Annotated in this window: 46 protein-coding genes and 5 pseudogenes (1 of these 51 running past the window's edge); 25 read left to right on the top strand and 26 right to left on the bottom strand. The window is 58.1% G+C overall.

The window, feature by feature from the left end; translation table 11 throughout:
- The 7 genes from nuoJ to RGM2987_RS21420 all read left to right on the top strand — a co-directional run.
- Positions 1-385: the 3' portion of an NADH-quinone oxidoreductase subunit J gene (nuoJ, locus tag RGM2987_RS21450; RefSeq protein ID WP_245144827.1), read on the top strand. Its footprint begins 116 nt before the window's first position; 385 of the gene's 501 nt are visible here — the last part of the coding sequence; the start codon falls outside the window, past its left edge; it ends in the stop codon at positions 383-385.
- A gap of 4 nt (positions 386-389) precedes the next feature.
- A complete protein-coding gene (gene nuoK / locus RGM2987_RS21445) occupies positions 390-698 on the top strand; it encodes an NADH-quinone oxidoreductase subunit NuoK (protein WP_003180046.1) in 309 nt (102 codons plus the stop codon).
- Positions 695-2548, top strand: coding sequence for an NADH-quinone oxidoreductase subunit L (gene nuoL / locus RGM2987_RS21440; RefSeq protein ID WP_245144826.1), 1854 nt, complete (start codon positions 695-697; stop codon positions 2546-2548). Before nuoK ends, nuoL begins: the two co-directional genes overlap by 4 nt.
- A 39-nt stretch (positions 2549-2587) precedes the next feature.
- Positions 2588-4120, top strand: coding sequence for an NADH-quinone oxidoreductase subunit M (nuoM, locus tag RGM2987_RS21435; protein WP_245144825.1), 1533 nt, complete (start codon positions 2588-2590; stop codon positions 4118-4120).
- Positions 4121-4127: 7 nt separating this feature from the next.
- Positions 4128-5591 (top strand): NADH-quinone oxidoreductase subunit NuoN, encoded by a 1464-nt coding sequence (nuoN, locus tag RGM2987_RS21430; RefSeq protein WP_245144824.1) that lies wholly within the window; start codon positions 4128-4130, stop codon positions 5589-5591.
- Between the two features lie 295 nt (positions 5592-5886).
- Positions 5887-6993 (top strand): NAD(P)/FAD-dependent oxidoreductase, encoded by a 1107-nt coding sequence (locus tag RGM2987_RS21425; protein WP_245144823.1) that lies wholly within the window; start codon positions 5887-5889, stop codon positions 6991-6993.
- A 310-nt stretch (positions 6994-7303) separates the two neighbouring features.
- Positions 7304-7780: a hemerythrin domain-containing protein gene (locus tag RGM2987_RS21420; protein WP_245144822.1), complete on the top strand. Its 477-nt coding sequence runs from the start codon at positions 7304-7306 to the stop codon at positions 7778-7780.
- A 60-nt stretch (positions 7781-7840) separates the two neighbouring features.
- On the opposite strand, the gene RGM2987_RS21415 is transcribed toward RGM2987_RS21420, so the two are convergent.
- The 7 genes from RGM2987_RS21415 to RGM2987_RS21385 form a co-directional block, all read right to left on the bottom strand.
- The gene (locus RGM2987_RS21415; protein ID WP_245144821.1) at positions 7841-8719 is read right to left on the bottom strand and encodes a LysR family transcriptional regulator; all 879 of its coding nucleotides are present in this window, start codon (positions 8717-8719) and stop codon (positions 7841-7843) included.
- 257 nt (positions 8720-8976) lie between these two features.
- Positions 8977-9606 (bottom strand): isochorismate family cysteine hydrolase YcaC, encoded by a 630-nt coding sequence (gene ycaC, locus RGM2987_RS21410; RefSeq protein ID WP_245144820.1) that lies wholly within the window; start codon positions 9604-9606, stop codon positions 8977-8979.
- Between the two features lie 143 nt (positions 9607-9749).
- Positions 9750-11588 carry an amidohydrolase gene (locus RGM2987_RS21405; protein ID WP_245144819.1) on the bottom strand — a complete coding sequence of 613 codons (1839 nt, stop codon included), beginning with the start codon at positions 11586-11588 and terminating at the stop codon, positions 9750-9752.
- Positions 11589-11764: 176 nt separating this feature from the next.
- Positions 11765-12382 carry an antibiotic biosynthesis monooxygenase gene (locus RGM2987_RS21400; protein WP_245144818.1) on the bottom strand — a complete coding sequence of 206 codons (618 nt, stop codon included), beginning with the start codon at positions 12380-12382 and terminating at the stop codon, positions 11765-11767.
- On the bottom strand, positions 12375-12788 hold the full coding sequence (locus RGM2987_RS21395) for a DoxX family protein (protein ID WP_245144817.1): 414 nt from the start codon (positions 12786-12788) through the stop codon (positions 12375-12377). Before RGM2987_RS21395 ends, RGM2987_RS21400 begins: the two co-directional genes overlap by 8 nt.
- Positions 12785-13732 carry a LysR family transcriptional regulator gene (locus RGM2987_RS21390; RefSeq protein ID WP_245144816.1) on the bottom strand — a complete coding sequence of 316 codons (948 nt, stop codon included), beginning with the start codon at positions 13730-13732 and terminating at the stop codon, positions 12785-12787. Before RGM2987_RS21390 ends, RGM2987_RS21395 begins: the two co-directional genes overlap by 4 nt.
- Before the next feature lie 176 nt (positions 13733-13908).
- The gene (locus RGM2987_RS21385) at positions 13909-14730 is read right to left on the bottom strand and encodes an alpha/beta hydrolase (protein WP_245144815.1); all 822 of its coding nucleotides are present in this window, start codon (positions 14728-14730) and stop codon (positions 13909-13911) included.
- Between the two features lie 358 nt (positions 14731-15088).
- On the opposite strand from RGM2987_RS21385, the gene RGM2987_RS21380 reads away from it, so the two are divergent.
- On the top strand, positions 15089-17893 hold the full coding sequence (locus RGM2987_RS21380) for a winged helix-turn-helix domain-containing protein (RefSeq protein WP_245144814.1): 2805 nt from the start codon (positions 15089-15091) through the stop codon (positions 17891-17893).
- Here RGM2987_RS21380 and RGM2987_RS21375 read toward each other — a convergent pair.
- The gene (locus tag RGM2987_RS21375; protein ID WP_245144813.1) at positions 17840-19306 is read right to left on the bottom strand and encodes a winged helix-turn-helix domain-containing protein; all 1467 of its coding nucleotides are present in this window, start codon (positions 19304-19306) and stop codon (positions 17840-17842) included. The genes RGM2987_RS21380 and RGM2987_RS21375 overlap by 54 nt on opposite strands.
- A gap of 186 nt (positions 19307-19492) precedes the next feature.
- A complete protein-coding gene (locus RGM2987_RS21370; RefSeq protein ID WP_245144812.1) occupies positions 19493-20443 on the bottom strand; it encodes a GlxA family transcriptional regulator in 951 nt (316 codons plus the stop codon).
- 364 nt (positions 20444-20807) lie between these two features.
- Between RGM2987_RS21370 and RGM2987_RS21365 the strand changes: the two genes are divergently transcribed.
- Positions 20808-21530: a pirin family protein gene (locus tag RGM2987_RS21365; protein WP_245144811.1), complete on the top strand. Its 723-nt coding sequence runs from the start codon at positions 20808-20810 to the stop codon at positions 21528-21530.
- A gap of 52 nt (positions 21531-21582) precedes the next feature.
- On the opposite strand, the gene RGM2987_RS21360 is transcribed toward RGM2987_RS21365, so the two are convergent.
- Positions 21583-22626: a GlxA family transcriptional regulator gene (locus RGM2987_RS21360; protein WP_245144810.1), complete on the bottom strand. Its 1044-nt coding sequence runs from the start codon at positions 22624-22626 to the stop codon at positions 21583-21585.
- Positions 22627-22904: 278 nt separating this feature from the next.
- On the opposite strand from RGM2987_RS21360, the gene RGM2987_RS21355 reads away from it, so the two are divergent.
- Positions 22905-24848: a methyl-accepting chemotaxis protein gene (locus RGM2987_RS21355; RefSeq protein WP_245144809.1), complete on the top strand. Its 1944-nt coding sequence runs from the start codon at positions 22905-22907 to the stop codon at positions 24846-24848.
- A gap of 171 nt (positions 24849-25019) precedes the next feature.
- Here RGM2987_RS21355 and RGM2987_RS21350 read toward each other — a convergent pair whose 3' ends face one another.
- Positions 25020-25919, bottom strand: coding sequence for a glycine betaine ABC transporter substrate-binding protein (locus tag RGM2987_RS21350; RefSeq protein WP_245144808.1), 900 nt, complete (start codon positions 25917-25919; stop codon positions 25020-25022).
- A gap of 288 nt (positions 25920-26207) precedes the next feature.
- On the opposite strand from RGM2987_RS21350, the gene RGM2987_RS21345 reads away from it, so the two are divergent.
- Positions 26208-28244: an NADH:flavin oxidoreductase gene (locus RGM2987_RS21345; protein ID WP_245144807.1), complete on the top strand. Its 2037-nt coding sequence runs from the start codon at positions 26208-26210 to the stop codon at positions 28242-28244.
- Between the two features lie 48 nt (positions 28245-28292).
- Here the strand turns inward: RGM2987_RS21345 and RGM2987_RS21340 are convergent, their stop codons facing one another.
- Positions 28293-29072: a pyrroline-5-carboxylate reductase dimerization domain-containing protein gene (locus RGM2987_RS21340; protein ID WP_245144806.1), complete on the bottom strand. Its 780-nt coding sequence runs from the start codon at positions 29070-29072 to the stop codon at positions 28293-28295.
- Positions 29062-29766, bottom strand: coding sequence for a TetR/AcrR family transcriptional regulator (locus RGM2987_RS21335; protein WP_245144805.1), 705 nt, complete (start codon positions 29764-29766; stop codon positions 29062-29064). The genes RGM2987_RS21340 and RGM2987_RS21335 overlap by 11 nt, the downstream gene beginning before the upstream one ends.
- A 207-nt stretch (positions 29767-29973) precedes the next feature.
- On the opposite strand from RGM2987_RS21335, the gene RGM2987_RS21330 reads away from it, so the two are divergent.
- Together RGM2987_RS21330 and RGM2987_RS21325 are read left to right on the top strand one after the other, a co-directional pair.
- Positions 29974-30237 (top strand): hypothetical protein, encoded by a 264-nt coding sequence (locus tag RGM2987_RS21330; RefSeq protein ID WP_245144804.1) that lies wholly within the window; start codon positions 29974-29976, stop codon positions 30235-30237.
- Positions 30238-30434: 197 nt separating this feature from the next.
- Entirely contained in the window at positions 30435-30860 is a 426-nt protein-coding gene (locus tag RGM2987_RS21325; protein ID WP_245144803.1) for a hypothetical protein, read from the top strand.
- Between the two features lie 114 nt (positions 30861-30974).
- Here the strand turns inward: RGM2987_RS21325 and RGM2987_RS21320 are convergent, their stop codons facing one another.
- The gene (locus tag RGM2987_RS21320) at positions 30975-31379 is read right to left on the bottom strand and encodes a hypothetical protein (RefSeq protein WP_245144802.1); all 405 of its coding nucleotides are present in this window, start codon (positions 31377-31379) and stop codon (positions 30975-30977) included.
- A 481-nt stretch (positions 31380-31860) separates the two neighbouring features.
- Positions 31861-32184, bottom strand: a complete 324-nt coding sequence (locus tag RGM2987_RS21315; RefSeq protein ID WP_245144801.1) for a zinc ribbon domain-containing protein — start codon at positions 32182-32184, stop codon at positions 31861-31863.
- Between the two features lie 45 nt (positions 32185-32229).
- On the opposite strand from RGM2987_RS21315, the pseudogene RGM2987_RS21310 reads away from it, so the two are divergent.
- From RGM2987_RS21310 to RGM2987_RS21300, 3 pseudogenes are all read left to right on the top strand, one after another.
- Positions 32230-32394, top strand: a pseudogene (locus RGM2987_RS21310) (DNA cytosine methyltransferase); the annotation flags it as partial.
- A gap of 352 nt (positions 32395-32746) precedes the next feature.
- Positions 32747-32944 (top strand): annotated as a pseudogene (locus RGM2987_RS27560) (sialate O-acetylesterase); the annotation flags it as partial.
- A 138-nt stretch (positions 32945-33082) separates the two neighbouring features.
- Positions 33083-33259: pseudogene (locus RGM2987_RS21300) on the top strand (DUF159 family protein); the annotation flags it as partial.
- Between the two features lie 46 nt (positions 33260-33305).
- Here RGM2987_RS21300 and RGM2987_RS21295 read toward each other — a convergent pair.
- Both RGM2987_RS21295 and RGM2987_RS21290 read right to left on the bottom strand, forming a co-directional pair.
- Positions 33306-34394 (bottom strand): acyltransferase, encoded by a 1089-nt coding sequence (locus tag RGM2987_RS21295; protein WP_245144800.1) that lies wholly within the window; start codon positions 34392-34394, stop codon positions 33306-33308.
- 98 nt (positions 34395-34492) lie between these two features.
- Positions 34493-34730 (bottom strand): annotated as a pseudogene (locus RGM2987_RS21290) (lysis protein); the annotation flags it as partial.
- Between RGM2987_RS21290 and RGM2987_RS21285 the strand changes: the two are divergent.
- The 3 genes and pseudogenes from RGM2987_RS21285 to RGM2987_RS21275 form a co-directional block, all read left to right on the top strand.
- Positions 34686-35198, top strand: a pseudogene (locus tag RGM2987_RS21285) (site-specific integrase); the annotation flags it as partial. The pseudogenes RGM2987_RS21290 and RGM2987_RS21285 overlap by 45 nt on opposite strands.
- Before the next feature lie 297 nt (positions 35199-35495).
- Complete coding sequence (locus RGM2987_RS21280) at positions 35496-36950, top strand: site-specific integrase (RefSeq protein WP_245144799.1); 1455 nt, start codon at positions 35496-35498, stop codon at positions 36948-36950.
- A gap of 365 nt (positions 36951-37315) precedes the next feature.
- The gene (locus RGM2987_RS21275; protein WP_245144798.1) at positions 37316-39886 is read left to right on the top strand and encodes an AAA family ATPase; all 2571 of its coding nucleotides are present in this window, start codon (positions 37316-37318) and stop codon (positions 39884-39886) included.
- 366 nt (positions 39887-40252) lie between these two features.
- Here RGM2987_RS21275 and RGM2987_RS21270 read toward each other — a convergent pair whose 3' ends face one another.
- Positions 40253-40624 carry a hypothetical protein gene (locus tag RGM2987_RS21270; protein ID WP_245144797.1) on the bottom strand — a complete coding sequence of 124 codons (372 nt, stop codon included), beginning with the start codon at positions 40622-40624 and terminating at the stop codon, positions 40253-40255.
- A gap of 128 nt (positions 40625-40752) precedes the next feature.
- On the opposite strand from RGM2987_RS21270, the gene RGM2987_RS21265 reads away from it, so the two are divergent.
- From RGM2987_RS21265 to RGM2987_RS21255, 3 genes are all read left to right on the top strand, one after another.
- Entirely contained in the window at positions 40753-41073 is a 321-nt protein-coding gene (locus tag RGM2987_RS21265; RefSeq protein ID WP_245144796.1) for a transposase, read from the top strand.
- Positions 41070-41405: an IS66 family insertion sequence element accessory protein TnpB gene (gene tnpB, locus RGM2987_RS21260; RefSeq protein ID WP_245144795.1), complete on the top strand. Its 336-nt coding sequence runs from the start codon at positions 41070-41072 to the stop codon at positions 41403-41405. The genes RGM2987_RS21265 and tnpB overlap by 4 nt, the downstream gene beginning before the upstream one ends.
- Positions 41406-41468: 63 nt before the next feature.
- Positions 41469-43010 (top strand): IS66 family transposase, encoded by a 1542-nt coding sequence (locus tag RGM2987_RS21255; protein WP_245144794.1) that lies wholly within the window; start codon positions 41469-41471, stop codon positions 43008-43010.
- Between the two features lie 2 nt (positions 43011-43012).
- Here the strand turns inward: RGM2987_RS21255 and RGM2987_RS21250 are convergent, their stop codons facing one another.
- The 7 genes from RGM2987_RS21250 to RGM2987_RS21220 form a co-directional block, all read right to left on the bottom strand.
- Positions 43013-43462, bottom strand: a complete 450-nt coding sequence (locus RGM2987_RS21250; RefSeq protein WP_245144793.1) for a GNAT family N-acetyltransferase — start codon at positions 43460-43462, stop codon at positions 43013-43015.
- Positions 43463-43650: 188 nt separating this feature from the next.
- On the bottom strand, positions 43651-44214 hold the full coding sequence (locus tag RGM2987_RS21245; protein ID WP_034099035.1) for a hypothetical protein: 564 nt from the start codon (positions 44212-44214) through the stop codon (positions 43651-43653).
- Complete coding sequence (locus tag RGM2987_RS21240; protein ID WP_245144792.1) at positions 44198-45604, bottom strand: hypothetical protein; 1407 nt, start codon at positions 45602-45604, stop codon at positions 44198-44200. The genes RGM2987_RS21245 and RGM2987_RS21240 overlap by 17 nt, the downstream gene beginning before the upstream one ends.
- Positions 45601-48552, bottom strand: a complete 2952-nt coding sequence (locus RGM2987_RS21235) for a hypothetical protein (protein ID WP_245144791.1) — start codon at positions 48550-48552, stop codon at positions 45601-45603. The genes RGM2987_RS21240 and RGM2987_RS21235 overlap by 4 nt, the downstream gene beginning before the upstream one ends.
- Positions 48552-49367, bottom strand: coding sequence for a hypothetical protein (locus RGM2987_RS21230; protein ID WP_245144789.1), 816 nt, complete (start codon positions 49365-49367; stop codon positions 48552-48554). Before RGM2987_RS21230 ends, RGM2987_RS21235 begins: the two co-directional genes overlap by 1 nt.
- Before the next feature lie 603 nt (positions 49368-49970).
- Positions 49971-50678, bottom strand: a complete 708-nt coding sequence (locus RGM2987_RS21225) for a toll/interleukin-1 receptor domain-containing protein (protein ID WP_245144788.1) — start codon at positions 50676-50678, stop codon at positions 49971-49973.
- Between the two features lie 75 nt (positions 50679-50753).
- Positions 50754-50900, bottom strand: coding sequence for a hypothetical protein (locus RGM2987_RS21220; protein ID WP_178075653.1), 147 nt, complete (start codon positions 50898-50900; stop codon positions 50754-50756).
- 373 nt (positions 50901-51273) lie between these two features.
- Here RGM2987_RS21220 and RGM2987_RS21215 point away from each other — a divergent pair, with 373 nt between their 5' ends.
- Complete coding sequence (locus tag RGM2987_RS21215) at positions 51274-52185, top strand: WYL domain-containing protein (RefSeq protein ID WP_245144787.1); 912 nt, start codon at positions 51274-51276, stop codon at positions 52183-52185.
- A 120-nt stretch (positions 52186-52305) separates the two neighbouring features.
- Here RGM2987_RS21215 and RGM2987_RS21210 read toward each other — a convergent pair whose 3' ends face one another.
- Positions 52306-52578: a hypothetical protein gene (locus tag RGM2987_RS21210; protein WP_245144786.1), complete on the bottom strand. Its 273-nt coding sequence runs from the start codon at positions 52576-52578 to the stop codon at positions 52306-52308.
- 370 nt (positions 52579-52948) lie between these two features.
- On the opposite strand from RGM2987_RS21210, the gene RGM2987_RS21205 reads away from it, so the two are divergent.
- Both RGM2987_RS21205 and RGM2987_RS21200 read left to right on the top strand, forming a co-directional pair.
- Positions 52949-53122 (top strand): hypothetical protein, encoded by a 174-nt coding sequence (locus RGM2987_RS21205; RefSeq protein WP_245144785.1) that lies wholly within the window; start codon positions 52949-52951, stop codon positions 53120-53122.
- A gap of 93 nt (positions 53123-53215) precedes the next feature.
- Positions 53216-57418, top strand: coding sequence for a radical SAM protein (locus RGM2987_RS21200; protein ID WP_245144784.1), 4203 nt, complete (start codon positions 53216-53218; stop codon positions 57416-57418).
- Positions 57419-57671: the final 253 nt, after the last annotated feature.

Here is a 57671-nt window from a genome sequence, read left to right as displayed (position 1 = left end):
GGCCATGACCTTCTTCAGCCTCGGCGCACCGTTCGCCGGTGCCCTGGAAGTGATCGCCTACGCCGGCGCCATCATGGTGCTGTTCGTGTTCGTGGTGATGATGCTGAACCTGGGCCCGGCCTCGGTGCAGCAGGAACGCACCTGGCTCAAGCCGGGCATCTGGGCAGGGCCGGTGATTCTCGCCGCGCTGCTGCTGGGTGAACTGCTGTATGTGCTGTTCGCTCACCAGAGCGGCCAGGCCATCGGCCAAACCACCGTAGGCGCCAAGGCCGTGGGCATCAGCCTGTTCGGTCCGTACCTGCTGGTGGTCGAACTCGCCTCGATGCTGCTGCTTGCCGCAGCCGTCACGGCGTTCCATTTGGGCCGTAACGAGGCGAAGGAGTAATCACATGCCTGCTATCCCTCTCGAGCATGGTCTGGCGGTTGCCGGCATCCTGTTCTGTCTCGGTCTGGTCGGCCTGATGGTCCGCCGCAACATTCTGTTCGTGCTGATGAGCCTGGAGGTGATGATGAACGCCTCCGCCCTGGCCTTCATCGTCGCGGGCGCTCGCTGGGCGCAGCCGGATGGACAGATCATGTTCATCCTGGTGATCAGCCTGGCAGCCGCCGAGGCCAGTATCGGCCTGGCGATCCTGTTGCAGCTGTATCGCCGCTTCCACACTCTGGATATTGACGCTGCCAGTGAGATGCGCGGATGAACCTGATCTTTCTGACTTTCGTATTTCCCCTCATCGGTTTCCTGCTGCTGTCGTTCTCCCGTGGACGCTGGTCGGAAAACCTCTCGGCGCTGGTTGGCGTCGGCTCCATCGGCCTGTCTGCCATTGTCGCGGCCTACGTGATCTGGCAATTCAACGTTGCCCCGCCCGAAGGCGGTGTCTACGTGCAAGTGCTGTGGCGGTGGATGGCGGTGGAAGGCTTCACGCCGAACTTCGCCCTGTACCTGGACGGCCTGTCGATCACCATGCTCGGCGTGGTGGTCGGCGTGGGTTTCCTGATCCACCTGTTCGCGTCCTGGTACATGCGCGGTGAAGCCGGTTACTCGCGCTTCTTCGCCTACACCAACCTGTTCATCGCCAGCATGCTGTTCCTGGTGCTCGGCGATAACCTGTTGTTCCTGTACTTCGGCTGGGAAGGCGTGGGCCTGTGCTCGTACCTGTTGATCGGTTTCTACTACAGCAACCGCAACAACGGTAACGCGGCACTCAAGGCCTTCATCGTGACCCGCATCGGCGACGTGTTCATGGCCATCGGCCTGTTCATCCTGTTCCAGCAACTGGGTACGCTGAACATCCAGGAACTGCTGGTACGTGCGCCGGAGCACTTCAAGACCGGCGACTTCTGGATCGTCCTGGCGACCCTGATGCTGCTGGGCGGCGCGGTCGGTAAATCCGCGCAACTGCCGCTGCAAACCTGGTTGGCGGATGCGATGGCCGGCCCTACCCCGGTCTCGGCGCTGATCCACGCGGCAACCATGGTGACCGCCGGCGTCTACCTGATCGCCCGTACCCACGGTCTGTTTGCCCTGGCTCCGGACATCCTGCACCTGGTCGGCATCGTCGGTGGCGTGACCCTGGTCCTGGCCGGCTTTGCCGCGCTGGTGCAGACCGACATCAAGCGGATCCTCGCCTACTCGACCATGAGCCAGATCGGCTACATGTTCCTGGCCCTGGGCGTCGGCGCCTGGGAAGGCGCGATCTTCCACCTGATGACCCACGCGTTCTTCAAGGCCCTGCTGTTCCTTGCCTCCGGTGCGGTGATCGTCGCCTGCCACCACGAGCAGAACATCTTCAAGATGGGCGGCCTGTGGAAGAAACTGCCATTGGCCTACGCCAGCTTCATCGTCGGCGGCGCGGCCCTCGCGGCCCTGCCGCTGGTCACCGCCGGTTTCTACTCCAAGGACGAGATCCTCTGGGAAGCGTTCGCCAGCGGTAACCAGGCCCTGCTGTATGCCGGCCTGGTGGGTGCGTTCATGACCTCGCTGTACACCTTCCGCCTGATCTTCATCGCGTTCCACGGTGAAGCCAAGACCGAAGCCCACGCCGGCCATGGCATCGCCCACTGGCTGCCGCTGTCGGTGCTGATCGTATTGTCGACCTTCGTCGGCGCGATGATCACCCCACCGCTGCACGGCGTGCTGCCACAAAGCGTCGGCCATGCCGGCGGCGAAGCCAAGCACAGCCTGGAAATCGCTTCGGGCGCCATCGCCCTGGCCGGTATCCTGCTGTCGGCGCTGCTGTTCCTGGGCAAGCGGCGTTTCGTCACGGCCATCGCCAACAGCGGCCTGGGCCGTGTCCTTTCGGCCTGGTGGTTCGCTGCCTGGGGCTTCGACTGGATCTACGACAAACTGTTCGTCAAGCCATACCTTGCGATCAGCCACATTCTGCGCAAAGACCCGCTCGACCAGACCATTGGCCTGATCCCGCGCATGGCCAAGGGCGGCCACACTGCCCTGAGCCGTACCGAGACCGGTCAACTGCGTTGGTATGCGGCTTCCATGGCGGCTGGCGCCGTGCTGGTTATCGGCGCCATCGTGCTGGTAGCGGTCTGATATGAACCTTGCGAACTTGCGAAAGGAAACGAGCCCGTCATGATTCTGCCCTGGCTAATCCTGATCCCCTTCATCGGCGGCCTGCTGTGCTGGATCGCGGAGCGTTCCAGCTCCACGCTCCCGCGCTGGATTGCGCTGCTGACCATGTCCCTGGAACTCGCGCTCGGCCTCTGGCTGTGGGCGACCGGCGACTATTCATTTGCCCCGGCGCCTGGCGCCAATCCAATCTGGGCGCTTGAATTCAAGCACCTGTGGATTGAGCGCTTCGGTATCAGCGTGCACCTGGCCCTCGACGGCCTGTCGCTGCTGATGATCCTGCTGACCGGCCTGCTGGGTATACTCTCGGTCCTGTGCTCCTGGAAAGAGATCCAGCGCCACGTCGGCTTCTTCCACCTGAACCTGATGTGGATCCTGGGCGGTGTCGTCGGCGTGTTCCTGGCGTTGGACCTGTTCATGTTCTTCTTCTTCTGGGAAATGATGCTGGTGCCGATGTACTTCCTCATCGCGCTCTGGGGTCACAGCTCGGCGGACGGCAAGAAAACCCGGATCTACGCGGCCACCAAGTTCTTCATCTTCACCCAGGCTTCCGGCCTGATCATGTTGGTGGCGATCCTCGGCCTGGTACTGGTGAACTTCAACAACACCGGCGTGATCACCTTCAACTACGCCGACCTGTTGAAAGTGCAGATGTCGCGCACCACCGAGTACGTGCTGATGCTCGGCTTCTTCATCGCCTTCGCGGTGAAGCTGCCGGTGGTACCGTTCCACTCCTGGCTGCCGGACGCCCACGCCCAGGCGCCGACCGCAGGTTCCGTCGACCTGGCCGGTATCCTGCTCAAGACCGCGGCCTATGGCCTGCTGCGCTTTGCCCTGCCGATGTTCCCCAACGCCTCGGCCGAGTTCGCGCCGATTGCCATGACCCTGGGCCTGATCGGGATTTTCTACGGTGCGTTCCTCGCGTTCGCCCAGACCGACATCAAGCGCCTGATCGCGTTCTCCAGCGTCTCGCACATGGGCTTCGTGCTGATCGGGATCTACTCCGGCAGCCAGTTGGCCCTGCAAGGCGCGGTGATCCAGATGCTGGCCCACGGTCTGTCGGCGGCGGCGCTGTTTATCCTCAGCGGCCAGTTGTACGAACGCCTGCACACCCGGGACATGCGTGAGATGGGTGGCCTGTGGTCGCGCATCGCCTACCTGCCGGCCATCAGCCTGTTCTTCGCTGCCGCTTCCCTGGGCTTGCCGGGCACCGGTAACTTCGTCGGCGAGTTCCTGATCCTGATCGGTTCGTTCGTCAGCGCACCGTGGATCACCGCCATCGCCACCTCCGGCCTGGTGTTCGGTTCGGTCTACTCGCTGATCATGATCCACCGCGCCTACTTCGGCCCGTCCAAGTCGGACGAAGTGCTGCGCGGCATGGACGGTCGCGAACTGATCATGGTGCTTGGCCTTGCGGTGCTGCTGGTGTACCTCGGCGTGTCCCCGCAACCGTTCCTCGACACCTCTGCCGCCACGATGCATGGCGTGCAGCAGTGGCTCGGCACCGCCTTCTCTCAACTCGCTTCGGCCCGGTAAGAGCGCTATGGAATTCACGATTCAACACTTTATCGCGCTTGCGCCGCTGTTGATCACCAGCGCCACGATCATCGTGGTGATGCTGGCGATCGCCTGGCGCCGCAATCACGCCCAGACCTTCCTGCTGTCGGTGGCGGGGCTGAACCTGGCCCTGCTGTCGATCCTGCCGGCCCTGAAAGTCGCACCGTTGGCGGTCACGCCGCTGATCCAGATCGACAGCTTCGCCTGCCTTTACATGGCGTTGATCCTGGTCGCCACCCTGGCCTGCGTCACCCTCGCCCACGCCTACCTGGGCGATGGCGGCTCGGGTTACCCGGGCAACCGCGAAGAACTGTACCTGCTGATCCTGATGGCCGCCGCCGGTGGCCTGGTGCTGGTCGGCGCACAGCACCTGGCCAGCCTGTTCATCGGCCTGGAACTGCTGTCGGTACCGGTCTATGGCCTGGTGGCCTACGCCTTCTTCAACAAGCGCTCGCTGGAAGCCGGCATCAAGTACATGGTGCTGTCGGCGGCCGGTTCCGCGTTCCTGTTGTTCGGCATGGCGCTGCTGTATGCCGAAGCCGGCACCCTGAGCTTCGTCGGCATCGGCCAGGCCCTGGCGGCCACCGGCCTACCAAGCCCGATCGCGCAACTGGGCCTGGGCATGATGCTGATCGGCCTGGCGTTCAAGCTGTCGCTGGTGCCCTTCCACCTCTGGACCCCGGACGTCTACGAAGGCGCCCCGGCGCCAGTGGCGGCGTTCCTCGCCACCGCGTCGAAAGTGGCGGTGTTCGCGGTCATGGTGCGACTGTTCCAGATGTCGCCAGTGGCCAGCAGCGGCGTGCTGAGCAACGTACTGACCATCATCGCCATCGCGTCGATCCTGTTCGGTAACCTGCTGGCACTGACCCAGAGCAACCTCAAGCGTCTGCTGGGTTACTCGTCCATCGCCCACTTCGGCTACCTGCTTATCGCCCTGATCGCCAGCAAAGGCCTGGCCGTGGAAGCCATCGGCGTGTACCTGGTCACCTACGTGATCACCAGCCTTGGCGCGTTCGGCGTGATCACCCTGATGTCCTCGCCGTACAACGGCCGCGACGCCGACGCCCTGTACGAATACCGTGGTCTGTTCTGGCGCCGTCCGTACCTGACCGCCGTGCTGACCGTGATGATGTTGTCCCTGGCCGGCATCCCGCTGACAGCCGGCTTCATCGGCAAGTTCTACATCATCGCCACCGGCGTCGAAGCCCACCAATGGTGGCTGGTCGGCTCCCTGGTGCTGGGCAGTGCCATCGGCGTGTTCTACTACCTGCGCGTCATGGTCACCCTGTATCTGATGGAACCGAACCTGCGCCGCCACGACGCCGAGTTGCACTGGGAACAGAAAGCAGGCGGCGTGATGCTGCTGGCTATCGCCGTCCTGGCGTTCTTCCTCGGTGTGTACCCGCAGCCGTTGCTGACCCTGGTGCAACAGGCTGGCCTGGCGGGTTGATCGTCAGATCGCTGTAGCCCATGAAAAAGCCCGTATCGTGAGATACGGGCTTTTTTTATGCTTGTGTTTACCGGGAGGTAACCGGAACCTTTGTGGCGAGGGAGCTTGCTCCCGCTGGTCTGCGAAGCAGACCCATCGATTTCTACAGGCAGCCCCATTGCGTGGTTTTGCGACTGCTGCGCAGTCGAGCGGGAGCAAGCTCCCTCGCCACGGTCTTGCAGGCTGGGTGACGCTCACTTTCCAGGTGCAGCTACCATGAAGCGGCCAAGGGACCACTCGTGAAGGAGCAACAAGATTGAGCGTCGACATCGAATGTGTAATAGCCGGCGCGGGCATCATTGGTCTTGCCGTGGCCCGGGAAATGGCCCTGGCCGGTCACGAAGTGCTGTTGATCGAAGCTGCCAGTGCCATCGGCACTGTCATCAGTTCGCGCAATTCCGAAGTCATTCATGCCGGCATCTATTACCCGCAGGGCAGTCTCAAGGCGCAGTTGTGTGTCGAAGGCCGGCACCAGCTATACGCTTACTGCGAAAGTCATGGCGTTAGCACCCGCCGGCTCGGCAAGCTGATCGTTGCCACGGATGAGACCCAGGTGGCTGGGATCGAGGCTCTGTTGGAGCGTGGTTTGGCCAATGGCGTGGAGGACCTGCGTCTGCTCGACCGACAGCAGGCGCAAGCGCTGGAGCCGGAGCTGGCGTGCGTCGCGGCGTTGTATTCGCCGTCGACCGGGATTGTCGATTCCCATGCCCTGATGTTGGCCTTGCAGGGCGATGCCGAGGCCGCTGGCGCGACGGTGGCATTCCATACGCCGCTGTTGAGTGCATGCGTCACCACAGATGGCTTTAGGCTAGAGCTGGGCGGCACGGCGCAGATGGGCTTGTCTTGTCGGCGACTGATCAATGCCACCGGCCTGCAGGCCCCTGCCCTCGCCCGCTGCATCGAAGGCCTGTCGCCGCAGTCAGTGCCGGACGATTATTTGTGCAAGGGCAGCTACTTCAGCCTCAGCGGGCGGGCGCCGTTCCGGCATCTGGTCTATCCCGCTCCAGAAGCCGCCGGCCTGGGCATCCACATGACCCTGGACCTGGCGGGCCAGGCGCGTTTCGGGCCTGACGTCGAATGGGTCGAGAAGCAGGACTACCGTGTCGACCCGACCCGGGCCGAAGCGTTTTACCCGGCGATTCGCACATACTGGCCGGGCCTGCCGGACCGGAGCCTGCACGCCGACTACAGCGGTATCCGGCCTAAGATTTCGGCACCCGGCGAACCTGCCCATGACTTTCTGATCAGCAGCGCCGCCGAACATCAGGTGCCTGGGCTGATCAACCTGTTCGGCATCGAATCGCCGGGGTTGACGTCCTGCCTGGCGATTGCCGGACGGGTTCGGCAGTTGCTCGACAACTGAGCTGCGAATTCGCTGTGGGAGCGAGCCTGCTCGCGATGAGGCCAGACCAGCCGACATCATCATTGGCTGCACAATCGCTATCGCGAGCAGGCTCGCTCCCACAGGGCTTCGGTCAGGGCAACGCAAAGTGCAAGGCACTTTGGCCCCGCTTCATGCAGCCTGCACGATGGCAAAAATAGCGACAATCGCAACACACTGTTTTTAAACGAATTTAAAAACCATCACAGCTGGCATGGCTCATGCAATTTACCTGTTACGTGGCGTCGGCGCTTGAAGCCGGCCCGCATCCGTGAATTGCCAGGAGCTACTAATGAACGCCATCGACCTGTTGAAAGCCGACCACGAACGCGTCAAAGCCATTCTGACTCAACTGAGCGAATCCACCGACCGCGCAGTGAAGAAACGCACTGACCTGTTGGCTAAACTCGAAATGGAAGTCTCTATCCATACCCGCCTGGAAGAAGAGATTCTGTACCCGGCCTTCAAGGAAGCCGGTGGCAAGGAACAGGCCGAAATGTACTACGAGGCCAAGGAAGAGCATCGCACCGTCGATTCCCTGGTGCTGCCGGACCTGAAAACCACCGACCCGACCCAACCTGAGTTCGCCGGTCGGGTGAAAGTGGTCAAGGAACTGCTGGAGCACCACATCGAGGAAGAAGAGAAGGAAATGTTCCCCGAAGCGAAAAAGCTGCTGGGCAAGGCCAAGCTCGATGCCCTGGGTGAACAGATGGAAGCCATGAAAGCGCAGTACAAGAAAGAATTGAGCAGCGCCAATATCGCCGCCTGATCCGCTCAAGCGCCGTGAACGCTCCAGCCGTCCCATGACGGTTGGACGCGTTTCGGCGCTTTATTGCATCTGCTCGCGCAAGAATTCCACCAGCGCCTGCACCGGCCGTGAGCCTTGCCGATGTTGCGGGTACACCGCCGACAACGTCAGCGGCTCGGGCTCGAAACCCGCCAGCACCTGGATCAACCGACCGTCCTTCAGCGCATCGCCGAGAATGAACGTCGGCAGATAGGTCACGCCCATGCCGGCGATTGCCGCATCCCTGAGGACATCGCCGTTGTTGGCGCGCATCCGTCCCGTGACTTCCAGGGTCAACGACTTGCCGACGCCGCCGAAACGCCACTGGACCTGACGGCTGTGGCCGTAGGGCAGGCAATCATGCTCACGCAGGTCTTCGGGCCGTGTCGGGGCGCCGCGTTGCGCCAGGTAGGCCGGGCTGGCGCAGTACACCCGTTCGATGGTGGCGATGCGCCGGGCGATCAGGGTCGAGTCCTCCAGCACACCGATGCGCAGCGCCAGGTCATAGCCCTCCCCCAGCAAGTCCACCGGACGGTCACTCAGGTCGGCTTCGACGCTGACGCCTGGATGGCGCTGCAGAAACAGCGGCAGCAAGCTGCCCAAGTGCGACACCGCAAACGACAGCGGCGCGCTGAGGCGGATCGTGCCACGGGGCTCGCTGGTCTGGCCGCTGATGCCCTGCTCCACCTGTTCCAACTCACCCAGCAGGCGCTGCGCCGACTCGTAATAGCGCTGGCCCAGGGGCGTGACATCCAGGCGCCGCGTCGAGCGGTTGAGCAGACGCACACCCAAGCGCTGCTCCAGCTCCATGAGCCTGCGACTGACAAACTGCTTGGACAGCCCCAGCTTGTCCGCCGCAGCGGTGAAACTGCCCGACTCCATGACCTGGGCAAAGATGCGCATTTCTTCGAAGGGGTTCATTGGGGATCCGCGGGTGAATAATCAAGAACTTTATAAAGGTGTTCAGGTTGAACTCAACCCTGTGGCGAGGGGATTTATCCCCGCTGGGCTGCGCAGCAGACCTGATAACTGACTCAGATAAACAGTCTGACACACCAGGCGATCAACTTTGGGGCTGCTCCGCAGCCCAGCGGGGATAAATCCCCTCGCCACAGGTTTTCGCCAGGCAAAAAGATGCCCGCACGATGGCGGGCACCCGTTTAGCCAGTGAGCTCAGCTTACTTGGCAGTCAACGCCGAGTAGCTGTTCATCAGGTTGCGGTAGTTCGGAATGCGCTGGGACAGCAGGTTGCCCAGGCCTTCGATGTCGTTGCGCCAGTCACGGTGCAGCTCACAGGCCACCGAGAACCAGTTCATCATCTGCGCGCCGGCAGCGGTCATGCGCACCCAGGCAGCTTGCTGCACGGTTTCGTTGAAGGTGCCCGAAGCGTCGGTGACGACGAACACATCGAAACCTTCCGCCAGGGCCGACAGGGTCGGGAATGCCACGCAGACATCGGTTACTACGCCAGCGATGATCAGTTGCTTGCGGCCGGTGGCCTTGATCGCCTTGACGAAGTCTTCGTTGTCCCAGGCATTGATCTGGCCTGGACGCGGGATGTACGGCGCGTCCGGGAACATTTCCTTGAGCTCCGGTACGATCGGGCCGTTAGGGCCTTTTTCGAAGCTGGTGGTCAGGATGGTCGGCAGTTCGAAGAACTTCGCCAGGTCAGCCAGGGCCAGCACGTTGTTCTTGAACTCGTTCGGCGAGAAATCCTGGACCAGGGAAATCAGGCCGGTCTGGTGATCGACCAGCAGGACGACCGCGTCATCTTTGTTCAGACGGTTGTAGGTAGGAACGTTGCTCATGGGATGACTCCTTTGGATGGATGTTACGAAACCTTGTGGGAGCGGGCTTGCTCGCGAGAGCGGTGTGTCAGATTACGAAGTTGTCGGATGCGCCAACGTCTTCGCGAGCAAGCCCGCTCCCACAGGGGAAATGGATCATTCAGTCAGAACGCAAAGCACGAACAGCCGAACGCGCCCCAGAAGCCTTGGAAATCACTGACCGGCACGTTCGACAGGCGCGCGCGTTCATGGCTGTGGGAATGCACGGTGCACGGGCCGCTGCACTGGTGAACCTGAGCCTGCAACGGCGAGTTCGGGCGCCAGTGGCCTGGGACCTTGACCACCGGCGACCAGTCCGGCAGCACCGGGACGCTGGCCGGGCCGAGTTTTTCGAAGTCACCGGCGGCGTACACCACCTTGCCGTCGACCACGGTCAGCACGGACTCGATCCACTTGATGGCTTCTTCCTCGACGCTGAAGAAATCCGCGCTCAGGGCCGCCAGGTCCGCCAGTTGGCCGACCTTGATCTGGCCTTTCTTGCCCTGCTCCGAGGAGAACCAGGCGCTGCCATGGGTAAACAGCTCCAGTGCGGTCAGGCGCGGCAGGCCTTCTTCGTGCAGCGACAGGCCGCCGACGGTGCGCCCGCTGACCATCCAGTACAGCGAGGTCCACGGGTTGTAGCTCGACACCCGGGTGGCGTCGGTGCCGGCGCCCACCGGCACGCCTTCGGCGAGCATGCGCTTGATCGGCGGCGTGGCTTCGGCGGCCTTGGCGCCGTAGCGGTCGACGAAGTACTCACCCTGGAACGCCATGCGGTCCTGGATCGCGATGCCGCCGCCCAGGGCCCGGACCCGCTCGATGTTCTTCGGCGTGATGGTCTCGGCATGGTCGAAAAACCACGGCAGGCCGTTGAACGGGATGTCGCGGTTGACCTTCTCGAACACATCGAGCATGCGGCTGATGGATTCGTCATAGGTGGCGTGCAGGCGGAACGGCCAGCGCTGCTCGACCAGGTGGCGCACCACCGGTTCCAGATCCTGCTCCATGCCTGGCGGCAGGTCCGGACGCGGCTCCAGGAAGTCCTCGAAATCCGCTGCCGAGAACACCAGCATCTCGCCGGCGCCGTTGTGCCGCAGGAAGTCGTCGCCCTGGTGCAGCTTGACGCTGCCGGTCCAGTTCTTGAAGTCGCTGAGTTCTTCCTTGGGCTTCTGGGTGAACAGGTTGTAGGCGATGCGCACCGTCAACTGCTGTTCGCGAGCCAACTGCTCGATCACCGCGTAATCGTCCGGGTAGTTCTGGAAGCCGCCGCCGGCGTCGATGGCGCTGGTCAGGCCCAGGCGATTGAGTTCACGCATGAACTGGCGGGTGGAGTTGACCTGATATTCCAGCGGCAGCTTCGGCCCTTTGGCGAGGGTCGAATACAGGATCATTGCGTTAGGCCGCGCCACCAGCATGCCGGTCGGCTCGCCCTTGCTGTCGCGCACGATCTCGCCACCCGGCGGGTTCGGCGTGTCACGGGTGTAACCGGCCACGCGCAGCGCGGCGCGGTTGAGCAAGGCGCGGTCATACAGGTGCAACACGAACACCGGGGTATCGGGCGCGGCCTGGTTGAGTTCCTCCAGGGTCGGCATGCGTTTTTCGGCGAACTGGAATTCGTTCCAGCCGCCCACCACGCGCACCCATTGAGGCGTAGGCGTGCGGTCGGCTTGGTCCTTGAGCATGCGCAAGGCATCGGCCAGGGACGGCACGCCTTCCCAACGCAGTTCCAGGTTGTAGTTCAAGCCACCGCGGATCAGGTGCAGGTGCGAGTCGTTGAGCCCGGGGATAACCGTGCGGCCCTTGAGGTCGATGACCTGGGTACCACTGCCACGCAAGGCCATGGCCTCGGCGTCGGTGCCCACCGCAACGAACTTGCCCTGGCTGATGGCGACGGCGCTGGCACGGGGGTTTTCACGGTCTACGGTGTGGAACTGGCCATTGAACAGAATCAGATCGGCGTTCATCGGATTTTCCTTCAGCAATGGATGTGCAAGCACATCAGAAAATAAATTCGGTTCGTGGCGAGGGAGCTTGCTCCCGCTGGGGCGCGAAGCGGCCCTGAGCTTTTTGGGGCGGCTGCGCCACCCAGCGGGAGCAAGCTCCCTCGCCACGGCAAGCTCCCTCGCCACAACGGGGTTCGCTAGGGTTTCAGCTGTTCGTGCGCCTTCGAGGCTTCCAGCCACGGCGCGAACAACCGGGTCGCCAGCGGCATGCACACGTAACAGACCGAGAGCACGATGGTGACCGTGATCAGGAACGTGGCGACCACGTAGTTGGACAGGAACGCGTTGAGTTGCAGGACCGGCCCCCAGATCAGCGGCACCAGCAAGGTGTGCGGCAAGATCACCAGCAGCGTCACCACGGCCTGCTTCCAGCGCGGCGGCGGCGTGGAGGCATCGGCCAGCGGGGCGAACCAGAACTCCTTGTGGGACCCGACTTCAGTCAGGTCACCGTCGGCCAGCAACGGCGTGGCTTCGTCGATCAACTGCCGGCGCTCAGGGGAGTCCAGCCAGCGTTGCATGGCCTCGGTGGAGCGGAAACGCAGCACGCAGGTGAACAGCGACAGCCCGCCCTGCTTGCCCCGGACCACATCCACGCCCAGGTGCCCCGGCCAGCCACCGGCAACGGTCACGGTGCGGCGCAGCCAGGCCTCGTAGGCCGCATCCTGACCGGCCTTGACCCGGTGCTTGACCACCAGGGTGACGATTTCATCGGCACCGGGTTTGGCGGTGGTTTCGAGGGTTTGAGATTCAGACATAGCGAAGCACTCCAGCAAAACGCGCGTTGATTGCCAGACGCCCAGGCCCGGCGATCAAGACGCTGGTAAAGATGATCAGCAGCAGCCAGCCGAACTGCCCTTCTTCCAGGCTCCACTGTGGGTGAACCACCAGCAGGGCGACGGCCAGCAAAAACAGGATGGGCAAGCAGGCCAGGCGCACCAGGACGCCAGCCATGATCAGCAACGGACAAAGCACCTCGGCGAAAATCGCCAGGATCAGGGTCGGTGCAGCACCGAGATGGAACGGATCTTCGATCCGGGTCAGCTCGACGCTGTAGTGCAACAGCTTCGGCAACCCATGGACCCAGAGCAGGAACAGCGCGCCGCTCAAGCGCAGGAACAGCAAGCCCAGGTCCTGCAACGGGCGTTCATCGGCAAGGTTCATCGGTGGTCTCCGACCGGCTGCGCCGAAGCGGCCGCCGGCAACGGTTGGGACATGTGCGTGGCGATGCGCGAGCGCAGCCAGCGTTCGGCGGGGTCGTTGTCGTGCACGCCGCTCCAGACCATCGACAATTCAGCGGCATTGATTTCGAACGGCGGATCTTCGGCGCGCAATCCGCAGCCCTCCACCAGCGCGCAGGCGGCGTAGTCAGGCACGGTAGCGATCAGCTCGGTGCCGGCCAGCAAGGCCCGCAGGCCACTGAATTGCGGCACCGCCAACACCACCTTGCGGGTGCGGCCGATACGCGCCAGGTCCAGGTCGATGTTGCCGCTCAGATCGCCGGAGAACGACACCATGGCATGGGGCCGTTCGCAGTATTCGTCCAAGGTCAGCGGTCCCGGGCGCTTGTCGCCGCGCAGGACCTTGCAAGGGATATCCCGCAGCTTCTTGCGCTTGGCATTGGCCGGCAGGTCGGTGGTGTAGCTGACGCCGACGCTGATTTCACCACTGGCCAGCAGCGACGACATCAGCAAGAAATTGGCCCGGCGCACCACCACGATGATGCCCGGCGCTTCTTCGCGCAGTTGCATCAGCAGCGGTGGAAACAGGCCGAACTCGGCATCGTCGGACAGGCCGACGCGAAACACGTCGCAACTGGTGGACGGATCGAACGCCTTGGCCCGGCTCACCGCGCCGGAAATGGTGTCCATGGCCGGTTGCAGTTCCTTGAGAATGGCCAAGGCCCGTGGGGTCGGCTCCATGCCGCGACCGTGACGGATCAGCAGCGGGTCATCGAACAGATCCCGCAACCGTCCCAACGCAGCGCTTACCGCCGGCTGGCCCATGAACAGCTTTTCGGCGACGCGGGTCAGGTTCTTCTCGAACATCAACGCCTCGAAAATCACCAGCAGGTTCATGTCGAGACGGCGTAGATCGTTGCGATTCATGTTTTTTTTGATCCTGTTGAATTCCAGGGGGCGGTGGAGTCCCTGTGGGAGCGGGCTTGCTCGCGAAGGCGCATCGACATTCAACATCTTCGTCGACTGACACATCGCTTTCGCGAGCAAGCCCGCTCCCACATGAAATCTGTGCTTGCCTCATGGCATTAGGGCAAGCCCCCCCTTCAGCCCTGGATAAACGCCAGCAAATCAGCGTTCAGCCGGTCCTTGTGGGTATCGGTCAGGCCATGGGGCGCGCCGGGGTAGACCAGCAGTTGGGAGTTCTTGAGCAGCTTGGCGGCGGCGATGCCGGCGGCTTCGATGGGCACCACCTGGTCATCATCGCCATGCACCACGAGGGTTGGCACATCGATGTTGCGCAGGTCTTCGGTCAGATCGGTCTCCGAAAACGCCTTGATGCAGTCATAGGTGTTCTTGTGGCCGGCGAGCATGCCTTGCATCCAGAACCAGTCGATCATGCCCTGGGAAACCTTGGCGCCCGGACGGTTGGCGCCGAAAAAGGCACTGGCCACATCTTTGTATAGCTGAGAACGGTCAGCCAGTGAGGCCTGGCGGAAACCGTCGAACACTTCGACGGGCAAGCCGCCGGGGTTGGCCGCGGTCCGCACCATCAACGGCGTCACCGCTGAAATCAGGCCGAGCTTGGCGACGCGTGCGGCGCCATGGCGACCGATGTAGCGCGTCACTTCGCCACCGCCGGTGGAGAAGCCGAGCAGCACGGCATCCTTCAAGTCCAGGCGTTCGATCAGCTCGGCCAAGTCATCGGCGTAGGTGTTCATGTCGTTGCCGTCCCAGGGCTGACTGGAACGTCCGTGACCACGACGGTCATGAGCAATCACCCGGTAACCGTTGGATGCCAGGAACATCATCTGCGCTTCCCAGCTGTCCGAGTTCAACGGCCAGCCGTGGCTGAACACCACCGGCTGCCCACTGCCCCAGTCCTTGTAGTAGATCTCGGTGCCGTCGCGGGTGATGAAGGTGCTCATGGCATGACTTCCTTGCGGTGATTGGGAGGCCTTCATGGTCCGGTCAGACGCGACAGCGGCGTGAGTTAAACGTTGTTAATTTTTCAGAACCCGAGTGTTAAATGACCTCCGCTCTTGTGGCGAGGGAGCTTGCTCCCGCTGGGTTGCGCAGCAACCCCGGATTGTCACCTCACTGTGTCAGATTGATCAGCAGCCGGACTTCGAGGGCCGCTTCGCAGCCCAGCGGGAGCAAGCTCCCTCGCCACGGTTGCGCGCCGCAAAGCCTGCGCCAGACGCCTTCACCGTTGCGCTCAACGCAAAACCTGAGGAACATGCTCGGATAAAGCCCATGCACCGGGAAAAGCACATTGAGAGCACCATGAGCCAACCCCTCACCCTGCCCGTCGAACAGACGGTGCATTTCGGCCCTTACCAGGTCCATCCTCGCCAGCGTGTGGTACTGGAGGGCGGGCAACCGCTGCGCCTGGGACGGCGGGCCGTGGAGATCCTGCTGGTGCTGCTCGAGCACGCCCCAGAGGTGGTGAGCAAACAACAGCTGATCGCCCGGGTCTGGCCCAGGAGTGTGGTGGAAGACACCAACCTGCGGGTGCACGTCGCGGCTTTGCGCAAGGCATTGGGGGACGGTCAGGCCGGGCAGCGCTACATCGTCACCGTGGCGCAGCGCGGCTACAGTTTCGTCGCGCCAGTGTCCGCCGAGCCCCTCGCGCCATTGGTGGACATCGCGCCATCGTCAGCGACCCACAACCTGCCCCTGCGGCGGACTCGGATGATCGGGCGCCAGGCGGTGGTGGAGAGCCTGGTGGAACAGCTGCCGCGCAAGCGCTTCATCACCCTGGTCGGGACCGGCGGCATCGGCAAGACCACCGTCGCCCTGCGCGTCGCCGAACGACTGATCGATCACTACCGCGACGGCACTTATCTACTGGATTTGGCCTTGCTCAACGATCCAGCCATGATCGCTCCCGACCTGTGCGTCCTGCTGGATCTGCCACTGCCGGACACTGATCAGCCGGATGCCATCGCCCGCCAGCTCAAGGAACGGCATCTGCTGCTGGTGATCGACAACTGCGAGCACCTGATCGACGCCGTGGCCCAGCTGTGCGAAACCCTGCTGCGCGGCGCCCCGCACCTGCATATCCTGGCCACCAGCCGTGAAGGCCTGCGGGCCGAAGGCGAGCACGTGCAGCGCCTGGACTCCCTGGCATTTCCACCCCGTGAGATGCCCATCGAGGGCTACCCGGCTCTCGAATACCCGGCGCTGCAACTGTTTGCCGAGCGAGCGATGGCCAGTCAGGAGGATTTCGAACTCACTGATCTCGAAGTGCCTCTGGTGGCGGACATTTGCCAGCGATTGGACGGGATTCCCCTCGCCATTGAACTGGCCGCCGCGCAAATGGGCCGCTTCGGGTTGGAGGAGCTACACCGGCAACTGCAAGGCAGCGTAGCCCTGCTACACACCGATACCGACGTCGCACCGCGCCAGCAAACCCTGCGCGCCACACTGGACTGGAGCTTCGCCTTGCTCACCGTGTGCGAACAGATCTGTCTGCGACGGCTGGCGGTGTTCATGGGCAGTTTCAACCTGACGTCTGCCGCAGCCGTCATCGTTGGTCCCCATGTCGCCCCCGACCAGGTGCTGGTGTCCATCAGCCAACTGGTCGCCAAATCACTGCTAAACGTCGAGGTTGGCGACGAAGAAGTGCGCTATCGCCTACTCGACACCACCCGCAGCTACGCCTTGGAAAAACTCGCCGCCGCCGGTGAACTGGCGGCCAGCCAGGAACGCCATGCCGAGCGTTGCCTGGCGCTGATGGAGCAAGCCGAAAACGATTGGGAAACCACCCCCACGCCGCTGTGGATCACGCGCTACGCGGCCTATCGCGATGACATCCGTGCCGCTCTGGACCGGGGGCTGGCACCCGATGGGTCGCATACGGTGGCCGTGCGCCTGACTGCACGCACCCTGCCCCTCTGGCAGGAACTGTCACTGGTCAAGGAACACGGACTTTACGTCACCAAGGCCCGGCAGTTGCTGCGGGCCAGCCCGGCGCCGTGTCCCCGGCTGAGCCTGGCCCTGGAGCTGGCCCACGCCAGTTTCAGCTACCACACCGAAGGCGGCACGCCGGCCACGATCGGCGCCTTTGTCGCCGCTCGGCAACTGGCGCAGCACTGCCAGAACCGCGCCGGCGAACTGCGGGCGGTGTCGGGGCACATGGCGGTCAGCCTCAGTTGCGGGAACTACCGGCAAGCGCTGGAACAAAGCCAGGATTTCGACCGGCTCGGCCCCCAGGGCGACCCGGTGCTGTCTTTGAGCGCCCAGCGCCTGCGGGTGCTGGCGCTGCATTTTGCCGGCGACCAGGGCGCGGCTCGACAGGAGGCCGAGCAGGTCATCCAGCGCCTGGCCCAGAACGGCCATCTCAGCCGCTTCACCCACGGTTTCGGCGTACAGTACGACCAGAGCGTGGCCTCGCTGACGTCCCTGGCGCGCATCCTCTGGCTGCAAGGTTTTGCCGAAAGAGCCCGACGGGCAGCCGACCTCGCCCTGCAAATCGCCTTGCAGATCAACCATGGCACTTCAATCTGCTACACCCTGGCGTTGGCCGGCTGCGCGATTGCGCACTACAACGGCGATCATGGCACGGCTCGGGAACGGCTGGAGATGTTGCGATACCAGGCCACCAAGCATTCGGTGATCCTGTTTCATCACTGGGCCCGCCATTACGACAGCGCATTCAACGGTGGCACCCTTGAGGTGAATCCGGTCAACGGGTTGATCGGGGATGTCGTCGTGACCCTACGCACCGATCTGGTCAACGACGCGCAAGTCGAACGCGCCCGCAGTGGCGCGGCGGGCTGGTGCTCGGCAGAAATCCTGCGGGCCGGCGCCGAAACCCTGCTGGCCACGAACGAGCCGTGCGTTGACGGCCGTGCGGAGGAACAACTGGTGGCGGCCCTTGCCATAGCCCGCGATCAAGCCGCCCTGGCCTGGGAGCTGCGCAGCGCCACGTCCCTGGCGCGGCTATGGCAACGCCAGGGTCGCGAGTCGGCGGCGCAGCAATTGCTCGACTCGGTCTATCGCCGCTTCACCGAAGGCTTCGACACACCCGACCTAGTGCAGGCCAACGCGCTGCTCCAGGCCCTGTCTGGACGCTGCGGGGCTTGAACGAGCCGGCGTCCAGGCGTCCTGCAGGACATAACGCCGATGATACGAATGCCAATGTCCGCTGCGCCGCAGCTTTTCCAAGGCATAGGCTCGGGTGGTATGAAGCCAGCGAAAACGCACCCCACTGGCGCACTGCTCGACCATCAACAATGACTGGCTCGCCAACCGTGACAGTAGCCATGGCAACTGCTCGGCATCCAGCTCAGGGCAACTGACCACGGCCTTCACCGCGTTGACGGTAAAAGGCCGATCAAAGACCGCCAGGCGCTGGAACAGCACCTGCTCATTGGCATCCAGACGCTCGAAGCTCCAATCCAGCAGCGCTTCCAGGCTCCGGTGACGGGGCACCGCTGTGCGTCGCCCGTGACTCAGTAACGATAGCCCATGATCCAACTGCTCCAGCACCCCGGCCACGCCCAGGGCGCTGACCTGGGCGGCCGCCAATTCCAGGGCCAGGGGCAAGCCGTCCAGCCGCTGGCAGATCTGCGCAACCGCCACCAGGTCGCGGTCACTGGGTTTGAAACCTTGCTGCCGGGCGCCAACCCGCTCGACCAGCAACTGCACCGCCGGGCATGCCAGTAGCTGATGCTCTGGCTCAAGGGGTGAGGCCAACGCCAGGCCAGGCAGTTGCACCACATGTTCGCCGGCGAGGTTCAGCGCTTCGCGGCTGCTCAACAACAACGCCACACCCGGTGCCGCGGCCCGTAACGCCAGGGCCAGCTCGCGGCAGGCGTCGAGCAGGTGTTCGCAGCCATCGAGCACCAACAGCATTCGCCGGGGCTTGAGTTGCCGGCTCAAGGCGTCGGGCTCAAGACCCAGTGTGCAAGCGATGCCGGCGCGGACCTGGGAGGGATCAGCGACGGCCGTCAGGTCGACAAACCAGGCGCCGTCGTCAAAGTGTTCGAGTAAAAGCTCCGCCACTCGCAGCACGACGGTGGATTTGCCGACACCGCCCGGGCCGGTCACGGTGGTCAGGCCCTGGCGCGGCACCTCGGCCAGCAACCGGCCGAGCACTTTGTCGCGGCCAATGACCGGGCTCAGGCGTGCGGGCAGGTTGTGTTTTTCGATCGGTGCCGTGGACATCACCGGTGCGACAAAACAATAGCCCTGCCGGGGATCATTGAGGATGTACTGGCAACCGTCGCGCCCATCGACGAATGCCCGGCGCAGGGCCGCGATGTGTACCCGCAGGTTGATGTCCTCGACGACGCTGTCCGGCCAGACCCGGGTGATCAGTGCTTGTTTGCTGACATAACCCCCCGCGTGTTCCACCAGCACTTGCAGAATGTCCAGCGCCCGCCCGCCCAATGCCAGGGGTTCGCCGTCGCGGGTGACCAGTCGCTGCTGCCGGTAGAAGGCAAACGGGCCGAAGCCCACCGCCGGTTCGGTGTCGGGTTTGACGAAACTGTTCATCAGCGATCCAGTGCCGGATAACCGGTGGTGGCATCGCGTCGTGGGTCATCGAAACGCGTCTACCCCGGCTCCTGCGCATCCTTTCCAGAGGGTTCGCGTCTATCTTGGCAGCCCACGACCAGAGAACAATGCTGGCACAGGACGCATCACGGACATATCGGTGCCCTGGACGGACACATCTGTCACTCAACTGAATTGCTGGCGGTACTGCACCGGGGTCAGGCCGAGTTTTTCGCTGAACAGCGAGCGCATGTGCCGCACACTGCCGAAACCGCTGCGAAACGCCACGGTCTTGAGGGGCAAGTCAGTGCCCTCCAGCAACTGCCGGGCCCGGTCGATACGCGCCCCTTGCAGGAACTCCATCGGCGTCATCTTCACTTCGCGGGCGAATGTGCGGGCGAAATGCCGCGAACTCATGGACGCCAGTGCCGCCATGCGCTCGATGGTGAACGGTTCCTCAAGATGCTCCATCACGTAGTTCTGTACCCGGGTGACGGCCGTCTCCTGTGCGCCAATCGCCGCTACCAACGGACTGAACTGCGCCTGTCCGCCCTGGCGCTTCATGACTACCAGCAGCACCTTGGCTACATCCAATGCGACTTTGCGTCCGTAATCCTGGGCGACGATGGACAGCGCCAGGTCGATCCCTGCGGTGACGCCGCCCGACGTGAACAGGCGCCGGTCCTGCAGGAAAATCTTGTCGGTTTCCACCAAGGCCTTGGGGAAACGCCGGATCAGCCGCTCGGTGTAATGCCAGTGGGTGGTGACGCGGTAGCCATCGAGCAAACCGGCCTCCCCCAATACGAAGGCACCGGTGCAAACGGAACCGTAGCGTGTCGCCCGCTGCGCGGCGGCCCGCAGCCAGGTATGCAGCCCCGGATGCTGATTGTCATAGGCCCCTGGCCCGCCCGGCACCAACAACACATCGTAGGCCGCCCAAGCCTGGTCAATATGGATGTCGGCCTGCACCATCACGCCGTTGGACGCCCGCAACGCCCCGCGCTCGGTGCCCAGGGTCAGTAATTGATAACGTTGGTTCGCTTCGAGGTATCGATTGGCGATGGAAAACACTTCCAGAGGCCCGGCCATGTCGAGCAGCAGGAAATCCGGGAACAGCACCATTGCAACGGTTTTCATGGGTAAAACGCCAAAAAATCCAGGGAAACGCGGTGAAGCCTGACGGCTGACAATCTACAGATTGCATCTTCCCTTGTGGGAGCGGGCTTGCTCGCGAAGACGGTATAGCAGTCAATGCAGATGTTGAATGTGATGCCCTCTTCGCGAGCAAGCCCGCTCCCACAAGGGGTCAAGTCGGCCGGTAGATCAGGCCCCTCCATTATGTCGAAGCGAAGCACCACCGGGTAGACTTCATACATTGTCCACTCAAAGCGGACAGTATTTCACTTTCCACCCGCTTATTGCTCAATCCGATAACCATTAACCTTCTTCTGTACCCGGCGAACGGCCCAGGCCACCGCCCACTGACTCAGGAGAAATCATCATGCTGACCTTTCGCAAAGCTTCGGACCGCGGCATCGCCCGTCACGGCTGGCTGACCTCGTTCCACACCTTTTCCTTCGCCAGCTACCGCAACGTCAATGAGCAAGGCTTCTCCGACCTGCTGGTGATCAACGATGACCGGGTCGCCGCCGCGAAAGGCTTCGGCCAGCACCCGCACCGCGACATGGAAATCTTTTCCTACGTGCTCGAAGGCGCACTGGAACACAAGGACACCCTCGGCACCGGTTCGGTCATCCGCCCAGGCGACGTACAACTGATGAGCGCCGGCAGTGGCGTGGCCCACAGTGAGTTCAACCACAGCGCGGACGAGCCGGTGCATTTCCTGCAAATCTGGATCGTGCCGAATGTGGTGGGTGCCACGCCGCGCTACCAGCAACAGCATTTCAGCGCCGGGCAGAAACGCGGTCGCCTGCAACTGATCATCTCCCCGGACGGCGCCGATGGCTCGCTGCAAGTGCGCCAGGATGCACGGGTCTATGCCGGCCTGTTCGACGGCGAGGAAAACGCGACCCTGACCCTGGCAGCGGATCGCTATGCCTATGTGCATGTGGCCCGCGGCCGTGTTGAGCTCAACGGTGTACAGCTCAACGAAGGCGATGGCGTGCGGGTGCGTGCTGAACAGGCGCTGACCCTGGGCAACGGCGCGGATGCCGAGGTGCTGGTGTTCGATTTACGGCCTCAGGAACTGCCGCAAATGCCATGAGACCCGGCGCAAGCCTTGAGCCTGGTGAACGAGGTTGCTCGTTCGCCAGGCTTCAGCGCAAGGCTTGCTTACGCGCCGCGGCCGAACGATAGCTGCCCGGCGGTACGCCGAAGAAATCCCTGAAGCGCCGCTGGAAGTGCGGCGAACTGACGAAACCGGTCGCCACGGCAATTTCCGTCACGGACCGATTGGTCTGCTGGATGAGTTGACGCGCGCGGGTCAGGCGCAATTCCAGGTAATAACGGGTCGGCGTCGCGCCGAGAAAGCTGCAGAAGCGCCGCTCCAGCTGGCGCTTGGAAATCTTCACGCACGCTGCCAGCTCATCGATCGTCAACGGCTCCTCAACGTTTTGCCACATCAATTCCAGGGCCAGCTTGAGGCTTTCCGGCAGCGTCGGATCCGTCTCGACGAAGACCGGCGGCAGATCCGTCGCGTCATCGCCTGACTCGTCGCAGCGCAGGATCTCCTCGATGGCACCCACCAGCGCCTGCCCGCCCGTCTTGCTGATCAACTGGAGCATCATGCGCAGCGAGCTGTTCGCGCCCGCACAACTGACCCGCTCCCGATCCACCACGTATGCCCGGCTGGACACTTTCACATGGGGAAAGACCTCCGCCATCATGGCGCGGCTTTCCGGGTGGACGGCGCATTCGTAGCCATCCAGCAGATTGGCATCGGCGACGAAGAACACCCCGTTCCACAGCCCACCCAGGATCGCCCCGCAGGTTGCATTGGCGCGCAGCTTGCGGCGCAGCGTGGCGATGCCCTGCAACTTCACCCGAAAGCCTCCGGCCACGATCAGTACGTCGAGGTTTTCCGGCAACTGCGCCAACTCGATGTCGGTGGAAATGACAATCCCCAGGTCACTGGTCACCTGTGGGCCCGAAGCCCCGACTGTCAGCACTTCATAGAGAGGCGAGTCGCTCATCAGGTTGGCGGTCACCAGCGCGTCCACCGCGCCGGTGAAAGACATCATCGAGAAATTGTCCATCAAGACGAATGCGACACGGGTCGGCGCCTGGCCCGCAATGGCCTTGCCCTGCGGTTGATAAGCCATGTTCTTGTTTTTGAGTACGCTCTCGAATGCGCTTGGCATAGGGCCTCGTTGATCCTTTGAAAACCATCAGGACTCGCCGCCGCCCCGCACACTCGCGAGAGCCAAGACGGCCATCCTCCAGATTTGCGACGCTGGCAGTGCTTCGTGCGCCACTTCAGTCGTTTGGCGCGCTTGGGGCGCCGAACGGGCTCAAGTGGGCAACGCGTCAGTCGATATGCTGAGAGTAAGCATGGGCGCTACCTCTCGTTCCAGCATTTGCGACGCTCACCGCTACTGTTTCCGCCGTCCCAACACTAAAAATACCTGCGGGAGTTTTCATGAACATCAAACAGAAGCTGACATGGGCGTTCGCGACCATTGCCTGCCTCCCCGTCGTCCTGGTCGCGGTGCTCGTCGTGCTGAACCTGCGCGAGGCGGCGAAAACCAATTTCCTCGACAGCAGCGGTCGTGAAATCCGGCAGATCGACAACGGCATGAAGACTTTTTTCGACGGCATCAGTCAGAACGTCGAATTTTTCGCCAAGGATCCGCGGATCGTCGGCGCCAAGGACCTGAAGAACTATTCCGGTGCCGACGCCGCACAAATTCCCCTGACGGAGACCAACAAGCAGTTGCTGGAGATCTTCGACAGATTCGCCAAGAGCCACCCCACTACCGCCTATCTTTCCGTGGGACTGGCCGACGGTGGCTATGCCAGCTGGCCTGACGACCCGAAGATTTCCAACTACGACCCGCGTGTTCGCCCCTGGTACAAAGCCGCCATTGCCGCGCCGGGCACCACCGTGCGTACGGATGCTTACTATTGGGCACCGGATGATGTTTCGTTGATCGGTATCGTGCATACCATTGCCGATGCCAGCGGCAAGCTGGTGGGTGTCGTCGGCCTGGACGTGTCGCTCAAGCAACTGACCGAACTGGTCAAGAACATCAAGCTGGGCGACAGCGGTTACCTGATGCTGGTCGAAGCCAGTGGCAACGTGCTGGTCGACCCCAGCGACGCCAAGCACAACTTCAAGCCCCTGGCCGACCTCGGCCCCAACTATGCCGAACTGGCCAAAAGCAGTGACGGTGTGACCCAGATCGAGATCGATGGCGTGCCGTACATGGCCAACGTGGTCAGTTCCAAAGGCCTGGGCTGGCGCTTCATTGGCTTGATCAAACGTGACGAAGTCATGGCCGAGGCCTCGAGCCTGACCTGGTTGATCGCCGCCATTGCCGCAGCGCTGGCGGTGGTGTTCGCCATTGTCGGTGCAAGTTTCGCCAGCGTGATCGTGCGTCCGATCCGCGGTGTGGCGAACGGCCTGCAAGAGATCGCTGAAGGTGAAGGCGACCTCACCCGCCAACTCGCGGTGCAGGGCAAGGACGAAACTGCCACCCTGGCAAGCTGGTTCAACCAGTTTTTGGGCATGATCGCGCAGTTGGTGCAGCGCATCGGCAGCGCCTCTTCCGACCTGCAGAATGCCGCCGCCGATACCAGCGAAGTCGCCCAGAACATGAACGAAGCCGCCGGCCGCCAGCGTCAGGCGGTGGAGCTGGTGAGCACTGCGTTCAACGAAATGGTCGCGACCGCCAACGAAGTCGCCCGCTCCTGCAGCCAGGCCGCCTCCAGCGCGGACACCGGCTACCGTGACGTGCACGACGGCCAGCATCACATCGGCGAGGCCACCGGCAGCGTGCTGAAACTGAGTGACGACCTGCAAAAATCGACCCAGACCATGCAGGCGCTCGAGCAGGACAGCAAGAACATCAACACCATCCTCGACACCATTCGCTCGATTGCCGAACAAACCAACCTGCTGGCCCTCAACGCCGCCATCGAAGCCGCGCGCGCCGGTGACCAGGGTCGCGGATTTGCCGTGGTAGCCGACGAAGTACGGGCCCTGGCACGACGCACTGCCGATTCCACCGGCGAAATCGACAGCCTGCTGGGTAACCTCGCCCGCCGCACCCAGGAAGTGACCCAGCAGATGCAAAGCAGCCTGCAAGTGTCGCAGACCAGTGTGGAACGCATCCAACAGGCCCGCGACAGCTTCGACAAAATCCGCAATTCGGTGGATTCGATCCGCGACCAGAACACCCAGATCGCCACCGCTGCCGAGGAACAGCACCAGGTGGCCGAAGACATCAACCGGCACATCGCACAGATCCATGCCGATGCCCAACTGGTCGAAGAATTCGCCCATTTGGCACAAAGCGGTTCGGGCCGGCTGACAGACATCTCCGGACAGCTCAAAGGCCTGGTGGGACGCTTCAAGTTCTAAGTACAAATCCCTGTGGGAGCAGAGAATCCCTGTGGGAGCGGGCTTGCTCGCGAAAGCGGACTGACATTCAACATCCATGTCAGCTGACCCAACGCCTTCGCGAGCAGGCTCGCTCCCACATTTTGGTCCAGGCCAGACGGTGATCCTGCGACCGCCACCGAGCCCTAGTGATTACTGACTCGCCGTAGCCGATCCGGCCTGGGCGCCGAACATCGCTTCAAAGCGCGGCTTGTTGGCTGCGTAGTACTCGGCAACGACTTTGTCCGCCGAGCTGTCACGGGCGGCCGCCATCAGTTTTTCCAGGTCTGCCTGGGGAATCTTGAAGTTGGCGAAGAATCGGGCGACATCGGGATGCTCCGCACTGAAGCCTTTGCGGGCCATCGCGTGGATCTGCTCCGCGCCGCCGAAGATCTGCTTCGGGTCATCCAGATAGCGCAGCGACCATTTGGAGAACATCCAGTGCGGACTCCAGGCGTTGATCAAAGACCATTTGTCCCGCTTCAGGTTACGGTCCAACTCGCTCAACATTCCAGATTCAGAAGACGCGACCATCTTGTAACCATCGAGCCGGTATTCCTTGATGGCCTTTTCCGTGAGTTTGTATTGGCCATTGCCAACTTCTGAAGTCAGGATCTTGCCGCCGAGTTTTTCCCGCACCTGCGGTTTGTTGAGGTCTTCGACGCTGGCAATCTCGCTGACTGGAATACTGGTGGGCACCGCCATGCCGATCCGGCCTTCATACAGCGCGCCGAGGTCTTCCAGCTTGTCGCTGTACTTGTCATAGAACGACTTGTGAGTGCTCGGCAGCCAGACCATCGGGATCAGGTCGATGCTGCCATTGGCCAAGGCCTGGAACTGGATGCCTATATCGGCCAGGACCAACTTGACCGGTTGCTTGAGATGATCTCGAAGCGCTGTGTCGGCCAGCTTCACCGCGATTTCCGTATCCGACCAGTTCACCCATCCGATGCGGATCGGCGTGGGCTCCTCGGCGTGAGCCATCAGGCTGCTGATGGCCATCGCAAAGCCGGCAAGCCAGCCGAAGGGAGTGCTATTGCTTAACCTCATCATGGTTCATCTCCGCGTACTGTATGAGTTGTTATTGGCAGGGCAGCAGAAAGATCAACTTCCCGAGGACGCAACAGGACGTCGCATCCACAAGGGCTTTTCATGTCGTTCTTGGGCAACTTCAGGCGACGCAAACGGTGACTCGACGCTCCCGTTTCGAAGGGATCTTAGTCCTGGTCTTCTCTCCACACAAGCAAAATGTACACCTATGTCACAGAGATTGACATACATGAACATTGAACATACCGTCGTGTCAAAACCACGCCCGTTGTTCTGTTCCGGAGCACCACCATGTCCAGCGATCCTCTGCTGCATCCTTACAAAATCAAAAATCTCACGCTCAGAAACCGGATCATCACCACCGCCCATGAGCCCGCCTATCCCGTCGACGGCATGCCCAAGGATTTGTACCGGGCTTATCACGTCGAACGCGCCAAGGCCGGTGTGGCGCTGACCATGACCGCAGGCTCCGCCGCCGTTTCCCGCGACAGCCCGCCGGTGTTCAACAATGTGTTGGCGTACCAGGATGAAGTGGTCAAGTGGCTGAAGGACCTGACGGACGAATGCCACGAACATGGCGCGGCGGTGATGATCCAGCTGACCCACCTGGGCCGGCGCACACGCTGGGACAAGGCCGACTGGCTGCCGGTCGTCTCGCCCTCCCACCGCCGGGAAGCGTCTCACCGCTCCTTTCCGAAAAAGATGGAGGACTGGGACATCGACCGGATCATCAAGGATTATGTAGATGCCGCCGAACGCATGAAGGCGGCCGGCCTCGACGGCCTGGAGTTGCAGGCCTACGGTCATTTGATGGACCAGTTCTGGTCGCCCCTGACCAACGATCTCGACGGCCCGTACGGGGGCTCGCTGGAAAACCGCCTGCGCTTTACCTTCGAGGTCCTGCGGGGCATTCGCCAGCGCTGCGGCGAGGATTTCCTGCTGGGGGTGCGCTACACCGGCGACGAGGACTTGCCGGGCGGTTTCGGTGCAGAGGATGGCTTGCGGATCTCGCACATGCTCAAGGACAGCGGCCTGGTCGACTTCCTCAACGTGGTTCGCGGGCACATCGATACCGATGCCGGCCTCACCGACGTGATTCCGATCCAGGGCATGCGCAACTCACCGCATCTGGACTTTGCCGGCGAGATCCGTTCGGCCACTGGTTTCCCGACCTTTCATGCGGCGAAAATCCCCGACGTTGCCACGGCGCGCCATGCCATCGCCTCCGGGAAAGTGGACATGATCGGCATGACCCGCGCGCACATGACCGACCCGCACATCGTGCGCAAGATCATTGAGAAGCGCGAAGAGGACATTCGGCCCTGTGTGGGCGCCAACTACTGCCTGGACCGCATCTATCAGGGTGGCGCCGCGTACTGCATCCACAACGCCGCCACCGGTCGTGAAACCACCATGCCCCACGACATTTCCAAGGCACCGCACCGACGCAAGGTGGTGGTGATCGGCACCGGCCCGGCGGGCCTGGAGGCCGCACGGGTGGCCGGCGAGCGCGGCCATGCCGTCACGGTATTCGAAGTCGCCGACCAGCCTGGCGGGCAGATCCGCCTGACCGCCCAGAGCGAGCGGCGCCGCGAGATGATCAGCATCATTGACTGGCGCATGGCGCAATGCGAACGCCTGGGCGTGAAATTTCATTTCAACACCTGGGCCGAGGCCGAGACCGTGCTGGCCGAGGATCCGGACGTGGTCATCGTCGCCACCGGTGGCCTGCCCCACACCGAGGTGCTCAAGCAGGGCAACGAACTGGTGGTCTCGACCTGGGACATCATTTCCGGCGACGTGAAGCCGGGCAGGAACGTACTGATCTTCGACGATGCCGGTGACCACGCGGCGCTACAAGCCGCAGAGTTCATCGCCAACAGCGGTGCGAAACTGGAGATCGTCACCCCGGACCGCTCATTTGCCCCGGAAGTCATGGCAATGAACCTGGTGCCCTACATGCGCAGCCTGCAAGGCCTGGACGTGACCTTTACCGTGACTTACCGGGTCGAATCCGTGGAGAAGCACAACGGCCAGTTGCTCGCCCGCTTTAGCAGCGATTATGGACAGGTGCACAAACAGCGCGTGGTCGACCAGGTGGTGATCAACCACGGCACGCTTCCCCTGGATGACTTGTACTTCGACCTCCGCGTCCATTCGAGCAATGGCGGCGCGGTGGAACAGCACGACCTGATCGCCGGAAAGCCCCAGAACATCGTGACCCACCCCGAGGGCCGCTTCCAGTTGTTCCGGATCGGCGACGCGGTGTCGGCGCGCAACACCCACGCCGCCATCTATGATGCGCTGCGGTTGCTCAAAGACATCTGAAATCATGCCCCTGGGCACACCAGGGGCACTCTTCATTTCCCGTCAGGCCTAAAGCCCCTTGCGAGCCACGGCAGCGCCTTCTCGCAGCGCCCTGCCGACCTGCTCTTCGAAGCCACCCTCGGTCATCGTTTGCAAAGCGGCGGCCGTGACACCGCGATAAGCCACCAACGAATCGATCATCTGCCGAGGATCGTGGCTCGCCAGCAACTGGCTGCAGTTCACCACGACGTTCTTTGCCGCGAGCCGGGCAATATCAGCCGGGACACCGGCAGCCACCGCCTGATCGGCCAGCGCCGTCATCAACAAAGCAGGAAAAGCCGGACCGGTACCCGAAAGTGCCGAGAGGTAATCGATAAAATCCTCCTCCTGGACCTGCGCCGCGGTACCGACGCTTTCGAACAAGCGCTGCACCAGGTTACGCGTCGCTGCGGCTACCTCACCCGCGCAATACCAAGGCGTGAACGATTGTTCTATCTCCACCGCCGCGTTGGGCATCGCCCGTATCACGGCCGACGCCGAGGTCCGTTCGGCGATTGTTTGCGCCTTGATCCCGGCCATCAGCGAGATGACGATCTTGCCAGTCGCGTTGATGTTCAGGCTGGCAAAATGTTCGGGTCGAACCGCGATGACAATCACATCGCTGCGATCCACCAACACTTGGTTATCGGCGACCAGACAGACGCCCTGTCGCGCCAACGGATGCTCACCGCAACGGTTGGAAATGACCAGCTTACCCGCCGGCAGCAAGGCCTTCGCCAGCAGCGCCTTGACGATCGAGCCGCCCAACCAGCCGGAGCCACCAATGATACCGACCGTCTCATTGATCATCGCTGGCCCCCGCGAAAGTGTCAGTCAGGGGCACGAAGAGCCCAGGCTCTTTTTCGGCGTAACCGAATTTCCCGTAGAAACGATCCAGCTCACGCTGCTTGGGTACCTTCCCGGTAAAAATGCTCACGTAATGCGGGATGCGCTGGAAACGCACGGTGATCAGCTCACTGGTGTTCATGGTGATATAGCCGATCTGCGTCAGATAAATCGTCCGCGCCCGCGTATCGGCGGCCTGGCTGTCGTAACCAAAGCGCTTGAACATGTTCGCCAACGCAAGCATTCGCTGCTCATCCACCGCCGAGACCTCCTGGGCCACCTCGGCTGACTGCAAGGCCCAACTGCGCACGGCGAACTCGAACTGCGAATCGAACAATCGGGGGTTCAGCCAACACTCGAAAACGTTGAGGATCGCCTCGGAAATGCTCTCCGCGTAGCTTTCGCATTGGCGGATCAGCCCCCCGGTGTTGGTGTCGCGCCAGCGGACAAGCAAGGCCGCCAGCAGCTGTTCGCGATCCTCGAAGAACCAGTAGAAACTGGTACGAGACAAGCCCAGGCGCTTGGCCAACGGCATGACCCGAACCGCGTCGATACCCGCCTCCTTCAGCGCCTCGTAGGCCGCCTCCAGCCAACCCTCCGGCGACCCCCGCCAACCCGCGTCCTGCGCCTTGCCACGCGCCTTGCCTACCTGGGACATCTCGCTTGCCTTTTCAATGATGCGTGGTCCGAATGTACCGTGCCGATCGACTAATGTACACCTAGGTACATTTTATCGACGCCCCCTCCTCGTTCAACTGCTCTGCGGGCTGTCGACCCGACATTAATAAATCTCAAAAACAGAACAGCGCTGCCGATACCCTGGGTAAGAGCAGTGAGCGGGTTTCAGGATCAAGGCAGGCCAGCAATGACAGAGATTTATCTACTGATAGCGCACGGCACGGACCAGGGCGAACCCTATGTCCTCGGCTGGTTCGACGACAGGCAAAAGGCCCGGGAAGTCGCCGAACAGAAAGAATGGGAGACTTATCGCGCCAGTCTCAAGGCTGGGCATCAGTGGTCAACCCACAAGCCGTTGGCGCCTGATCAGACTGACTATCGTCGTTATTGGATCAAGACGATTTCGAAGTTTGATCATGTTCCGGTGCCGAGGTCTTGGGCGTTGCATTGAGGTTGTTGGATGAGGTTCTGCGTCGGCTCAGGTGAGTAGCCAAGGCGCTGGTATTTCTGGCTAGACGTCATCTGCGGACCGCACTCAAGAACCTTGATTTCAAGATCCGGGCGCCTGAGTCATGGATCTTTTTCCGCTTGAGACGATTGGGGCGGCATGCTCAAATACGCAATAGCATTTTGCCATGGAGCTCTCAGTTGAAGCACTACCGCGGACCTATCGTATTTTTTTCGGTAATGATTTCCCTCTTTGTCTTGCTTCAACTTTGGCACGCCAAGTCTGCTTCGGAAGATAAAAAAGAAGAGCGGGAACGCAATCTCAAAGGCATTGCGCTCATCATGAATGCCCAATCCCAGAAGACGTTCGATGGTAGTCGCATCGATTCGGTAACCTACAAAGATGAGGTCATGCGGATCTCGGTCACGCTTACAAACATCTCGAAAGATGAAGTTGACCTCGATGCATTCGCTAAGGAAAGAAAGGATGTTGCCGCCGCCGCATCCTGCGATGAGAAGTTTCTAGGCCCATTCGTGAAGTCCGGGCTTCTGGTGAATTACACCCTCAATGACGCAAGCAACTCTCCCATCACTGAATTTCAGATAGGCAAGTCCGATTGTCTTTGAGGTTCTGTCGTACCCGCTTCTTCGGCGGACTTTTTTAATGCTTGCCGTACCTGCGCGGTCTTACAAACCAAATTGCCAACCCGGTCACTGAGGACGGGTAGGTGCATTGTTGCCCTATGGGTTGACTGGCCTGTCTACACGTTGTCCTGTTTCCAAATCCTCAATCTTGAAATCCCACCAATCTTCGCTTGGCACAGACTGGAGGCCGTACTCCCGACCAGCGATCAGATTAACGTCCCGAAAAATCGGCCGTGTCGCCTGTGTACCTGTCCACTTCTTTACTTCTAACCGGTGGGGTCCCGCTGTCAATCGATATTCCGTCCGCTGCGTATACAGCGCATAAAGAGTATCTGCCCCGTCCACCCTGGCAATCGTAAGCGTTTTCTCAATCGCCCGAATGCCAGCGGTTTGAGAGTTTGGCAGTCCTTCTGCCGCCTTTTCTGTGTACGACTTGCAGCCAGCTGCCACCAGCATTAACGCCGCGATACCGAAAAACCGTAGACCTTGAGCAAACAGCATAACCCGCCTCGTCCATTCGCAAAATTGCTCTATTCAATCCCATCGACTATCAATTTTCCACCCTGACTCAGGGAGGGTTGGCTGGAAGTCAACCATGACCAAGAAGCCAAAAGTCGCTCCAGCGTCGCGCAAGGTACTGGCCTACTCCGTCCAGACCAACGACCTGGAAGATTCCACGCTCCAGTTCACTACATCGAATGCCGCAGCCCAGCGTCAGGGTGGGTGCAGATGCGATCGGCACGGACTTCGGCGCGGTGTCTTGTCGTAGGGCTCAGTAGGCCGACCAGTACGCCAGCCCCCGCTTCATACCGGCCAAGGCCTACATCGATGCCGGCTGGTGGTTCGACTGCAACCACTGCGGCATCAGATGCGATAGCGATGCCAGTCATTGGGACGATGAAACGGATACCGACGTGCAGCTGGGCCTGGTCTAAGAGGGTCCAGTCGTCTACTGCAAATCCGGCCGCTGCATTTTTTATTGTCAGCTTGAGCGGAATATGAAAACCGCTGCGATTGCAATCACACAGACAATCCCAAACACCATCCGTGCGAGCCAAGGAGCTGTCAGCCAGATGCCGGTGACCCCAGCAATCTGTCCAATGTTTTTCTCGCTGAAATAGCGGCCAGATGGCGGCTCGCGAAAAGGATTGCCGCAGTGGGGGCAGGAGTAGGCTTTATCGGAGATCCTGGCATTGCATTCAGGGCAGTCAATTAGGCTCATTATTTTTTGTCCGTATTCATTGATGGCTGCAAGCCCATATGAAGACTTCATTTTCTGATTTTGGTTCTGCGGGCAATCATCCAACACCCTCCCCTAATCAACGAATCACGCCAGCTGGCGAGGATATCTATGTTTACCGCCAGCCTCGGCGAATGGTCCACCGGTTCCCGCGACGCGGGAGTGCAAGTACTCTGGGCAGCTGATCACTTGCCCAACGCGGTTGAATGGCACACCGCCAACCACCCCGAAACGCACCATGTCTGCCAGGAGCTGTACCAAGCTGACTGGTCCCAGCCGTAAATTTTCTCAAAAAAACCGCTCCGCAGCGGGGTTATATAAAATGAGACCATCGTGTCGGTCCTACCGGCGATGGAAAGGTCTGTTTTTCAGGGAATGACTGATGAAGTTTGGGTTTTGCAGCACTTTGTATCACGCTGATTTTCTCCCGTTTTGGTAACGCCAAAGCAGAAAGCTCCAGGAACAGAGCCCCCCCTACCTGTTTACTTGCTGCTCGGCCAAAGCAATATGGTCGGCATGCGCTCCGACGCGCAGAAGTTGCCGGAGTCGCTGAAGCGCACGCAAGCAAAGCAATGCTCTTTTCTTCAAAGCCGGAAAATGGGCGCCGCTTGCCCCTGGCGTTTCTGAAGTGAAGGGTTTCGGTCCTGAAACTTCCTTCGCCCAAAGCATGAAGACATCAGGAAAATTCGGGATCATCAAGGTCAGCGCTGGCGCAACGACGCTCTTCAAGGAGTGGAACCCGAATACCGACGACTCTCTGTACGGAAAGACTATTGATCTTGTTCGAGAGGCGGAAAAAACCCGGCCAACTAGAATCGCTGGCGTTCTGTGGATGCAGGTTTTCCGTTTTGACGCAGACGAAAGAGATTCAATTCGACCGTATGACGGTTTGATACGTCGCTCTGAGCATGAAACTGGAGCCTTGCTATGGATTTATCGGCGGTCGCCCCGTGGTGCTAAACCCGAGCTTGCCCGGGAATGGCTCGACCCGGCCACGCCCAAGGAGCGCGTCGAACAAATGCTCCTTCACCAAGGCGAGCAGACCGAGACGTTCGAATGGTTCAAGGTGGACCGCGCCGTCGGCACCGTGAGAAATCAGGGCCCCGAGCTGATCAGGCCTATTGCTGATTCAATCCTTTGACCTGCGCTTGGCAGATGGCCAATGTGATCAGCAAAGACTATCTCGATTAGGGTACTGGCTGTGTCTCGGATGCAGTAGATGTACCGGTCCAGCAGCGGCGAAGAAACATCTTTCTAAAAGAGCTAGCAGTGTCACTTCCAACCTTATTCATAGGCTGCTCTACTAAGTAATAGGTGATCGCCGATATTGCAATCGTCAGGGAGACGGATATCGCCGCATAAACGGCTGCATTTCCAATCATTGACATCCCACCAAGCGGGATGCCCAGCTTTACGCAAAGCTGCCGGGTCAGGATCATTCCAATCAGATGCATAAGATAAAACGAAAACGATATTTTACCCAGAAACGTCAGAACCGGGCGGTTCAACCACGGCATAAATCCAGACCGAGAAATGCTCAGAATCAGAATACCTGCACATATTGTCTGGACGATTATTGATGTATCACTTTTATACCCAAACGCCATGTCCGATACGAGCATAAGCAGCAGGCCCACATGAGAAACATATGGACCGACAACCACATCCTTTCGCGCGTACGTTATCAAGCTCCCAATAAAGAAGGCCGGAAGATATTTAGCATAAATTGGCGAAATCAAACCTGAAAAATAAAGCAATGCAAGCGCCAAGCCTAAAAATACCAATCCAGGCCGAAAAAGACGATGAACTGCAAACCCAAGAAAAACTACAACACATCCCGCCAATTCAACCTTCAAAGTCCAGGCTACACTGTTAATTGACGTATCCATCAAAAGCATATTCTGCACTAATTTTTCAGACGGATAGCTGATCATGAACCCCAGAATAAGAAGACTACAGATCAAGGCAGGAAATATACGATAAACACGACGTATAACGAAGACGAAAAACTCGACCCCATAATTCACAGAAGAAAGACGCTGCAAAGAGAGAGTCAATACAAAACCGCTAAGAACGAAAAAAATGATTACTGCTGAGTGCGCGTTGAACAAAAGCTGGATGAGGCGAGCAAACACCCCCTCGACATTGGAAAAATTCATCATCGACAAAGTCTGGGCGTGAAACGGCTGAGTCGAAAAAGCCGTTAGGCAGTGCGCTACCGCTACGCAAAGCGCCGCTAGGAACCGCAATGAGTCGAGACTGTTGTTACGGTCCATTTTGAACCTCCTTGTAAACGGGCAATTGTCGCCCAATGTCTCACAACGGCAAAGCTATTCCGCTCCATAACAGCATTGAATCCGATTTTTTATCGCCCTTATCTTTCATTCAGTCCTTCTACGTAAGCTTGGCAGGCAGCCAGCGCGATCAGCCCCCGGCCCCCGTCGTCGGTGATGTCGATAACTCTTTGAGCATGCGCTGGGTCAAGTTGGGCTCCAACTGACTGAATCCTTGAGTAGGACTAACAGCCGCAGATCAGAAGTGGCAAGCTGATCGCGCAGGCGAGCTTGATTGGTTTGAGCATCGCTCAACTCCTTGAAATGGGTTTGTTCGCTGGTCGTATGCCGCTAACGCACATCGACGACGATGCACTCGCTTTATACATCCAGTCGAAGCTGAATCCGGTAAAGGGGAAACCGGGTTACCAACCGGACGGTGAACACCGCGCTTAAGCGGGTAATCAGGGCGCTAAACCTCTGCGCCAGGAAGTGGCGCGACGAAGAGCGCCGCCCTTTTTGCTAGACGTCGTACCGATGATTTCGCTCCTGGATGAGAAGACGAATAGCCGCAAGCCCTACCCGCTTTCATGGGAAGAGCAGTCGATCCTGTTCGCCGAGCTGCCGGCGCACCTTCAGACCATGGCTATGTTCAAGGTCAATACGGGATGCCGAGAGCAGGAAGTCTGCAAACTCCAATGGAATTGGGAAATCGCGGTACCGGAATTGGGAACGAGCGTACTCCTGATTCGGGCGGGGTTTGGAGGCAGGAACGCCAGATCCGGCGTGAAGAACCGAGACGAGAAGGAGGGAAGCATGAAGAAAGCCAAGGTCACTTGGAAAGTCCCTATGGCAGAAACAACAAAGCCGCTCGAAAGCGGCTAAGTCATTGAAAAATATGGTCGGGACGGAGTGATTCGAACACTCGACCCCTAGCACCCCATCTCCTTTTTTATACTTCTTGAAAGACTCCGAAATTTCACTCTGGATTTTTATAAGCTAGTATTTACTTGAGCTCCAGCGGTGTTCTGCTCTACGAGAGTCCAGTAACGTCCATCAAGAGCCGACGTTTTTGTGGGGGTAAAAGTAGGGAGATTCCGTTTCGTGGCCAAAATCACCATCAAAGAACTCGAGTCGCTGACCGCCAATGATGCCGGCCGGATCCTCCGGGAGGATGGCAATCTCGCGGGTCGAATTTCCCTGCGTAAGGACGGCGTATCGGTCAGCTTTTTCTACCGTTATCGCTGGGGCGACCAAAATAAAGAGTACGCCTGCGGAACCTGGCCGCGCAAATCCCTGACGGACATTCGCAAGGCCCGCAACCAGGCCCGAGCGCTCATCGATGAGCAGATCAATCCAAACGAGCAGAAGAAAACCGCCAAGGCACAGGCATACGCCGCAGCTAACGTAGAGGCCGAACATGCAATAACGACGAAGGTGCAAACGCTGACCGTCCAGGATCTGGCCAGCGCCTGGCTGTTGGATGGCGTCGCGCGCAAAGACGGCAATGCCGAGTTGCAGCGCCGTTTTAACAAGGACCTATTCCCGGCACTTGGCAGGACAGCGGTGAACAATGTTTCCGAACACGATGTTCGGGCGCTGATCCGCACCGTGGTCAACCGCGGCGCTCACCGGCAAGCCATCAGCTTCTTCGCCGACCTCACTCAGATGTTCGGTTGGGCCAGAAAGCGCCAACCCTGGCGAGCCTTATTGATCGAGGGTGATCCAACTGAGCTGGTCGACATCTCCCCCTTGATCCCTGCCGACTACGAAGCGGAAAGAAGCCGCATCCTCTCACCGGCTGAGCTGTTGGAACTGCACACCCGCTTCCAGCAAATGACTGCCGATTATGATGCCCTCCCCGCGGGCCAAAAATACGACGGCATTCGTCCGCTAAAGAAGAAAACGCAGCTCGCGCTCTGGATCAGCCTGGGCACGCTATGCCGGATTGGCGAGTTGCTGCAGGCGGAATGGAAAAATGTCGATCTAGACCAGCAAACCTGGTTCCTCCCGAGCGAAAACGTCAAAGGCACCCGTGGCAAGAAACAAGACCACCATGTGTTCCTCTCGCCCTTCGCCCTGCATTTCTTTCAGGAACTCAAAACCCTGACGGGAGACTCGCAGTGGTGCTTTCCGAACAAGCAGGATGATGGGCATGTGGACGTAAAGGTGGTGAGCAAGCAGGTGGGTGATCGCCAGGCCCGGTTCAAAAACCGCAAGGCCCTCTCCAGACGGTGCCATGACGATACCTTGGTCCTTGCTGACGGCCAAAACGGCGACTGGACGCCGCATGACTTGCGCCGTACGGGGGCAACCATGATGCAGGCTTTGGGGGTCAGCCTGGACGTCATCGATCGCTGCCAAAACCATGTGCTGGCCGGTTCTCGGGTGAGACGCCACTACCTGCATCACGACTATGCCGAAGAGAAGAAACGTGCCTGGAATCTGCTGGGCGATCGACTCAGTGCTGTGTTGTCCTCCGCCTACGAGCACCCTCCGACCGAGTCGATGATTTCTTTCCCAGCCTATACCGAGAATGGATTGCTACCGACTTCATAAGTCGGCATCTTCAGTACTGAGTAATCATAGTTTCGTATGACATCGCCGAGCGCGCTATTTGGCTCGATTTCTGCCCATCATGACCGGCAAAAGTCGGCCAGCAGTTGCCAGTCGCACGTCTAAAAAAGTAGCGGCGATTCAGCCGCTGGCAACGAGCCAAAAGCAGGCACTCAACGCGTCTACTAAACCGGGGACGATTCACCTTGCGTAGTTAAACGAACTCCCACTTGCGCGGCAGCAACAGTGTAAGCCAGCCGCACATCATGGACGCAGCGCGAAGACTGCAATTTTAAAAGCGCGCGCTAAATTGCTAAGCTAATGGCACTCTGCTAGCGTCTCCTGACTTATAATCAGAAGGGAATCGTATGGACGCGCAGGGACAGGTACGCATCTGGCTACTTGAGCAGCCGGACTGGCTTCAGGAGGCTGCTGATCGGCTGCTTAAAAACGGTGATCTCACCCAGGATGACATTTCCCAGATTGCCGCACTGTTAAAAACGCCGTCAGGGCAGGCCGTCTCGAAACATCGAACATTCGATGAGCTAACACACGCTCCAGCTGGCTCTGTGCTCCGATTGCGAAGTATTGCAGACGTCACAGGAATTGAGAGCCTTGGTCCCAGGGCGCCTTTAGACTTTGGTACCGGCAATTTAACGGTTATCTACGGGCATAATGGCTCCGGCAAGTCCTGTTACACGAGGATTCTGAAAAAAGCGACAGGCAAAGCTCGCGCCAGTGATCTCAAACCAAACGTTTTCCAAGCGGCTCCAGCTTCCAGCAAATGCACCCTCAGCTTTGAACTGGATCAGTCATCGGAAAGCGTTGAATGGCATATCACCCACCCCGCGATTGAACAATTGCGGGAGATAGACATCTTCGATAGTGAAGAGGCGCTCCATTACCTGAAAAGCGAAAGCGCGGCCACGTACAGCCCGCCCATCATGGGTTTGTTCGAGAAGCTGGCCAATGCGACTGATTCGGTTAGGGACACCTTGCAGGCTGAACAAGATCAGCTTGTGAGCCAGCTCCCGGCTATCCCCGCTACCCTCAAAGACACGAGCGCCGGCAAGAGCTATCAAGGCCTTAGCGCGCTGGCACCATCAGCTGTCGATAATCTTTTACGCTGGACTCCAGAAAACGCAGGTAGTTTAGAAGCGCTCAATGAACGACTGAAGACCAGTGATCCCTCATCGCTTGCGAAACAGAAACGCGACACCTGCGTCCAAGTAACCAATATCGTCAAAGGCATCAAGATAGCCGTGGCGGCGTTTGGCGCTGAGCAGATCCAAACTATCCGCACTCAGCGATCAAACGCCCGTGACAAACGACGTATTGCGATCGAAGGCGCGCAGGCCAAATCAGCGATTTTAGAAGGCGTCGGTACGCCGACATGGAAAGCAATGTGGGAGGCGGCTCGCGCATATTCCCAAACGCCGTATCCGGACCAGCATTATCCAGTTACCGTGGACGGGCGCTGCGTGCTCTGCCATCAAGAACTATCGGCTGAAGCCCAAGATCGACTCAACGATTTCGAGCTGTTTGTACAAAGCCGCCTGGAAACAGATGCAAAGTCTGCCGAGCAAACTTACAGCGAAACTCTCCGTATGCTTCCTAACAGCCCGACGGAGGCCGAGGTACAGACGCAGTGCACTGCGGCAGCTTTGACCACGCCTGAGTGGATGGCAGCAGTGTGGGGCTTTTGGAGAGGTGTCGGAGAATCGAGGAAAACCCTGCTGGATCACGAGCAGTCAGGCTTGGCGGGTACGGTCCCCGATGTAGCCGCGAATCTCCTTGTACTTGAACAATTCGCGCAGCAGCTGACTTTGGAAGCAGACCAATTCGATCGAGATGCGCTTCAGTTCGACAGGCCGAAAGCTGTCGCTGATAAAACCTCATTGGAGGCTAGCCAATGGGTTTCGCAGCAAAGCGAAGCAGTCAGGAAGGAACAACAGAGGCTCAAGGACCACAAGCTGCTCGACAAGCTGAAGACTAGTGCAAGCTCTCGTCGTATCTCTAACAAGGCAACCGAAATCTCCGAAAGCGTGGTTACCGAGTTGTACGTCAAGCGCTTCAATGATGAGCTGCGTGCTCTAGGTGCCACCCGAATTCAGGTTGAGTTGATAAAGACCAGAACCACTCGGGGTAGAGTGCTTCATCAACTCAAACTCAAAGCTCTCAAAAATGGTGATCACTCGCCTGACAAAGTGTTGAGCGAAGGTGAGCGTAGGATCATATCCCTTGCAGCTTTCCTTGCGGACGTTACCGACAAACCAGGTGTCGCCCCTTTCATTTTCGATGACCCAATCTCGTCGCTAGATCATGATTTCGAATGGAAAGTCGCATGCCGCTTAGCTGAATTGGCTAAAGAACGGCAGGTCCTTATTTTTACGCACAGGCTTTCGCTTTACGGAGCGATGGATGACGTTGCCAAGAAAGTTGGTGATTCTTGGAAGAAGGATAACTTCCAGCAAATGTGCATCGAGTCCTTTGGTGGAGCATCAGGACACCCTGCTGATCAAGCAGTGTGGAATAGCTCGACGAAGACCGCAAACAACATCCTGCTGACTCGCGTCAGGGACGCCAAGAAAGCGGGCGAAGATTCAGGTGCAACTGCTTACTATGCCTTAGCTCAAGGTATCTGTAGCGATTTCAGGAAATTAATCGAAAGGTCGGTTGAAGATGACCTTCTGTTTAAAATCGTCGTACGCCATAGGCGCGGCATTTCCACAGATGGTCGTCTGCCTGCCCTTCTCGGGATCACCCGTGAGGATCTTCAAAAAATTGACGAGTTGATGACCAAATACAGCTGCTTTGAGCACAGCCAGTCTGATGAGATGCCGGTACAAGCTCCAGAAGAGCCCGAACTGAAAGCCGACATTGAATCGCTCAAGCAGTGGCGAGATGACTTGGAAGGCCGAAGGAAAAAGGCAGTTTAAACTCAGAAACCACGCAGAACAATCATCTGATTGCGCCGCTTGGCGAGCGGCGCAATCAACACGATTAACGGATTAACCGTTCGCTGACGACGACTTGGGGTAACCATCCGGGCATCCCACCTTGCGCTGAGGTGTAAGCGAACTGTGAACACGCCTACCGATCTCCCAAATTAAGGGCGATGGTGTCCACTTATTTTAAGCGGACGCGATAGCCCTTAAATGCGCCAACGAAGCTCTTACTCCAAGTCGTTCAAAGCCCAGGTTGTCCAGGAATGCCTGCAGCCCGGCTGCCTCCATTTCCAGCGTGGCCATCAGTCATGGCATCAATGCCAACGTGATCCGTAACTGGCTACCACTTTTCCGAGATCAACTACCCGCAACCCTGTCGGCGTTTGTTCCGGTAAAGGTCGCCCCGAAAAGGCAGGCCGAGTCATCGGTGATCATCGAGCTGCCATTTGGCGAGCACACCATCACGGTGAAATGGCCGTCTTCCGATCCCGAAGGATGTGTCAGTTTTGTCCGTGGACTTGCTTCGTGATCCGCATCGACGCAATTTGGCTGGCCACCGAACCGATGGATATGCGCTCCGGCACCGAGTAAGCGCTCGCCCGGGGCGTGGCTGTCTTCGGTGCGGCGCAGCCGCACTGTGCTTATCTCTTTGCCAACCGCCGAGGCAATCGCATGAAGGTGTTCGTGCACGACGGACTGGGCGTTTGGTTGGCGGCACGGCGTCTGCATCAGAGGAGGTTTTCCTGGCCGAGTAATCGTAAGCGTCCAGCCAAGTCATCTTCCGAACTCCAGCATTAAGGGCGATGGTGTCCGCGTATTTTTAAGCGGACGTGATCGCCCTTATCGCTAGGATTTCCATGCGCCAACGAAGCTCTTATCCGAAACCGTTCAAAGCCCAGGTCGTTCAGGAATGCCTGCAACCTGGCGCATCCATTTCCAGTGTCGCCATCAGCCACGGCATCAATGCCAACGTCATCCGCAAATGGATGCCGCTCTATCGAGATCAGCCTGCAGCGACTTCACTACCGGCATTCGTCCCACTAAAAGCCGCCCCTAAACGGCCGGCCGAGGCGTCAGTGATCATCGAGTTGCCCATGGCCGGCCAAGTGATCACAGTGAAATGGCCAATCTCAGATCCCGAGGGCTGCGCGCAATTTATCCGGGCTGTCGCTCAATGATCCGCATCGATGCAATCTGGTTGGCCACCGAGCCGATGGACATGCGCGCCGGCACCGAGACGGCATTGGCTCGGGTGATCGCGGTGTTCGGTGCGGCGAAGCCGCACTGCGCTTATTTGTTCGCCAATCGCCGGGCCAACCGGATGAAGGTGCTGGTGCACGATGGCGTGGGAGTCTGGCTCGCCGCGAGACGACTGAACCAAGGCAAGTTCCACTGGCGCGGAATTCGCCACGGCGGTGAGGTCGAACTCGACAGCGAACAACTCCAGGCATTGGTGCTGGGCCTGCCGTGGCAGCGAGTCGGCGCCAGCGGTGTGATCAGCATGCTGTAAACGCCGGCCATTTGGCCGGTCTACTTGTCGTCGCATCGCGCCTGCTCTGGCACAATCGGCGGTATGACCTCCTCGCCCAACCTCGACCAGATGACCCCGGAACAGCTTCGTGCCTTGGCGGCACAGGCGTTGCAGTTGCAGTCCCAGGTCGAGGCGATGAGCAGGAAGATCCAGAACGATGAAACCATCATCGAACAGCTCACTTACGAAATCGCCCTGCTCAAACGGCACAAGTTTGCCAAACGCAGCGAGCAAATCAGCCCGGCGCAAAGCAGCTTGCTGGATGACCTGCTCGACACAGATCTTGAAGCTATCGAGACCGAGCTAAAACAGCTCCTCCCAGCTGCGCCACAGGCCGAACCACGGCAATCCCCGAAACGTGCGCCCTTGCCGCCGCAGTTTCCACGCACGGTGATTCGTCACGAACCCGAAAACACCCAGTGCGCCTGTGGCTGCCAACTTCAACGCATCGGCGAAGACGTCAGCGAGAAGCTGGATTACACGCCGGGCGTGTTTACTGTCGAGCAACATGTGCGTGGCAAATGGGCCTGCCGTCAGTGCGAAACACTGATCCAGGCGCCGGTGCCAGCGCAGGTTATCGACAAAGGTATCCCGACCGCAGGCCTGCTGGCCCACGTGATGGTGGCGAAGTTTGCCGACCACTTGCCGCTGTACCGGAAGGAGAAGATCTTTGGCCGCGCCGGGCTGGCAATTGCTCGCTCGACCTTGGCCCAGTGGGTCGGACAAACCGGCGTGCGGCTCCAGCCGTTGGTCGATGCACTTCGTGAAGCGGTGCTGAACCAGGGTGTGATTCACGCCGATGAAACACCTGTGCAAATGCTTGCGCCGGGCGAGAAGAAAACCCACCGGGCTTACGTCTGGGCCTATAGCACCACGCCGTTTTCGGCGCTCAAAGCAGTGGTCTACGACTTCAGCCCAAGCCGTGCTGGCGAACATGCGCGCAACTTCCTGGGTGCCTGGAACGGCAAGCTAGTCTGCGATGACTTCGCGGGCTACAAAGCTGGTTTCGAACAAGGCATCACTGAAATCGGCTGCATGGCCCACGCCCGTCGCAAGTTTTTCGATCTGCATGTCGCGAACAAAAGCCAGTTGGCCGAACAGGCGTTGCACTCAATTGGCGGTTTATACGAAGTCGAGCGCCAGGCTCGGGACATGAGTGATGAAGATCGTTGGCGAATACGTCAGGAGTTGGCGGTACCGATTGGCAAAACAATGCATGACTGGATGTTGGCCCAGCGCGACTTGGTGCCCAATGGATCAGCCACGGCCAAAGCCCTCGACTACAGCCTGAAACGCTGGGTAGCGCTGACGCGCTACCTGGACGATGGGGCTGTGCCCATCGACAACAATCAGGTCGAGAACCAAATACGGCCATGGGCGCTCGGGCGTTCGAACTGGCTGTTTGCCGGGTCGCTGCGCAGTGGTAAACGGGCGGCTGCAATCATGAGCCTGATCCAGTCGGCGCGTATGAATGGGCATGATCCGTATGCCTATCTCAAAGATGTGCTGACGCGGCTGCCCACGCAGCGGGCCAGTGAGATCAATGATTTGTTGCCGCATAAGTGGGTAAATAGTCTGGAATAATCCTACAGCCGCTTCTCCATAACGATGGTGCGTTCCGCCCCATGAAACTCGTCGCGGATTCTCTGATAACCCAACGCGGTATAAAACCTTTCAGCTGTAATCGACGATGGCACACGTACAGCTCCAACTCCCGCGCTGGCAGCAGTTGTATGAATGACATCCATCAAATGCCGCCCGATACCGCCTTTCTGGTGAGCTGGGTCAACGAAAACACTTCTGACGACGTCACCGTCGAGACCGGCAGTGCCAATAATGTTTTCGCCCAATAAGGCTACGAAGACCCTACGCTTCGTAATCTGTGTGGTGATGGCTTCAGGAGAAAAGCTCTGCTCAACCTGAGCGATCACATCAGGCGGATAGTCCTGTGAATTTGACTCACGCAGGGCGGCTATAACTACGCGGCTTATCGCTGCTGCATCTCTGCTCGTGGCGGGACGAACGTGGCATTCCATGCTGAGACCTCAATCCTAAAGGATTACAGCTTAGCGCATCGCAATGTGCCTTCCCCAGACGCTTACGAGTAATCGGCATGGCGACCTAATGGAGCTGAATTCTGAGCAGCTCCAGGCATTGGTGGTATCTATGTCGAGGATGTGATGGAGGGTAAAGAGACCATCTACCAATTGATAAAGCCGGAAACTCAAGCCACCATAACTGCACCTGGTTCAGCATTACTGTACTTAAATACGTCGTCAAAGAACGCTAATCCGGCATGAGTCAGTACCAGATTGCCTTTTGCATTCCTGTAGGCGATCCCACGCTGCTCGAGATTTTTCCTAACTGCAGATGTAAGAGCCTCCCCTTTCATGTTGCTGGCAGACATGACGTCTTGTTTGTCTTCTCCCTTCCCGATCTCCTCCATGATCCCATCAGACACACCAGCTTCCCCGTCGCGCAGAATATCAAGCTGGTAGCCCTGTTCATGCAGTCCGCGAGCAAGGATCAACAGCAGAACCTGTATTTTCCTGACCACCTCGCTGTACTCCTCATCGCGCTCGACTGAACGGATGTAGATAAAGCCATTCCGCATCACCAACTCAAACCCGATGTTCAAGTACAAGGGCTTGTAGCTCTGATCGTAGTTATTGAGCATCTCTTCGAAGAGCGGGTTAGGTTTTATTTCACCATTCTCGTAGGTGTCTTTGTTGATCACCTTCCCCGACATCAACTCTTTGTAGATGGCTTGGCTAAGCTGTTGTCTCACTGCCCTGCTCCTCGATCCTCAATTTGTAATAGGTCAACTTCTGCCTGTCGTCCTCAATCAACCCTAACTGAAATCGAGGGGTTAGCATAATGTCCTCTCGGTGCTTTAGCCAAGACACGCCTTCCACTAGGTCAGCAATTTCGTAGTCGCTGATCTGCTGGGCCAGATGTGCGTGAAGCGACGCATGGGCGTCAGGCCCAACCTGAACATGCCACTCATCTATCAGCCTTCCAATTAGTTTTCTGCGCACGTCTAAAGCACGCCTGGCTTTGAGCACGTCCTCTCCAACTGGCTCAACAGACGTTGTTGTTACTTGGGTATTTTTAAGTGAATCCAGGCTACTCCGCAGATGCTCCTGAATGTGAAGCCAATGGTCTACGTTGTGCCATTCAATCTTGCTATCGGCTCTCTGCCTCTTCATGCCTTTGAAGGTAGAGAAACGCTCCAGTACCTCATGATCTTTAGGGATGAGATTGCCCCTTAGTTTCCCGTCATGGAGCTCCCGACAGGCAACCAGTAGATCGTTGAAAACACTCTCAACCTGGTCATACTCACGACGCTGACGTTCATTCTGATGCACGTAGCGCTGCAGAGACTTGCTGATGACCTCCACGTCGTAGCGATAGGAGCGAATGGATGCCACTGCATAGAGAACCTGCTGACCCAATTTTGGCAACTTGGCATCGCGGAACATCTCGGATATCCGCAGCAAGGCAGTGAGTGCCGGTAGGCCTTTCTTCAGAGGTTCCCTCTCGTTGAGGAACTGCAATGTGGGGAGAACATGCCTACCGTAGATTCGGGTGATCGCCTGCAAAGCACCGCGAGCCTGCTTCACCTCGTCGAGGTTCTCAAGGCTCATCACTTCGACGATCTCCGCCAGGCGAAGAGTCTGCCCCTGAAGACTGTCCACGTTCTCCTTGATCTTCCCTTGAGCGTAGCGGATGCGTTCCCGAAGTAGCTTAAGCTCATCCTTGAACGTGTCGTTCCCCTGCTCAATCACTGTCAAATCGCGAAGCTTTTCAAGACTATCATTGAAGCTATCGCACAGCGCCTCAAGATCGGCGCTACTCAGCTGCCGAAGACGCGATCTATCAAAGTGGCGAAATAACTCGATCAAAAACGGGGCGAAGGCAATGACTCCTCGCTTGGTGTCATGGTGCAATATCAAGCTTGCCCGGACGAGGTTACGCACGTCGAAGGCCGCTTCAATTTTTTGCCGATCGGACTTACTGTCTCCCAGCGAATCAAGCAGCTTCATCACTTTGGACTCGTACAGGCGAGTTGACACTTCTTCGCCAGCCGAGCCTTCATCCATGATGTCGATAAGATCAAGAAAAATGTGCTTATGCTCGATCATGAGCATGACCGTTTTGTCTGCTGCAACGATCATCCGGCAGTGATCTCCGCAACAGCATCGGCGGGATCTTTCTTTGTTGTCAGCGACTCGCTTTCACCTGTGTAGATCACTCGACGTAAGTGGCTGTATGCCCTGTCGGTGGCGAGAAAATGCGAAAGGTCGATGTAGTTTTCGATTACTTTCGCGATAGTAGACGTCGGCTCCGGCGTCGCCCCGAACAGCACGAACCCTTCTGACTCAGCGATGCCACGCGCAGCCTTCAGATTCAAGTGGCTCAGATTCGACAGCTCATCCATTACCAATGGCAAACAGATCTGTGTATTCGCAACCAGCAGCCTACGCAGAAGAATCGATAGCAGGCGGCAGTTAATCATTGCCGTAGTACCGTTGGACTGATCCTCTTCGGTGTACTTGTCATGCCCACGCTTGCGGTACCGATATCCAACCCGATCAATCAGTAGGCTCATATCCAGGGTGGTCCCCCGACGGCCACCGTTAACAAAGAACTCGGTACAGAAAGCTCGTAACCGTTCATACAAGCGCTTCTCGTGGAGCCCGGTTGTCATGAGGTTTATGGAGTCAATATCGACCAACAGCTCTTCGAAATGGGGATTCAATACGCAGTAAATCTCGATCGCCTCGAGGTCAGACACACTGAACTCCGAGAGCTGGTCATCTACCTCTTTCTCGAACTCCTTGATCATCCTTCTGGCGTGTTTGATTTCGTCGATTTGAATAGAGGTATTCGAATTATGCGCGGTGACCTTGGCCTGGTAGGTCTGCTGCTCACCTTCCAAGGTGCCAAACATCGCCGCGAAAGCTCTCCGACAGCTACGCATCCGACTCAAGTCATGGAAAGCATGGTAGCCAAAGTCTCTGCCCTCTTCGCCCAGCAAGTTACGTTTCAGCAGTTCATCCAAGGCCACTTGCAGAGCTTCTCTGCTCTTGGCTACCTCAGAAGCGAACTGGGAAATCTCCTTGATCTGGCTAGGGTGAAAGAAAGTATCGCGAGCTTTAAGCTTCGTTTCGCGGATCGAAAGGAATCCTAAAGTGATCTCAGCTACGTTCCGGATCTGCTCAAGGTAATTGCGCAGATCTTCGTTTTCCTTCCTGACCCTGGCGAGCACTTCTTTTGCGCGCTCAACCTGTACCGCTAGGTCCTCCAGCTCGCCGGCGGCATCCGCCACACTCTCATGTAGCTTGGCCAACTCTACCGTCTGTTCCCCCACCTCAAGTTCCAATGCTTTCTGCTGCTCGCGCATGTAGCCATGCCGACTGAGTAGTTGAACCTCTTCATCAGTTTCAATCCGCTCGCGGGTCAGCTTCTTGGCTTTATCCTTGGCCTGCTCAGCAGTCAACTTGCTGTCATCGTTTAGACGCTGAATGAGGTCATCACAGTCCTTGATATCGTCATCCAGTTTGATCAGGTCTTGCTCGTGCTGCTTCCTTGCTCTGGTCGGGTCGAAAGACATGAAACCAAATGAGGTCTCCTGGCTCAGGAAGCTGATGAAAGAACCTCGCTCCTGGAATAGGCAGCCAAACTCTTTGATGGCTTGCTTCTGGTCAGAGTTGAGTCGAGGAGTCAGATTGGTGAACAGCGTCGAGTTCAAGCTACTCAGCACCGACGCACTGTGACGATCGACCTGCTCGAGAACAGTTTCCACATGTTCATCAAGAATTTTTCGGAGTTGGTCGCGCTGATGGGAAAGACTGTTCTTATTCCTGATCGCCTGGGCTAGTTGCTCAGCGCTCTGAACCTTGTTTGTCAGGGTCTCGATCTCTGCGGTCAACTCTGCGGAGAGATCGGATAAGAGCTCGCGGACCTCATGCTCTGTTGTGCCAGGGTAACGCCGAAGAATCTCGCTGACCTTGAATAGCTGCTTTTGGACACCGTCCAAATCCTTATGCCGGAGACTCAGTGCTCCAGCCAGCTTCAGATACTCAGCCTTGACCAGACCGTGGTGCTGTCTCTTAGCTGAGTGAGCCACATCAAGAGCCTGATATCTCTCGGATTCTGCCTTAACATCATCAAGAATGCTGGACTGCCTTTCAGCCAAGGCATGCTCAACATCGACGATACTCTGAACGATCAGTTCGGATTTCGTCTCAAACAGTTGGAACTGGCTATCAAAGCCCTCCCAAGACCTCCGCGCGCTTTCTATGTCCGCCAGGCGATCGCCTTCTTTTTTCAGGTTCTCATAGTCATCGAGGATCTCGCTCAGGCTGACACTCAGCTCTGCATTCTTACGGTCCTTATCCCCCTCGATGATCGTAGCGATAGTATCCGGCAGAGTGCGGTTGTCCTTCGCCCCAATGTCGAAGGCCAGGTGGATTAGCATCTTCCACGCTTCGATCTCGCGTGCTGTACCGCCATTCCTAAGAGGCAGCAAGCAGAATCGGCCCTCCTCACGATTAAGAGCCTGTTGACCGAAGAGCCGCTGGCGAATGACAGCACCGTCGTTCATTGCCTCCCCGCCCCGAGCTCGGAGATCCGAAAGCACACCAGAAAGTGAGATGCCTTCTATCGGGGCCCCCATGCCTCCATTAATGGGCGACTCAAGGTCCCAAAACATGTGCTGGATATCGGCATACATGCAAGGTACTGCCATACGGCCGTATGAGAATGGTCGGTTCCCGCGGTGCAGGACCAGGCAGAACGGGCCGTGCATGTTCTCCGCTTCGAGGATGATGAAGGAGTGGTTTTCCGGGAAGTAGTAGCTGTAGCTAGCATCAGTCGAGTAGTACGTCCCGGCCGGCCCCTTGAAGGCGAATTTCTTATTGCAGCTCTTGAAGTTCTCGTGTGGCAGCAAAAAAAGCTTCAATGCATTCAGCATCGAGGTCTTTCCGAGGTTGTTCTGGCCACACAAAGCGGTGTGCTTGTCCACGCGGATTACGGTGTAGGCATAGGCAGCACTGTTAACAAAAATCAGCCTGTGAAATTTGTATACGTCCTGAAACGCGTAGGAGTCGCTCAACATCATCAGTCCCTTGTCGTTGCCAACATCAAATAGGTTTCTTGCTCTAGCGCTCTATGGCTGTCTCGCATAAGTCCGATCAGCTCATTGGTTTCCTTGGATAGACCAACGAACTCAAGGAGATCTTGTCTCGTTTGCTGATTTAGTGAGTATTTGGAAGCGCTTAACCGGTGGGCGATATCATCAGGGTACACAAACACGACCCGGTGCCCGTCTGGCAGCCCTTTGAGAAGGGTTCGATACATTGTCAACCCACCTAAGTCGACATCAAAAAGGCAGTACAGCCTCTGGTATTGGCTGAGAAATGGCATATTCAGTCTGTTGGTGATCTGATTACCGGCGCTGAAAATGACATCGAAACTTTCACTTTGCTCAGTTACGCCACAGTCGGCCAGTATGTCGACGGTCTGTTTGAGAGCTAGGAAATTCTCGAGATTTTCCACCAGCAACGCCGCTGGCCGGAGAGTGTTAGGTGCTTCCCATCCATGCTTGCTCAGAAGAACTACGCTTGGATGAGGATGGACCATGCTTCGTGTTATCAAAAGCGAGCCGCTTACTGCTGCTGCGTGGCTACTTCCGTCGAAAGCAGCACCAATACGACCCGTAACTTCTGATGGCGCGTGTTCACGAATCAGCTCCGCAAAGCGATCCTCACGCAAGACAGCCACCCGATAGCTGCTCTTTCCAATTTTCGACGTTGAAAACGTATCGAACAGATAGCCAGCACCCTTGCCATGCTTCTTCAACTCCTTAGCAAAAGCCTCAAAGTTGATCGGCTGACCAGAGCTGATTGAGTTCAGATATGTGTAGATCCTCGACATTGCATCCCTTGCGCTCTGCTAAACAAGTGAAACCATAAGGTTTCTTGGCTGAAGCATATACCGCTCGTCGCGGCTACCGAGCTAAACGGCCCACCCGATTGAGCTGCCGCATACATGATGCGCCAGTCACCGAGCAGCTTGATTTCTCTGAAAGCATTCCAACGCATCCTTTGGGTTATTCGCAGAACACACGTGATCCAATGCCCGTTGGACTTCATACTCAGCGTATTCCTTTACCATCGACCCACTCCTCCTTAGAAATTCCATTCTGACCTTCACCATAAAGGCATATTGAAATCACTCCCACTCCATGGAGAATCGCCTGCACTTTTTTTCCACCATGGATAGCCGTCCCGTGTAACGCCTTCGCGGGTAAAAGTCTCCAAACAATACCGTTGGCTGACTGCCTAAAAACTGCTGCTGCAACGCGACCGTTGACCGCATCCTCAGACTGCCTTCAGCTGTTGACAACAGGCAGCAATCGGCCCAAATCGGCCTCTTAGTTGGAGCTAACAGTCCTGCCGGAGGCAGGTCTGTTAAACCGTAGAGGATAAAATGCACGAGCAGCCGCTGCTGAGTCCCGAAACGGTGTGAGCAAAAGAGCTAGAGCGCTACCAGCTCGGCGATTTTTGCCGCAACCACCGCCATTGAATCTTCTGCAGTGTCCAAGCCGCTTCGGGAGGCGAGCAAGGGACTTACGTTGCGGAGAGCTTCATACGTCGTGTTGTGCACAATGGGAACGAGCTGGTTACCCGCCAGGAGTGCCGAAAGTTCTTTGTCCGCAACACTCTCTTTGGGAAGGCGCGTCAGCAACGCGGGAGTGACCAGCACAAGCCCGATTCGCGAATTCGCTAAGCCCTTGTCGATTGTGCGCATCATTGGAACACCGAGACCGAGGTCCCTCTCGCTAAACCAAACTTTGACACCAGCCGCCACGAGCAACTCGTGCAGCTCTTTGGCTGGTCCGTGCCGATCGTCCCATGCGTGGCACAGGAAAACGTCACGAAGGTCAGGTTGCTCCGCTGCTCGCGCCTCAACGGTTTCGCGAATTGGAGTGAGGGACTGCACCTGGGCCGGTGAGTACGATACGGATGAACCTGCTCTCGACCAGCGCGGCTTTGAACTGCTGCTGGACCCGCCACCGCCACTGTTAGCATGGCTACCTCCATTGCCGACCGAGGGGGAGTAGGACGAGCCATAACCGTCATAGCGAGAGCTACTGCGGAAACTGGTGCGATAGCGGCATGCAGGACAGGCAGCGGCAGCGACCGCTGAGTTATGTCCACGTACTGGTGCTGTACATCTAGACATGTCGTAATCCTTTTATATGGGGAGCGACTAGCCCCAGGACACAAAACGTGCCCTGAGCTCTGTTAAGCGACTAAATCAATTGCTCGCTTTTGGGCGAATGACGATGCGGAACGGTTGGCCGTTAGCACGTCGAATCACCTTTCCCGATTTGGTGGTGATCGTCATACGGTAAATGACCTCGCCTTCCGCCTCGGGCTTTTCGAACATCTCAAGCTGGGACATAAAATGTCTCCTATGAGGTGGCTCGAACACAGAACTCGCTCCCTTGCGGAGGGAGCCCATAGGGGCTACCATCCACAAGCTTTTTCCACAAAGCGCGAGAGACATCTGGAACCAATTCAGACGTCTTTTCCCAAAGGCCGGTCAAGTTCGTACCTTGACCGGCCTTTCTGTTTCTGGCGTTCTGACATCCCATCCAAGCCTCCTTTTGAATCGCCTAAGGTGCTATGGATAGACATGTATCAAAACAATAATCAAACTCTATCATCATCATTTTGATGACGTCAAGCGCTCATGTGTTATCATTGTTGCTAGATGCGCCCGATCAGATATTGGATATTCAGCAGGACAGGTAAGAAGGCAAGACGGAGAGCAAATGATTGATTTGAGCGAATACAGCCAAGCGCAGCGGGAGCGTTTGGTGTACATAGATTTCCGCCTGTACTTCACGGGGGCCGTTTCACGAACTGATCTCATGGATCGTTTCGGGGTGGGTGCGGCAGCTGCCACCCGCGACTTCGCGCAGTATCGGGAGATTGCTCCTGAGAACACTGAGCTGGACACTGTGACCAAGCATTATGTGATACGCGAGACGTTCTCGCCTCTAATCGCGCACTCGCCTGAGCGCGTGCTCACGGCGCTTTCCCAAGGGTACGGATACGGTCTAGATGGAGAGAGGCCGCTCATCCTAAACGAATCCGTTTCGCTGCTCAGCAAACCAAAGATAGAGGTTTTGGCACCGATCTCGCGCGCGATCAGCCTCAATCAGGTGGTAAAAATAAGCTATACCTCGGGGTCGGGCGAGTCTGAACGAGAAATTGTGCCGTTCGCGGTCAGCTGCGATGGTTTGCGCTGGCACGTTCGAGCGTACGATCGGAAACGCCGGAAATTTGTGGACTTCGTTTTGGCTCGAATCGGTACGGCTCAGACTCAGTGGGGGGCTAAACCCAAGAACGACGAAGACCAAAAGCGCGATGATCAGTGGAATCGAATGCTGGATCTACCGCTCGTGCCGCATCCTGATAAGAGTTATGCGCAGATTGTGATGCTCGACTACGAGATGCCTGGCGGCGTGCTCAGACTTCGAGTGCGCGCAGCGATGGCTGGGTACGTCCTACAGCAATACCACGTGGACTGCTCACCTGACCACAGCATTGAAGACAACGCATACCGCCTATGGCTCAGTGATCCCTTGGCTCTCTATGGGGTAGAAAGCTCAATGTTCGCGCCGGGATACAGAAGCCCAAATGGAGACTTGGGCGGGAGCGATAAAGTTGGAGCCAGTTGAACGAGCTGCGCTTTGAATGCTTGGGCTAGAACACATTTGACCTAGATCTCAGAAACAGAGGGGTTCCTGGGGCTCATTGTGCTGGGGCGACCATAGATTTTATGGCTCCCCCTCACGGCATCAGCTAAACCGACTCAGCAGCTCATACCCCATGTAGGCCATCATCGATCCGAAAAACACGGCCAAAGTGATCGTCATCTGACGTAGCTTGGCTTGGCTCTGATCAAGGCGGGCGGTCAGGGCGCCAGTATGCTGATTCAACGCCCCGATGATTCTGGCCTGCCCGTCGGACAGTGTGTCAACCAGCACCTTACTGGCCTGCAGTTTTTGGTCTGACTGCGCTTGTGACTGTAGTGAGGCGTCTTTCATGCCATTGAACAGGACTTGATGCACGGCAAGAGTGGCCTTGTGTTGGTGCTCCAAGCGTTGGCTAATCTCTGCTACAGCTGCTTTCAAACCAGAGGCTGTTCACGCCGACACCGAATTGACCCACGTGCCGACGCAAGACTGCCCCACCTCCAAGTTGGTACAAATCCAGCGTAGGCGAAGGTTCGAGAGGAGTCAGATTGGATCAGTGGCATTTCGGCAACTGGATCAAATCGGCGTCGCACGAACATGTAGTGCTCTAGAAAGTCACCGTTCCGTCGTATCACTAGTCGTTTCATCAAGCGAAGTGTGCCTCGCCAGCACGCGAGCCTTCGGGCATGATCAGTTCGGAACTGCAATCGTGTTGTTCGAGCTTTGACGCCAGGATGAATACGCAATGGAATGCTTCCACATCGACGAAAGTGGCTACACCGGATTCAACTTACTCAATCCTGCGCAACGCTTTCAGGGAGCGACTGCCGTAGCCATCACAGGTGATGAGGCGGCACGACTTAAAGAACATTCCGTTCCGGACAATGATTCCGGAATCAGGCCTCGCGCCGATGAATAACCTAACTGAATCAACAGCAGCCCTACTCTATGGTCCCTTACGCGCTAAGCGCCGCGGTTAACCGCCGATACATCACAAATTCTAGGAGCCAAAATGGCGTACGTGGTGGCTATGCTTGCAACCCGCTGGGGAAGCGAGCTGGGTGGATTAAACGTCTTCAACAAAGGCTTAGCGGAAGGTATGACTCAGGCCCTGCCGAAAGGCAGCAAGACGATCTGCTTTGTTAATCAGCAGCCAATTGTGGGCAGCAGTTCAGTCGCCATCGAACTTATCGAACATACGACGTTCAACGCTTCCACGCTCATGGAGGACATTGCCAAACGCTGCAAAGAGTTCGAGCCAGAAACGTTACTGGGAGTACTAGTGGTTGGACACGATACCATAACAGGTCGGGTGGCCATCGACTGCGCCAAGGAGCTTAGTGAGCACCTTGGAAGTGGATTTAACGTCAAATCCGCCGTGATTGGTCACATGGACTACTCGGCGTACGCCTTCATGAAAAGTCAGAGCATGCAGGATGTGGTCAATCGCTCCACAATACAGCGAGACATCATCGCGACCGCAGATTGTGCTTTTGCGGTGGGCCCACTATTACAGCGCAACTTCGCATCAGCACGAAGCGCTACGCACCGCCCAAGATCGCCAGTTAGGCCATTAATACCGGGCGTAGACAAAGTTGATTTTCAGACACACGACTCCCGCGTTGACCTGCACATTTTTATCTCGGGACGTCTTAACCGTGACGATGACCCAATAAAGAACTCGGTATTAGCTGTTCATGCGTTGGCAAAGGCATACGAGCGTGGACGTGCAATCAATGCTGAAGTGTGGCGCGCGCGTGGTCAATTATTCGCCTGGGGAGTTGACCCCGATTCCGATCAAACCGCGCTAGACGAGTTAAAGGAGATAGGCAGTAGGGGCGCAGCATTTGCGTTACACGCTGAACCGTTCTCTGACGATCAGGTAGCTCTGCGTCGTCGATTAGCCCGTTGCCATGTGGCACTGATGCCGTCGTGGCATGAGGGGTTCGGACTGAGCGGTTGGGAAGCCCTTTGTGCCGGCGTCCCGCTCGTGTGTTCGGCTCAGTCGGGGCTCGCTATGCTGCTCGAAGATCTGAAGCAGCAATTCCCAGAGATGCCATTCAGCAGTGTCGAATTCGTCAATATCGGGGGCAGCACGACCTCAGGCACCCCCAATCCAGCGGACATCGAGAGTTTTGCCGACGTGTTGCTCGAGATCATGACTGACCTCGAAGAGCGTAAGAAGGCTGCTATTGAGCTAGCAAAACTAATCAAACGTGAATTCAGCTGGAAGCGCTGCGCTTCCGACTTACTTGAGGGCACTGGCTGGTACTTACCTGGATCCGTTCATTGGGCATCCCGACAGGCCGTGGGGCAAAAGCAGGAGGAGTCTCGCCTTGTGTTGGAGCGTATTCTCAGTGATCTCCACCATCTGGATCTCGAAGAGGATTGGGGCGACTTAACGACTGCGTTCAACAACCTTAGTGATGCCGGCAAGAGCGTCAATGAAGAGAGTAAAGCCGAGCTGCTTATGAAGCTGCGCGCTATCGGCAGCACTATTGGCAATCGCATGGCCGCCACGAGTCCAACCGAAGAAGCTGCGAGAGAGTCTGGACGTATGGACGTGTGTTGGCGCTTCATGGCGGCATGCTCCAACATATGCTTAAGCTTTAGGGAGTTTTCGGAGTCCTTTCCAGAGGCCATGCTGCAGGTGATCTGGAAGGATGAATTTTTAATAAAGGAATTGTTTTACTACGCCTCAGACTTTGCCGAAGAGTTCTCGCACCAGGCGAGCGAGATTGCACCAAAGTTCTTCAAGCCTTCACAGTTACCCGGTGCGGCGACCTCATTTCCCACTCGGCTTGCACGCCTTGCCAGCAAATATCCAGAACTCAAGCAGCTCTTCACAAACATTGAAAGTGACCCAGCATTCGCGCTCGAACACGCGCGCTGCGTGAAAGTAACACGAGAGGCGCATGACATTGCTCTAGCCATCGCAGGCGACCCTGGACTTGCGTCGACAGCACTAGCATTAATGGCGTTGGGCTTAGAACCGGCCCGACAGGTGGCCGATCAGACTGTCACTTTTTTCAAGAACTATTATCCCGATGCGGGCAAGGTCAAGGGGCATTGGCGTGGTGACAAGCGCGTCTTTGCAGCGCTTGCTACAGCAAGCCTCCCGACGCAAGTGCTTCTCAAGGTCCTGCATAGCATGGCCCTTGATGAAGATGAGAGCATTCGTTGGGCTGCATTGCATCTCGCGTTCTCACACACCTTGCGGCGACGGCTGGACGCTGCCATTGCTGCAGGGAGCCTCTGCATCGAAAGCTCCCTTAACGAGGAGCTGGGTAAAATTGTGGACATGGCTGTCGGAGCCGACAAGGGCCATCCATGGCTACATCGGGAATTCCTGACTCATTATTTGGAGGAGCGCGCATCGGCTTCAGAGGCCGGTAATCCAACTCTTTTGAGCGTCTTGGATTTTCCCGTGGCCAGATGGTTGATTGGTCCCGTCGTGGGTGGGACAGCGCCTCAACTCCGCGGCCGGACCCATCCGGAAGTTGCTGATACACGTACCGACACCCTACAGGTTGTGAAACGCATACTGCTCGTGTTGCCCCCCATCGACGATGATGAGTCGGGCGCATCACGAACTAGCACTCCTGCGCTAGGCCTAGGCCTGCTGGCGTCTCATCTTGCGGCGCAAGGCCACGACGTGCAGATCGCTGACTGCCACAGGTTCCCGAAGCTGCGCGCTGAAGTGTTGAGCCTGGCGCGAACTTTCGATCTGATTGGATTCAACACTGTGTTTTCCACCATAAGATCAACAATGAATATGCTCGTCGATATTCGCAACCGGACACATAGTACGACGCTGGTAATTGGTGGTCCGGCAGCCAAGCTCAATGCCTGGCAGTTCTCTATGGTGCACACGGAGGACGCCCAGGCAAGCTGGGACTTTGCCGTTGCGACCAATGCAGTAGAGAATCTGTCTACACTAGTGGCGAGTTTGAAAACTTCAGGACAGTGGCCTGCAGCGCAAGGCATTACTGCCAACCTCAAGAGCTGGAACGTCATAGGTCGCGGCATCCAACGATGCAACACGCCGCAGCAACCATCGCTGGAATCGCCGGGGACTGCATGGTCGGATGTTTTGCTTGATCGCCGGATCTATCGCGTAGGCGATAGCCAATATGAGCCGGCCCGAACAAGGTCGAAGTCGCAGACGTTCCATGAGGCTCATCTGGTCATGTCGCAGGGGTGCGACTGGAACTGTGCATTCTGTACTGAACGCAGGGATAAGAGCGGAGGTGAGCAACGCCGCAAAGTCGGACATGTACTCGCCGAAATTCGCAATCTATCTCTGCAGCACCAAGATATTCGGATTCAGTTCATTGATGACAACTTGCTACCGCAGATAGCTTCGGATGCGAAAAAGGGCGACAACAATGCCAGATACTCTGGGCTCGCATGGGCTAGCGAGTTTCTAGATGGCCTAGAAAAAATCAAGGAAACGACTGGTGATTCTTTTGGCTGGCGTGGAATCTTCCGCCTTGAGGACTTTTTTTCCTACGATCTGGAACTCGACGACTTCATAGACCGATTGCAACGCTCAGGATGTCGCATGCTCGCATTTGGCGTTGAGCATGGGAGCGAGGATCAACGGAGAAAAAATAAGGCAGCGAGTGAACTCGTTACCAATGCCAAAATTTCAGAACTGTTCCTTCGACTTCACTCAAAGGACATTCTCACAAAAGCCTATTTCATGCTTGGCGGCCCATGGGAGACGCAGGAAACTGCACTGCAGACCATTGATTTTGCCGTTCAGAGCGGCGTGACGCTGGCATATTTCGCGCTATATAAAGATTTCGCTAAGGCTACTAGTGTTCTGAGCAAAGAGCAGCAAGTAGGAGATCCAAAAGCTAAAGGCTATATTCATTACGATCGACTGGCGCTAGATTGGGACCAAGCATTCGCTCACGCACAAGCATTCCCTGACGAAATGAGTGAGCATTGCGCAATGACTAGCGGCCCTATAACTCCGGAGGAGCTGGAGTGCTACCGGCAGCTTTCAGCACTGGGTTTCCAATTTACGGACTTGGTCAAGTACAACGATTTTCACAATGAGGACTCCGATGGCGGTAATCTCCTACGCAGCATGACATGGGGCTCACCGTCGGAATACTTTAATACTGTACAACAAGCCTACCGGAAGTTTTACTTACGACAGAAATTTGTTGAAGACTACGGTATATTACTGGCGCACGGTTACTGACTTTAACCTTGAGTTTTGTATTTACGGCTCAATATAATATTTTAGCAGACAGAATCCGACATACGCTTTCGGCACTTTGAAAGAAACCGTCGACAATTAAATCTGAGAAGGTATCGTGACTTAAGTAGAACCGTTTCAAATCAACAGTTGGTGCTCAGGATAGATCACTCTCTCAAGTATTAGTTTGAAGAGAGTGATTTCGTATGATCGGGGTACCCTACAGGCAGGCCTGAGCCGCTAAGCGGCTCAGGCC

The organism is Pseudomonas sp. RGM2987 (genome assembly GCF_022952855.1).
In the GTDB taxonomy this organism is placed as follows: Bacteria; Pseudomonadota; Gammaproteobacteria; order Pseudomonadales; family Pseudomonadaceae; genus Aquipseudomonas.
Note: the sequence above shows the minus strand (reverse complement) of the source record. Positions and strands in the feature narration are given on the sequence as shown.

Bases quoted from the DNA above. Each gene is read 5' to 3' on its own strand.
- nuoK (WP_003180046.1), top strand. From the start codon at position 390: ATGCCTGCTATCCCTCTCGAGCATGGTCTGGCGGTTGCCGGCATCCTG.
- nuoL (WP_245144826.1), top strand. From the start codon at position 695: ATGAACCTGATCTTTCTGACTTTCGTATTTCCCCTCATCGGTTTCCTG.
- nuoM (WP_245144825.1), top strand. From the start codon at position 2,588: ATGATTCTGCCCTGGCTAATCCTGATCCCCTTCATCGGCGGCCTGCTG.
- nuoN (WP_245144824.1), top strand. From the start codon at position 4,128: ATGGAATTCACGATTCAACACTTTATCGCGCTTGCGCCGCTGTTGATC.
- RGM2987_RS21420 (WP_245144822.1), top strand. From the start codon at position 7,304: ATGAACGCCATCGACCTGTTGAAAGCCGACCACGAACGCGTCAAAGCC.
- RGM2987_RS21415 (WP_245144821.1), bottom strand. From the start codon at position 8,719: ATGAACCCCTTCGAAGAAATGCGCATCTTTGCCCAGGTCATGGAGTCG.
- ycaC (WP_245144820.1), bottom strand. From the start codon at position 9,606: ATGAGCAACGTTCCTACCTACAACCGTCTGAACAAAGATGACGCGGTC.
- RGM2987_RS21405 (WP_245144819.1), bottom strand. From the start codon at position 11,588: ATGAACGCCGATCTGATTCTGTTCAATGGCCAGTTCCACACCGTAGAC.
- RGM2987_RS21400 (WP_245144818.1), bottom strand. From the start codon at position 12,382: ATGTCTGAATCTCAAACCCTCGAAACCACCGCCAAACCCGGTGCCGAT.
- RGM2987_RS21395 (WP_245144817.1), bottom strand. From the start codon at position 12,788: ATGAACCTTGCCGATGAACGCCCGTTGCAGGACCTGGGCTTGCTGTTC.
- RGM2987_RS21390 (WP_245144816.1), bottom strand. From the start codon at position 13,732: ATGAATCGCAACGATCTACGCCGTCTCGACATGAACCTGCTGGTGATT.
- RGM2987_RS21385 (WP_245144815.1), bottom strand. From the start codon at position 14,730: ATGAGCACCTTCATCACCCGCGACGGCACCGAGATCTACTACAAGGAC.
- RGM2987_RS21380 (WP_245144814.1), top strand. From the start codon at position 15,089: ATGAGCCAACCCCTCACCCTGCCCGTCGAACAGACGGTGCATTTCGGC.
- RGM2987_RS21375 (WP_245144813.1), bottom strand. From the start codon at position 19,306: ATGAACAGTTTCGTCAAACCCGACACCGAACCGGCGGTGGGCTTCGGC.
- RGM2987_RS21370 (WP_245144812.1), bottom strand. From the start codon at position 20,443: ATGAAAACCGTTGCAATGGTGCTGTTCCCGGATTTCCTGCTGCTCGAC.
- RGM2987_RS21365 (WP_245144811.1), top strand. From the start codon at position 20,808: ATGCTGACCTTTCGCAAAGCTTCGGACCGCGGCATCGCCCGTCACGGC.
- RGM2987_RS21360 (WP_245144810.1), bottom strand. From the start codon at position 22,626: ATGCCAAGCGCATTCGAGAGCGTACTCAAAAACAAGAACATGGCTTAT.
- RGM2987_RS21355 (WP_245144809.1), top strand. From the start codon at position 22,905: ATGAACATCAAACAGAAGCTGACATGGGCGTTCGCGACCATTGCCTGC.
- RGM2987_RS21350 (WP_245144808.1), bottom strand. From the start codon at position 25,919: ATGATGAGGTTAAGCAATAGCACTCCCTTCGGCTGGCTTGCCGGCTTT.
- RGM2987_RS21345 (WP_245144807.1), top strand. From the start codon at position 26,208: ATGTCCAGCGATCCTCTGCTGCATCCTTACAAAATCAAAAATCTCACG.
- RGM2987_RS21340 (WP_245144806.1), bottom strand. From the start codon at position 29,072: ATGATCAATGAGACGGTCGGTATCATTGGTGGCTCCGGCTGGTTGGGC.
- RGM2987_RS21335 (WP_245144805.1), bottom strand. From the start codon at position 29,766: ATGTCCCAGGTAGGCAAGGCGCGTGGCAAGGCGCAGGACGCGGGTTGG.
- RGM2987_RS21330 (WP_245144804.1), top strand. From the start codon at position 29,974: ATGACAGAGATTTATCTACTGATAGCGCACGGCACGGACCAGGGCGAA.
- RGM2987_RS21320 (WP_245144802.1), bottom strand. From the start codon at position 31,379: ATGCTGTTTGCTCAAGGTCTACGGTTTTTCGGTATCGCGGCGTTAATG.
- RGM2987_RS21295 (WP_245144800.1), bottom strand. From the start codon at position 34,394: ATGGACCGTAACAACAGTCTCGACTCATTGCGGTTCCTAGCGGCGCTT.
- RGM2987_RS21275 (WP_245144798.1), top strand. From the start codon at position 37,316: ATGGACGCGCAGGGACAGGTACGCATCTGGCTACTTGAGCAGCCGGAC.
- RGM2987_RS21270 (WP_245144797.1), bottom strand. From the start codon at position 40,624: ATGCAGACGCCGTGCCGCCAACCAAACGCCCAGTCCGTCGTGCACGAA.
- RGM2987_RS21265 (WP_245144796.1), top strand. From the start codon at position 40,753: ATGCGCCAACGAAGCTCTTATCCGAAACCGTTCAAAGCCCAGGTCGTT.
- tnpB (WP_245144795.1), top strand. From the start codon at position 41,070: ATGATCCGCATCGATGCAATCTGGTTGGCCACCGAGCCGATGGACATG.
- RGM2987_RS21255 (WP_245144794.1), top strand. From the start codon at position 41,469: ATGACCTCCTCGCCCAACCTCGACCAGATGACCCCGGAACAGCTTCGT.
- RGM2987_RS21250 (WP_245144793.1), bottom strand. From the start codon at position 43,462: ATGGAATGCCACGTTCGTCCCGCCACGAGCAGAGATGCAGCAGCGATA.
- RGM2987_RS21240 (WP_245144792.1), bottom strand. From the start codon at position 45,604: ATGATCGTTGCAGCAGACAAAACGGTCATGCTCATGATCGAGCATAAG.
- RGM2987_RS21235 (WP_245144791.1), bottom strand. From the start codon at position 48,552: ATGATGTTGAGCGACTCCTACGCGTTTCAGGACGTATACAAATTTCAC.
- RGM2987_RS21230 (WP_245144789.1), bottom strand. From the start codon at position 49,367: ATGTCGAGGATCTACACATATCTGAACTCAATCAGCTCTGGTCAGCCG.
- RGM2987_RS21225 (WP_245144788.1), bottom strand. From the start codon at position 50,678: ATGTCTAGATGTACAGCACCAGTACGTGGACATAACTCAGCGGTCGCT.
- RGM2987_RS21220 (WP_178075653.1), bottom strand. From the start codon at position 50,900: ATGTCCCAGCTTGAGATGTTCGAAAAGCCCGAGGCGGAAGGCGAGGTC.
- RGM2987_RS21215 (WP_245144787.1), top strand. From the start codon at position 51,274: ATGATTGATTTGAGCGAATACAGCCAAGCGCAGCGGGAGCGTTTGGTG.
- RGM2987_RS21205 (WP_245144785.1), top strand. From the start codon at position 52,949: ATGGAATGCTTCCACATCGACGAAAGTGGCTACACCGGATTCAACTTA.
- RGM2987_RS21200 (WP_245144784.1), top strand. From the start codon at position 53,216: ATGGCGTACGTGGTGGCTATGCTTGCAACCCGCTGGGGAAGCGAGCTG.